45 protein-coding genes and 1 riboswitch (2 of these 46 cut by a window edge) are annotated in these 57,671 nt (G+C 72.3%); of the genes, 28 read left to right on the top strand and 17 right to left on the bottom strand.

Going from position 1 to position 57,671, the window contains the following annotated elements; translation table 11 throughout:
* On the bottom strand, positions 1-329 hold the 5' end (the start) of the coding sequence (lexA, locus tag AB0E05_RS28775; protein WP_361968691.1) for a transcriptional repressor LexA. It extends 475 nt beyond the left edge of the window; the window shows 329 of its 804 coding nt (coding positions 1-329); the start codon lies at positions 327-329; the stop codon falls past the left edge of the window.
* Positions 330-927: 598 nt separating this feature from the next.
* Between lexA and nrdR the strand changes: the two genes are divergently transcribed.
* A complete protein-coding gene (nrdR, locus tag AB0E05_RS28770; protein WP_361968688.1) occupies positions 928-1,440 on the top strand; it encodes a transcriptional regulator NrdR in 513 nt (170 codons plus the stop codon).
* Positions 1,441-1,608: 168 nt separating this feature from the next.
* The gene (locus AB0E05_RS28765; RefSeq protein ID WP_361968686.1) at positions 1,609-4,497 is read left to right on the top strand and encodes a vitamin B12-dependent ribonucleotide reductase; all 2,889 of its coding nucleotides are present in this window, start codon (positions 1,609-1,611) and stop codon (positions 4,495-4,497) included.
* A gap of 129 nt (positions 4,498-4,626) precedes the next feature.
* Here AB0E05_RS28765 and AB0E05_RS28760 read toward each other — a convergent pair whose 3' ends face one another.
* Positions 4,627-5,151, bottom strand: a complete 525-nt coding sequence (locus AB0E05_RS28760) for a TerD family protein (RefSeq protein ID WP_361968684.1) — start codon at positions 5,149-5,151, stop codon at positions 4,627-4,629.
* 180 nt (positions 5,152-5,331) lie between these two features.
* On the opposite strand from AB0E05_RS28760, the gene AB0E05_RS28755 reads away from it, so the two are divergent.
* From AB0E05_RS28755 to AB0E05_RS28730, 6 genes are all read left to right on the top strand, one after another.
* A complete protein-coding gene (locus AB0E05_RS28755; protein WP_361968682.1) occupies positions 5,332-5,937 on the top strand; it encodes a YdbC family protein in 606 nt (201 codons plus the stop codon).
* A 76-nt stretch (positions 5,938-6,013) separates the two neighbouring features.
* Positions 6,014-6,673 carry a histidine phosphatase family protein gene (locus AB0E05_RS28750; protein ID WP_361968680.1) on the top strand — a complete coding sequence of 220 codons (660 nt, stop codon included), beginning with the start codon at positions 6,014-6,016 and terminating at the stop codon, positions 6,671-6,673.
* 20 nt (positions 6,674-6,693) lie between these two features.
* Positions 6,694-7,602: an ADP-ribosylglycohydrolase family protein gene (locus tag AB0E05_RS28745; protein WP_361968678.1), complete on the top strand. Its 909-nt coding sequence runs from the start codon at positions 6,694-6,696 to the stop codon at positions 7,600-7,602.
* Positions 7,603-7,944: 342 nt separating this feature from the next.
* Entirely contained in the window at positions 7,945-9,477 is a 1,533-nt protein-coding gene (locus AB0E05_RS28740) for a DUF4173 domain-containing protein (protein ID WP_361968709.1), read from the top strand.
* 294 nt (positions 9,478-9,771) lie between these two features.
* Positions 9,772-10,473, top strand: a complete 702-nt coding sequence (locus AB0E05_RS28735) for a ribonuclease HII (protein WP_361968676.1) — start codon at positions 9,772-9,774, stop codon at positions 10,471-10,473.
* A gap of 82 nt (positions 10,474-10,555) precedes the next feature.
* Positions 10,556-11,167, top strand: a complete 612-nt coding sequence (locus AB0E05_RS28730; protein WP_361968674.1) for a hypothetical protein — start codon at positions 10,556-10,558, stop codon at positions 11,165-11,167.
* A gap of 123 nt (positions 11,168-11,290) precedes the next feature.
* Here the strand turns inward: AB0E05_RS28730 and AB0E05_RS28725 are convergent, their stop codons facing one another.
* Entirely contained in the window at positions 11,291-11,911 is a 621-nt protein-coding gene (locus AB0E05_RS28725) for a hypothetical protein (protein ID WP_361968672.1), read from the bottom strand.
* 408 nt (positions 11,912-12,319) lie between these two features.
* Between AB0E05_RS28725 and AB0E05_RS28720 the strand changes: the two genes are divergently transcribed.
* The 7 genes from AB0E05_RS28720 to AB0E05_RS28690 all read left to right on the top strand — a co-directional run bounded on the left by AB0E05_RS28720 (position 12,320) and on the right by AB0E05_RS28690 (position 22,963).
* Complete coding sequence (locus AB0E05_RS28720) at positions 12,320-14,470, top strand: RecQ family ATP-dependent DNA helicase (RefSeq protein WP_361968670.1); 2,151 nt, start codon at positions 12,320-12,322, stop codon at positions 14,468-14,470.
* A gap of 166 nt (positions 14,471-14,636) precedes the next feature.
* On the top strand, positions 14,637-16,046 hold the full coding sequence (locus AB0E05_RS28715) for a DUF4192 domain-containing protein (RefSeq protein ID WP_361968668.1): 1,410 nt from the start codon (positions 14,637-14,639) through the stop codon (positions 16,044-16,046).
* Positions 16,047-16,156: 110 nt separating this feature from the next.
* Complete coding sequence (locus AB0E05_RS28710) at positions 16,157-16,930, top strand: NUDIX domain-containing protein (RefSeq protein WP_361968666.1); 774 nt, start codon at positions 16,157-16,159, stop codon at positions 16,928-16,930.
* Positions 16,931-17,148: 218 nt separating this feature from the next.
* A complete protein-coding gene (locus tag AB0E05_RS28705) occupies positions 17,149-18,915 on the top strand; it encodes an ATP-binding cassette domain-containing protein (RefSeq protein WP_361968664.1) in 1,767 nt (588 codons plus the stop codon).
* A 217-nt stretch (positions 18,916-19,132) separates the two neighbouring features.
* Positions 19,133-20,017 carry an FCD domain-containing protein gene (locus AB0E05_RS28700; protein WP_361968662.1) on the top strand — a complete coding sequence of 295 codons (885 nt, stop codon included), beginning with the start codon at positions 19,133-19,135 and terminating at the stop codon, positions 20,015-20,017.
* Between the two features lie 387 nt (positions 20,018-20,404).
* On the top strand, positions 20,405-21,958 hold the full coding sequence (locus tag AB0E05_RS28695) for an RNA polymerase sigma factor (protein ID WP_361968660.1): 1,554 nt from the start codon (positions 20,405-20,407) through the stop codon (positions 21,956-21,958).
* 189 nt (positions 21,959-22,147) lie between these two features.
* The gene (locus tag AB0E05_RS28690) at positions 22,148-22,963 is read left to right on the top strand and encodes a serine protease (protein WP_361968658.1); all 816 of its coding nucleotides are present in this window, start codon (positions 22,148-22,150) and stop codon (positions 22,961-22,963) included.
* 389 nt (positions 22,964-23,352) lie between these two features.
* Here AB0E05_RS28690 and AB0E05_RS28685 read toward each other — a convergent pair whose 3' ends face one another.
* Complete coding sequence (locus tag AB0E05_RS28685) at positions 23,353-23,583, bottom strand: hypothetical protein (RefSeq protein ID WP_361545189.1); 231 nt, start codon at positions 23,581-23,583, stop codon at positions 23,353-23,355.
* A gap of 447 nt (positions 23,584-24,030) precedes the next feature.
* Between AB0E05_RS28685 and AB0E05_RS28680 the strand changes: the two genes are divergently transcribed.
* The 3 genes from AB0E05_RS28680 to AB0E05_RS28670 all read left to right on the top strand — a co-directional run bounded on the left by AB0E05_RS28680 (position 24,031) and on the right by AB0E05_RS28670 (position 28,329).
* On the top strand, positions 24,031-26,148 hold the full coding sequence (locus AB0E05_RS28680; protein ID WP_361968656.1) for a DNA topoisomerase IV subunit B: 2,118 nt from the start codon (positions 24,031-24,033) through the stop codon (positions 26,146-26,148).
* A gap of 175 nt (positions 26,149-26,323) precedes the next feature.
* Positions 26,324-27,490 (top strand): histidine kinase, encoded by a 1,167-nt coding sequence (locus AB0E05_RS28675; RefSeq protein WP_361968654.1) that lies wholly within the window; start codon positions 26,324-26,326, stop codon positions 27,488-27,490.
* A 143-nt stretch (positions 27,491-27,633) separates the two neighbouring features.
* The gene (locus AB0E05_RS28670) at positions 27,634-28,329 is read left to right on the top strand and encodes a response regulator transcription factor (RefSeq protein ID WP_361968707.1); all 696 of its coding nucleotides are present in this window, start codon (positions 27,634-27,636) and stop codon (positions 28,327-28,329) included.
* A gap of 168 nt (positions 28,330-28,497) precedes the next feature.
* Here the strand turns inward: AB0E05_RS28670 and AB0E05_RS28665 are convergent, their stop codons facing one another.
* Positions 28,498-29,193: a response regulator gene (locus AB0E05_RS28665; protein WP_361968652.1), complete on the bottom strand. Its 696-nt coding sequence runs from the start codon at positions 29,191-29,193 to the stop codon at positions 28,498-28,500.
* Positions 29,190-30,863 (bottom strand): sensor histidine kinase, encoded by a 1,674-nt coding sequence (locus tag AB0E05_RS28660; RefSeq protein WP_361968650.1) that lies wholly within the window; start codon positions 30,861-30,863, stop codon positions 29,190-29,192. Before AB0E05_RS28660 ends, AB0E05_RS28665 begins: the two co-directional genes overlap by 4 nt.
* Positions 30,864-30,956: 93 nt before the next feature.
* Between AB0E05_RS28660 and AB0E05_RS28655 the strand changes: the two genes are divergently transcribed.
* A complete protein-coding gene (locus AB0E05_RS28655) occupies positions 30,957-32,132 on the top strand; it encodes a CobW family GTP-binding protein (protein WP_361968648.1) in 1,176 nt (391 codons plus the stop codon).
* Between the two features lie 9 nt (positions 32,133-32,141).
* Here the strand turns inward: AB0E05_RS28655 and AB0E05_RS28650 are convergent, their stop codons facing one another.
* Complete coding sequence (locus AB0E05_RS28650; protein ID WP_361968646.1) at positions 32,142-34,592, bottom strand: DNA topoisomerase IV subunit A; 2,451 nt, start codon at positions 34,590-34,592, stop codon at positions 32,142-32,144.
* Positions 34,593-34,907: 315 nt separating this feature from the next.
* On the opposite strand from AB0E05_RS28650, the gene AB0E05_RS28645 reads away from it, so the two are divergent.
* The 3 genes from AB0E05_RS28645 to AB0E05_RS28635 all read left to right on the top strand — a co-directional run bounded on the left by AB0E05_RS28645 (position 34,908) and on the right by AB0E05_RS28635 (position 38,919).
* Positions 34,908-36,254, top strand: a complete 1,347-nt coding sequence (locus AB0E05_RS28645; protein ID WP_361968705.1) for a pitrilysin family protein — start codon at positions 34,908-34,910, stop codon at positions 36,252-36,254.
* Positions 36,251-37,648, top strand: a complete 1,398-nt coding sequence (locus tag AB0E05_RS28640) for a pitrilysin family protein (protein WP_361968644.1) — start codon at positions 36,251-36,253, stop codon at positions 37,646-37,648. The genes AB0E05_RS28645 and AB0E05_RS28640 overlap by 4 nt, the downstream gene beginning before the upstream one ends.
* A 318-nt stretch (positions 37,649-37,966) precedes the next feature.
* Positions 37,967-38,126, top strand: a riboswitch (cyclic di-AMP (ydaO/yuaA leader).
* Positions 38,127-38,139: 13 nt separating this feature from the next.
* Positions 38,140-38,919, top strand: a complete 780-nt coding sequence (locus AB0E05_RS28635) for a M23 family metallopeptidase (protein ID WP_361968642.1) — start codon at positions 38,140-38,142, stop codon at positions 38,917-38,919.
* 178 nt (positions 38,920-39,097) lie between these two features.
* Here the strand turns inward: AB0E05_RS28635 and AB0E05_RS28630 are convergent, their stop codons facing one another.
* Complete coding sequence (locus tag AB0E05_RS28630; protein WP_361968640.1) at positions 39,098-39,379, bottom strand: HPr family phosphocarrier protein; 282 nt, start codon at positions 39,377-39,379, stop codon at positions 39,098-39,100.
* A gap of 190 nt (positions 39,380-39,569) precedes the next feature.
* Between AB0E05_RS28630 and AB0E05_RS28625 the strand changes: the two genes are divergently transcribed.
* From AB0E05_RS28625 to AB0E05_RS28610, 4 genes are all read left to right on the top strand, one after another.
* Positions 39,570-42,632 (top strand): GNAT family N-acetyltransferase, encoded by a 3,063-nt coding sequence (locus tag AB0E05_RS28625; protein ID WP_361968638.1) that lies wholly within the window; start codon positions 39,570-39,572, stop codon positions 42,630-42,632.
* A gap of 67 nt (positions 42,633-42,699) precedes the next feature.
* Positions 42,700-43,317: a DUF5998 family protein gene (locus AB0E05_RS28620; protein ID WP_361968636.1), complete on the top strand. Its 618-nt coding sequence runs from the start codon at positions 42,700-42,702 to the stop codon at positions 43,315-43,317.
* Positions 43,317-44,519: a nucleotide pyrophosphatase/phosphodiesterase family protein gene (locus AB0E05_RS28615; RefSeq protein ID WP_361968633.1), complete on the top strand. Its 1,203-nt coding sequence runs from the start codon at positions 43,317-43,319 to the stop codon at positions 44,517-44,519. Before AB0E05_RS28620 ends, AB0E05_RS28615 begins: the two co-directional genes overlap by 1 nt.
* An 82-nt stretch (positions 44,520-44,601) precedes the next feature.
* Positions 44,602-45,279 (top strand): thymidine kinase, encoded by a 678-nt coding sequence (locus AB0E05_RS28610; RefSeq protein WP_361968631.1) that lies wholly within the window; start codon positions 44,602-44,604, stop codon positions 45,277-45,279.
* Between the two features lie 92 nt (positions 45,280-45,371).
* On the opposite strand, the gene AB0E05_RS28605 is transcribed toward AB0E05_RS28610, so the two are convergent.
* The gene (locus tag AB0E05_RS28605; protein WP_361968629.1) at positions 45,372-46,142 is read right to left on the bottom strand and encodes a VOC family protein; all 771 of its coding nucleotides are present in this window, start codon (positions 46,140-46,142) and stop codon (positions 45,372-45,374) included.
* A gap of 353 nt (positions 46,143-46,495) precedes the next feature.
* On the opposite strand from AB0E05_RS28605, the gene AB0E05_RS28600 reads away from it, so the two are divergent.
* Positions 46,496-47,326 carry a sulfurtransferase gene (locus AB0E05_RS28600; RefSeq protein WP_361968627.1) on the top strand — a complete coding sequence of 277 codons (831 nt, stop codon included), beginning with the start codon at positions 46,496-46,498 and terminating at the stop codon, positions 47,324-47,326.
* A 107-nt stretch (positions 47,327-47,433) separates the two neighbouring features.
* On the opposite strand, the gene AB0E05_RS28595 is transcribed toward AB0E05_RS28600, so the two are convergent.
* Together AB0E05_RS28595 and AB0E05_RS28590 are read right to left on the bottom strand one after the other, a co-directional pair.
* Entirely contained in the window at positions 47,434-48,729 is a 1,296-nt protein-coding gene (locus tag AB0E05_RS28595; protein WP_361968625.1) for an agmatinase family protein, read from the bottom strand.
* 123 nt (positions 48,730-48,852) lie between these two features.
* On the bottom strand, positions 48,853-49,629 hold the full coding sequence (locus AB0E05_RS28590) for a M15 family metallopeptidase (RefSeq protein ID WP_361968623.1): 777 nt from the start codon (positions 49,627-49,629) through the stop codon (positions 48,853-48,855).
* A gap of 281 nt (positions 49,630-49,910) precedes the next feature.
* Here AB0E05_RS28590 and AB0E05_RS28585 point away from each other — a divergent pair, with 281 nt between their 5' ends.
* Positions 49,911-50,282 (top strand): BlaI/MecI/CopY family transcriptional regulator, encoded by a 372-nt coding sequence (locus AB0E05_RS28585; RefSeq protein ID WP_361968621.1) that lies wholly within the window; start codon positions 49,911-49,913, stop codon positions 50,280-50,282.
* A 299-nt stretch (positions 50,283-50,581) separates the two neighbouring features.
* Here AB0E05_RS28585 and AB0E05_RS28580 read toward each other — a convergent pair whose 3' ends face one another.
* From AB0E05_RS28580 to AB0E05_RS28555, 6 genes are all read right to left on the bottom strand, one after another.
* Positions 50,582-52,276 carry a VanW family protein gene (locus tag AB0E05_RS28580; protein WP_361968618.1) on the bottom strand — a complete coding sequence of 565 codons (1,695 nt, stop codon included), beginning with the start codon at positions 52,274-52,276 and terminating at the stop codon, positions 50,582-50,584.
* Positions 52,277-52,387: 111 nt separating this feature from the next.
* Positions 52,388-53,251: a GNAT family N-acetyltransferase gene (locus AB0E05_RS28575; RefSeq protein ID WP_361968616.1), complete on the bottom strand. Its 864-nt coding sequence runs from the start codon at positions 53,249-53,251 to the stop codon at positions 52,388-52,390.
* 194 nt (positions 53,252-53,445) lie between these two features.
* On the bottom strand, positions 53,446-53,823 hold the full coding sequence (locus tag AB0E05_RS28570) for a helix-turn-helix transcriptional regulator (RefSeq protein ID WP_361968614.1): 378 nt from the start codon (positions 53,821-53,823) through the stop codon (positions 53,446-53,448).
* Positions 53,824-53,923: 100 nt separating this feature from the next.
* Positions 53,924-56,227 (bottom strand): FAD-binding protein, encoded by a 2,304-nt coding sequence (locus AB0E05_RS28565; RefSeq protein ID WP_361968612.1) that lies wholly within the window; start codon positions 56,225-56,227, stop codon positions 53,924-53,926.
* Complete coding sequence (locus AB0E05_RS28560) at positions 56,224-56,919, bottom strand: antibiotic biosynthesis monooxygenase family protein (protein ID WP_361968610.1); 696 nt, start codon at positions 56,917-56,919, stop codon at positions 56,224-56,226. The genes AB0E05_RS28565 and AB0E05_RS28560 overlap by 4 nt, the downstream gene beginning before the upstream one ends.
* Positions 56,920-57,059: 140 nt before the next feature.
* Positions 57,060-57,671, bottom strand: the 3' portion of a protein-coding gene (locus AB0E05_RS28555; protein ID WP_361968608.1) for a methyltransferase. The gene runs 408 nt beyond the window's last position; 612 of the gene's 1,020 nt are visible here — the last part of the coding sequence; its start codon lies off the right edge, out of view — the gene reads right to left on this strand; the stop codon is at positions 57,060-57,062.

Here is a 57,671-nt window from a genome sequence, read left to right as displayed (position 1 = left end):
CGCTCCAGTGCCATCAGCTGATGGGCGACGGAGGAGGTGCTGGAGAGGCCGACGGCCTGGCCGATCTCCCGCATGGACGGGGGGTATCCCCGACGTTGCACGGAGTCACGGATCACCTCGATGACGCGCCGCTGTCGATCGGTGAGCCCGGTGCTGTCCGCTCGGATGCCTGGAGGTCGGCCGGGCAGCGAACGCGTGGGGCGGGAGGGCTCCGTCCCTTCCGGTGTCACGGCGGTCGCCGATGCGTCGTTCATGCCGCGCACCGGCTCGAATCGGCCCTGGGAGCGGTCCTGGGCAGTGATGGTGGCACTGTCTGCGGTGGTGGTCACGTCGGCCCCTCTCGAATGGTCTCCCTGGCTGGACAACGGTAGTTGGTTTCGAAAGGTTGCGCCAAACACACGTTCGAGTGAAAAATCGTGGATCGCCTTACCGGGACATGCGTTTGGGTGTATGTGCGACTGCCTAACAGCTGTGTCGGTGTCGCGAACGCCGACGGGACGCATTCCACCATCTCGGGACATCTTGGTGCATCTCGGACGGGCGTGCCGCGACGCGCAGACGCCTCCTGTGGTCCATCTTGGCACCGAGCGGGCCGGAATCCGAGGAGTCGCGTACGTCCCGTAGGCTCGTGCCTGCCCCGCGCGCTCCGTCCGCCCCGGTGGTCGCCCGTGCACCGTCCTTTCGATGTGATGCCGTGCTGTCACCGCTCGTACGCCGTGCGCGTTCGGCGTCTCCCATGCGACACGCGCTAGGGGGCGAAAGTGCGGGCAAACCCCAGATCTAGTGGTTGGATGGGGAGCACAGCCCAGAAGTTGTGGTCCCCGGTGCTTCAAAGCCAAGGCCATCGCCTATGCTTGGGCTTGCTTCGAAGGGCTTCGGCAGGCATGTCGGGGCTATTCAGTCGTGCCGTGAGGGAGGGTTGGGAACATGCACTGCCCCTTCTGCAGGCACCCCGACAGCCGAGTCGTCGACAGTCGCACCACCGACGACGGGACCTCGATCCGGCGCCGTCGGCAGTGTCCCGACTGCTCCCGTCGCTTCACGACGGTGGAGACCGCGTCGCTGATGGTGATCAAGCGCAGCGGCGTCACCGAGCCCTTCAGTCGTACCAAGGTCATCTCCGGCGTCCGCAAGGCGTGCCAGGGCAGGCCGGTCACCGAGGACGCGCTCGCCAAGCTCGGCCAGCGGGTCGAGGAGGCCGTGCGGGCCACCGGCAGCGCCGAGCTGACCACCCATGACGTGGGACTGGCCATACTCGGCCCCCTGCAGGAACTCGACCTCGTCGCGTACCTGCGGTTCGCGTCCGTCTACCGGGCGTTCGACTCACTTGAGGACTTCGAGGCGGCCATCGCGGAACTCCGCGTGCAACGGCCGCCCACCCGGGAGGGCGGGACGGGCGGGACCCACGAGGTCCCCGTGCCCGCCACTGCCGTCGACTGAGCGACCGGACGGGACGACTCGGCCCGGCCCGCCGGACTCCGGCGGGCCGTGGGACGGCGAACAACCATCAGCCGTGCGCGCGTGGGGCGCGCACGGCCACCACACAAGACAGTGTCACGGGAAGATCTGGGCACTTCGGGGCGTTTTTGCCCGTATATGGGAGGCGGCATGACAGAGACGACGAGCGGTCCGGCGCGGGGGTCCCGAACCAAGGGGGCCAAGGCGAGCAAGGGCCTGCGCATCGAGCGCGTCCACACCACCCCCGGCGTGCATCCGTACGACGAGGTGGTCTGGGAGCGCCGTGACGTCGTCATGACCAACTGGCGCGACGGCTCGATCAACTTCGAGCAGCGTGGCGTCGAGTTCCCCGACTTCTGGTCGGTGAACGCGGTCAACATCGTCACCAGCAAGTACTTCCGCGGGGCCGTCGGCACGCCCCAGCGCGAGACCGGGCTCAAGCAGCTCATCGACCGGATCGTGAAGACGTACCGGAAGGCCGGCGAGGAGTACAAGTACTTCGCCTCGCCCGCCGACGCCGAGATCTTCGAGCACGAGCTGGCGTACGCGCTCCTCCACCAGATCTTCAGCTTCAACTCGCCGGTGTGGTTCAACGTCGGCACGCCCCAGCCCCAGCAGGTCTCCGCCTGCTTCATCCTGTCCGTCGACGACTCCATGGAGTCGATCCTCGACTGGTACAAGGAAGAGGGCATGATCTTCAAGGGCGGCTCGGGCGCCGGTCTGAACCTCTCCCGGATCCGCTCCTCCAAGGAGCTGCTGTCCTCCGGCGGCAACGCCTCCGGTCCCGTCTCCTTCATGCGGGGCGCCGACGCCTCCGCCGGAACGATCAAGTCCGGCGGCGCCACCCGGCGCGCGGCCAAGATGGTCATCCTCGACGTCGACCATCCCGACATCGAGGGCTTCATCGAGACCAAGGTGAAGGAAGAGGAGAAGATCCGCGCCCTGCGCGACGCGGGCTTCGACATGGACCTCGGCGGCGACGACATCACGTCCGTCCAGTACCAGAACGCCAACAACTCGGTCCGGGTGAACGACGAGTTCATGAAGGCCGTGGAGGCCGGCGGCAAGTTCGGGCTGCGCGCCCGGATGACCGGCGACGTCATCGAGGAGGTCGACGCCAAGTCGCTCTTCCGCAAGATGGCCGAGGCCGCTTGGGCCTGCGCCGACCCGGGCATCCAGTACGACGACACCATCAACCACTGGCACACCTGCCCCGAGTCCGGCCGGATCAACGGCTCGAACCCGTGCAGCGAGTACATGCACCTGGACAACACGTCCTGCAACCTCGCCTCGCTGAACCTGATGAAGTTCCTCAAGGACGACGGCGAGGGCCACCAGTCCTTCGACGTCGAGCGCTTCTCCAAGGTCGTCGAGCTGGTCATCACCGCGATGGACATCTCCATCTGCTTCGCGGACTTCCCGACCCAGAAGATCGGCGAGAACACCCGCGCCTTCCGCCAGCTGGGCATCGGCTACGCCAACCTCGGCGCCCTGCTGATGGCCACCGGCCACGCGTACGACAGCGACGGCGGTCGCGCGCTTGCCGGGGCGATCACCTCGCTGATGACCGGCACCTCCTACCGCCGCTCGGCCGAGCTGGCCGCGGTCGTCGGCCCGTACGACGGCTACGCCCGCAACGCCGAGCCGCACAACCGCGTCATGCGGCAGCACTCGGACGCCAACGCCGCCGCCCCCCGCATGGACGACCTGGACACGCCGATCTGGGCCGCGGCCACGGAGGCCTGGCAGGACGTGCTGCACCTCGGTGCGAAGAACGGTTTCCGCAACGCCCAGGCGTCCGTCATCGCCCCCACCGGCACCATCGGTCTGGCGATGTCCTGCGACACCACCGGCCTGGAGCCCGACCTCGCCCTGGTCAAGTTCAAGAAGCTGGTCGGCGGCGGCTCGATGCAGATCGTCAACGGCACCGTGCCGCAGGCGCTGCGCCGCCTCGGCTACCAGCAGGAGCAGATCGAGGCGATCGTCGCCCACATCGCCGACCACGGCAACGTGATCGACGCGCCCGGCCTGAAGACCGAGCACTACGAGGTCTTCGACTGCGCCATGGGCGAGCGCTCCATCTCCGCGATGGGCCACGTCCGGATGATGGCCGCGATTCAGCCGTGGATCTCCGGCGCGCTGTCCAAGACGGTCAACATGCCCGAGTCGGCCACCGTCGAAGAGGTCGAGGAGATCTACTTCGAGGCGTGGAAGATGGGCGTCAAGGCGCTCGCGATCTACCGCGACAACTGCAAGGTCGGCCAGCCCCTCTCCGCCAAGACCAAGGAGAAGGAGAAGGCGGAGATCACCGAGAAGACCGAGGAGACCATCCGGGCCGCGGTGGAGAAGGTCGTCGAGTACCGACCGGTCCGCAAGCGACTGCCCAAGGGCCGCCCGGGGATCACCACCTCCTTCACGGTCGGTGGCGCCGAGGGCTACATGACGGCGAACTCCTACCCGGACGACGGCCTCGGCGAGGTCTTTCTGAAGATGTCCAAGCAGGGCTCCACCCTCGCGGGCATGATGGACGCCTTCTCCATCGCCGTCTCCGTCGGCCTCCAGTACGGCGTGCCCCTGGAGACGTACGTCTCCAAGTTCACCAACATGCGCTTCGAGCCGGCCGGCATGACGGACGACCCGGACGTGCGGATGGCGCAGTCGATCGTCGACTACATCTTCCGCCGCCTGGCGCTGGACTTCCTGCCCTTCGAGACCCGCTCGGCGCTCGGCATCCACTCCGCCGAGGAGCGCCAGCGCCACCTGGAGACCGGCTCCTACGAGCCGACGATGGACGAGACCGAGTTGGACGTGGAGGGGCTGGCCCAGTCCGCACCGCGCCGCCAGGAGGTCCCGGAGACCACCGCTCCTCAGGCGACCGTCCCCGCGCCGAAGCAGGCCCACACCTCGGCCGAACTGGTCGAGATGCAGCTCGGCATCAGCGCGGACGCCCCGCTCTGCTTCTCCTGCGGAACGAAGATGCAGCGCGCCGGCTCCTGCTACATCTGCGAGGGCTGCGGCTCCACGAGCGGTTGCAGCTGACCTGACCGGCTCCCCTGAGGGAGCCGACCAGCCGCTGACGAAGGGGATCGACCGAGGACGGTCGGTCCCCTTCGTGCTGCCGTGTTCGTGCTGCCCCGTGCCCTGCGCACGCGCGGCGACGGCAGCGGGTCAGGCGCCGCCCATCCGGCCGATGAACTCCTGTGGATCCGCGTCGAAGCCCCGCAGCACCTCGCCGTACGACCAGCCGCCTGAATCGGCCCTTACGAACTCGGCTATCACCGCGGACCTGGCCCCCGGGACCCCGGCGAAGTCCTCGCTGCTGAGTTCGGTGTGGCCCTCGGAGACGGTCGCCTTGGTGTTCGCCACGTCGGCGAACGAGCGGCTCCGGTCGCGCTGTTGGATAACGACTCCCACCACCACCCGTCCGTACACCGGCGCCAGGCGATCGAGCTCCAGCTTCATGACCTCGTCGGACCCGAAGCCCTGGCCGGTGCGGCTGTCCCTGGTCAGCGTGATGGTGCCGTCGGGCGAGCGGGAGTCGAAGTGGACGACGTAGGCCGGATCGCCGGAGGGGGCGTCCGCCCGGTACGTAGCGGCGACGATGTCGAGGTCATGGGGCGTCTCCCCCATGGGGCTCGGATCCCAGCGCAGGGCCACCTCGACCGTCCCGACGCCCTTGTTCAGGCTGCTCACCACTGATCCCTTCCCCGTAACTATCCGTGTTTCTCCGTACGTTGACCGTATCTTCTCCGGCGGTGTGAGGCGAGGAGCCGGCGAGGGTACGCCAGTGCTCCGCATCGGGACGAACGGCGGTCGGCGGTGGACCCGGACGAGGGGGATCCGGGGTGTGGCCCCGCGCCGTACGATGGCGCGGTGCTGGTCAAGTGGATTCGCTGCACCGTGACCGACCGACATGGGTTCGAGCGGGGGCAGCGGAAATGGGCGGGGCTGCCGGGTGAGCCGGGATTCCGAGGGCAGGGCGGCGGGTGGAGCAGAGGGCTTCCGCACGTCGCGCACGTCTTCGCCTTCTGGGAGAGCCGGTCTTTCTACGACTCCTTCATGGCCCGTTCGCACGACCGCCTGGCGTCCGGACAGGCCGGAACGTTTCGGGACGTGCAGGTCAAGCTCTTTGACCACCGTTTCGATGTGAAGACCGGCTTCGAGCCGCACTTCACCGGCGCCGACGTGGTCCGGGTCGCCCACTGCAAGGTCCGCGAGGAGCGGGTCGAGCACTACGCCCAGATGCAGGAGAAGGTGTGGAACCCGGCGATGGCCGGGTCCCCCGGCATGGTGCGCGGCCTGTTCGGCGAGGCGCCGGGCAACGAGTTCCTCGTCATGTCGATGTGGCAGTCCGAGGCCGAGCGCGGCAAGTACCGCGCCGAGCGGGTGGAGCGACTGCTGCTGCGCGCCCAGACCGAGGCCGACGTCGCGGCCCTCGCCGGCGACGTCGTCCAACTCGAACCGTCCTGGACGGTGTGAGCCCCCGCTCCCCGGCCGAAACGTGCCGTCGCGTCACCCAGGGCCTGATCCACGAGACAGGCCCTAGTGTCGAGTCATGGCACGACCACGACGCATCGTCCTCGTCCGGCACGGCGAGTCGGAGGGGAACGTCGACGACACCGTGTACGAGCGGGAGCCCGACCACGCGCTCGGGCTCACCCCCCGCGGGCTCGCCCAGGCCGAGGAGACCGGTGGCCGCCTGCGGGACCTGTTCGGGCAGGAGCGCGTGAGCGTCTACGTATCGCCTTATCGACGCACCCACGAGACCTACCGCGCCTTCTCCTTCGCCCCGGGGCAGGCGCGCGTGCGCGAGGAGCCCAGACTGCGGGAGCAGGACTGGGGGAACTGGCAGGACCGCGACGACGTACGGCTCCAGAAGGCGTACCGCGACGCCTACGGGCACTTCTTCTACCGCTTCGCCCAAGGGGAGTCGGGGGCCGACGTGTACGACCGCGTCGGCGCTTTCCTGGAGAGCCTGCACCGCAGCTTCGAGTCGCCGGACCACCCGCCGAACGTGCTGCTGGTCACCCACGGACTCACGATGCGGCTCTTCTGCATGCGGTGGTTCCACTGGACCGTGGCCGAGTTCGAGTCGCTGTCCAACCCGGGCAACGGCGAGACGCGGACACTGGAGCTGGGCGACGACGGGCGCTACACCCTCGACCGGCCCTTCGCGCGCTGGCGGACGCCCGAGCCGTACGGCGTCACCGGATAGCCGGCTAGAGTGGCAGGACGATGACCGCTGACTCCACTCCCGACCAGCGATTCCGACGCGCGCTGGCGAGCCTGCGCGGACTGTCCGTGGGGGACGCCCTGGGCTCGCAGTTCTTCGTGCCGTCCCACTATCCCCTCCTCCAGCAGCGCGCCCTGCCGGCGGGCACCTGGCAGTGGACCGACGACACCGAGATGGCCTGCTCCGTGCTGGCCGTGCTGGCCCACCACGGCCGGGTCGACCAGGACGCGCTGGCGCGCTCCTTCGCCGAGCACCACGACTTCGACCGCGGCTACGGCCCCGCCGTCAACCGCATGCTCCGACTCATCAGGGAAGGCGGGGACTGGCGAGAACTCGCCGCCGCCCTCTTCAACGGCCAGGGCTCGTGGGGCAACGGCTCCGCCATGCGCATCGCCCCGCTCGGCGCCTGGTACGCGGACGACCCGGAGCAGGCCACCCACCAGGCCGAGATCTCCTCGTACACCACCCACCAGCACCGCGAGGCCGTCGTGGGGGCGATGGCGGTGGCGGCGGCTGCGGCGCTCGCCGCCGCGCCCTCGGGGCCGCCGAGCCCCGAGGAGCTGCTGGACGGCGTGATCGCCCTCGTGCCGCGCAGCGCGGTCGGAGCCGGGCTGCGCCGGGCTCGCGACATGCTCGACTACGGCGACGCCGGCACCGTCGCGGCGGTGCTCGGCCGCGGACGCCGGACGAGCGCCCACGACACCGTGCCCTTCGCGCTCTGGTCGGCCGCGCGCTCCCTCGACGACTTCGAGCGGGCCTTCTGGACGACGGCGCAGGTGGGCGGCGACGTGGACACGACCTGCGCCATCGTGTGCGGAGTGGTGGCCGCGGGCCAGGCCGGCCGCCCCGGCGCGCACTGGCTGGAGCGTACGGAGGAACTGCCTTCCTGGTTGCCCGCGGCCCCGCGCTAGACCCCGCCGCTCAGCGCTGCCGCGCTCGCCCCGGCGTGCAAATGTTCGGAAACTGTCACGGTCGTGAACCAGCCAGGTCGCTGCCGGCTGTGATGCCTCGGCCCGTGGCTACCGTGTCGGGGCCCGGTGGCCGGCGATCACCGCAGTGATGGCCGGGCGGGCACACACAACGCTCCGGATCGCCGTCGCGCAGCCCCTCCTGCCCGCGCGATCCGCCGGGGGAGGGGACCCGTGCCCGATACATCTGCCACGTCGCCGCAGCCGTCCGCGCCCGATCCGGCCGGCGGCACGCCCCCAGGGCCCGCCCCGGTGCCGCGGACCCGCGCCGCCACCGCGCACGCGCTGCCGGCGTCGAAGGGCGGGGCGCGACCGCGGCCCGCCACCGTCACGGGTGTCACCCTGGGGGCCGCGCTCGGCACGGGGGTGCTCAGCGCCCTGCTGCTGGGCCCCGGGCTGGGCACGAACCTTCTGCTCGTCGCCGCCGTCGCCACCCTCGCCGCGTACGCCGCCGCACGCCGGGCGGGCCGACGCTTCCGCCCCTGGACGTGCGTCTGGGCGGCGGGCGGGCTCGCGCTGCTGCTCGTACCGGCGATCCGGGACGCAGGCTGGCCCGCCTTCCTGGCCGTCGTCGCCGCCCTCATGGCCGGATCGCTCGCCCTGCACGGCGGACGCACGTGGCACGGGGTCTTCCTGGGGGCCGTGGGACTGCTGGGCTCCCTCGTCACCGGCCCGACCTGGGCCATCGAAGGGCTGCGCCAGCGCATGGCGGCCTCGCGCCGCTGGGGGCCGGCAGCGCGGTCCCTGGGTGTCGCAGCGCTCCTCCTCTTCGTGTTCGGCGCGCTCTTCTCCGCCGCCGACGCCGCCGACGCCGCCTTCGCCGACCTGCTCGGCGCCCTGGTCCCCGAGGTCCCGGTGGCAGAGGGGCCCTGGCGCTTCCTGCTCTTCCTCCTCGGCGTCGCCGGCGCGCTCGCCGCGGCGCACGTCGCCGCCGCGCCCACGCACTGGGACCGGCTGGCCGTCCGACGCGGCCGGCCCCGGGCCCGCTGGGAGTGGGCGCTCCCGCTGATCGTCCTCGACCTGCTCTTCGCCGCCTTCAACGCCGTCCAGTTGGCCGTGCTCTTCGGCGGCTACGACAAGGTGCTGGCCGAAACCGGGCTCACCTACGCCGAATACGCCCGCCAGGGCTTCTGGCACCTGGTGCTCGCCACCCTGCTCACCCTGGGCGTCATCGCGCTCGCCCTGCGCTGGGCCCCACGCACCGACGACCGCGACCGCCTCGTCGTGCGCTCGGTCCTCGGCACGCTGTGCCTGCTCACCCTGGTCGTGGTGGCGTCCGCGCTGCGCCGGATGGAGCTGTACGTCGACGCGTACGGGCTGACGCAGTTGCGGCTGACGGTGGCGGCGATGGAACTGTGGCTCGGGCTGGTGCTCGCCCTGATCATGGCGGCGGGCGTCTACGGTGCGGCCTGGCTGCCGCGCACGGTCGCGGCCAGCGCCGCGGTCGGCGTCCTGGCCTTCGGCCTCGCGTCCCCCGACGCCCTCGTCGCCGAGCGCAACGCGGACCGCTACCAGCGGACCGGGAAGCTCGACGTCGGATACCTCCAGGAGCTGTCGGCGGACGCGGTGCCCGCCCTCGACCGGCTGGCCGAACCCCTGCGCTCCTGCGCGCTGGAGGGCATCGCCGAGGAACTGGAGGAGGACGCCCACAAGCCGTGGCACGCCACGAGTTGGGGCCAGTCCCGGGCACGGAAGATCCTGGCGGAACGCCCCGTTCAGCCGCCGGCGAACTGTCCGGGGCTGGTGGACCCCGCATACGGGACCGACGACTTCGACAGTCGTGACGCCTGGCCGGACCCGGACCAACCGCTGCCGTAGCCACCCGGGCTCGTCCTTCGACCGCTCGCTGCCTTCACGATCGCGATCGTAGGTAGGCTTCCCGTCCGGAGGTTCGCCCCGCCGAACTGCACGTCCAGGCAAGGCCGTAGACGTCCTTCGAACACCTCAGCGTACGCTGGGTCTGTGCGGCAGCGAAGAGCGGAACGACGGACGCCGGAGCCTCGGCGGCGAGCCGGGGCCGGCCCGGCGCCGGGCCGGAAACGGGCGGTGCGGAACCGTGATCGGAATCCGGTTGTCCCCGGCGGGGGCGCGCGGCGTACCCTTGCTGGCGCCATGCCGTATGAACCACCCACCCACAGAGTCGAGCGCTCCATCCGGGCCACCACCGGCGCACGGCTCGTCGCCGGGGTCGACGAGGTCGGGCGCGGCGCGTGGGCCGGCCCCGTCACCGTGTGCGCCGCCGTCACGGGGCTGCGCAGGCCGCCGGTCGGACTCACCGATTCCAAGCTGCTGACCCCCAAGCGCCGAGAAGTGCTCGCCGTCGAGTTGGAGCAGTGGGTCACGGCGCACGCGCTCGGCCACGCCTCCCCGCAGGAGATCGACGAGCTGGGCATGACGGCCGCGCTGCGGCTGGCCGCGTGCCGCGCGCTGGAGGCCCTGCCGCAGCGCCCGGACGCCGTCATCCTCGACGGCAAGCACGACTACCTGGGCGCGCCCTGGCAGGTCCGTACGGTCATCAAGGGCGACCAGTCGTGCGTGGCCGTCGCCGCGGCCTCGGTGATCGCCAAGGTGCACCGCGACGCGATGATGGCCGAGCTGCCCGAGCAGTTCGCCGAGTTCGCGTTCGCCGCCAACGCCGGGTACCCCTCACCGGTGCACAAGGCCGCCCTCGCCGAGCGGGGGCCCACGCCGTACCACCGGCTCTCCTGGGCCTATCTGGACGCGCTGCCGCAGTGGCGGCACCTGAAGAAGGTCCGGGCCGTGCCGGAACCGTCGGAACGGGAGAGCGGGGGCCAGCTCGGCTTCGATTTCTGAACTGGCACCGCTGACAAGGAAGTCGCACATGCGTGCCCACCCGCCGATGCCGATCGAACCGGCATTTGATAGACATCCACCCATGCCTCTCCCTCCCGAGGAGCCTCAGATTCACGAGAGTGCCCAGGGTCCCCGCGCCACTCCGGCCGCAGGCCGCACCGCGCCGACCCCTCGTCCCGTACCCGGTCCGCGTTCCACGGCGTCCCCGCGCCCGGGGAGCCCCGTTCCGGCCCGTCCCGCGCCGCCCGTGCGCGCCCACGCCGGGCAGCAGGCCACGCCCGCTGCCCCGGCGAAGAATCGTTCCCAGCCGCAGATCCAGCTGATTCCGGCCCCCGAAGGCGGTGCGCTCGACGCGGCCGACGAGGCGGTCGACCTGCTGCTCGACTCCGGTCGGGCGCCCGGCGAGGTCCTGGTGCTGACCACGGGGGAGCAGCACCCGTGGGCGGCCCACGAGCTGTCCTTCGGCGAAGCCGGCTACTGGGCGCAGCACGACGCGGGGGACGACGTCTTCTACGCGTCCGCCGACGGGATCGGCCGGGCCGCGACCCGGGCCGTGATCGTCGTGGCCGTCAACGGCGGCAGCGACGACCACGCCGCCCGGGTGCTGCCCGCCGCCCTGGAGAAGGCGGGCGCCCTGCTGATCGTGTGCGGTGATCCCGAGCGGATCAACAGCGCGCTCGGCGCCGGCGTCTGAGGGCCTGCGGCCCTTCACGTCGTACGACGGCCGAAGCCGTCCGAGCCGGTGCGGGGACCGTGATCACACGGTCCCCGCACCGGCTCGCTCCAGTCGTCCGTGCGTGCCGCGTGGTACGCGCCCTCAGCGGCGGGCCGCCGTGCGCCGCAGCGCCTCCGGCGCCCCGCTGGCGGTGCGCACCTCCAGCGGCTCGCCCGCCAGCGAGCTGGCGAGGTCGCCCGGCGCCGAGGTGGAGCTGGGCCGTCGGCCGCCCCGCCCCTCGCCGAACACCTGCCAGCCGCCGCGGGTGAGGGTGATGTACGCGCCGCAGCGCAGCCCGTGCAGGGTGCAGGCGTCCCGCAGTCCCCACATCCAGGCGCCGTCCTCCTCGGTCCACCGCTCGTCGCCCTCGCGGCAGTAGAGCAGCACGGCCGTGCGCACCGGCGTACGGCGGCGCAGATCGTGCGGGATGACCCGGCGGAGGTGGGCCAACAGCGCGTTCCGGAACTCCCAGCCGTCCACGGGGGCGGAGCGACGGGCGAACGACGCGCTGGCGGTGAGACGTTCCTCCGGATCGAGCACGGCCACCACGGCCGTCGTCGGCGTCGGACTGTGGCGGGCGTGCAGCCCGCTCACCACCTCGCGCGGATTGCGCAGCAGCGGTATCCCGGCCGCCGCCCACTCGGACGGTTCGAGCATCCTGACGAGGCGGTTGGCGGAGTTGGTCATCGAAGTGGCTGCGGACGAAGCGAATCCGAAGGTCACGTTCCTCCCTTCGCATACGCGCCCACAGAGCGGGCAGGGTGGGATGGAGTGAGGACGCACCGCGGCACGGCCCTATCGGACCACGAAGGGACCGTGCGGGGAGCGCTTCCAATTCTTCCTGTCTCGTCCGGATGCGGCAACGAGCAATTCGAACGCGCTGGCAGGAATAGGCGGGTATGCCGGTGATATCCCCACACTCAGTCTTCCCTCTGTTCCCTACCGTGCCCACCCGGTCCGCTCTTGAACCCGGAGAGCAGCGGAAGCATCCCGTCCCGATGGGCTCCGCCGGCCGTGCGACGTGGCGTGATCGCAGGTCGGACGCGGGGGAGAACGGCCGTCGGCCGCCCGGGGCCGTCGTCACGCTGAGTGAATTGGCCGATCGGCCCCGCCCTCCGGTTGCATGGGGGCATGGACGATCTGGAGCTCCGCACCGAAGCCGACGCCATCCTCGCCGAGCTCGTCGGCGACCCGGGAGGCTCGGCGCGGCTGCGCGAAGACCAGTGGCAGGCGGTCGCGGCCCTGGTGCGGGAGCGGCGGCGCGCCCTGGTGGTGCAGCGCACCGGCTGGGGGAAGTCGGCGGTGTACTTCGTCGCCACCGCCCTGCTGCGGCGCCGCGGCGCCGGCCCGACCGTGATCGTCTCCCCGCTGCTGGCGCTGATGCGCAACCAGGTGGAGTCGGCCGCGCGGGCCGGGATCGCGGCGCGCACGATCAACTCGGCCAACCCGGAGGAGTGGGACACCATCTACGACGAGGTCGAGCGCGGCGAGACCGACGTCCTCCTCGTCAGCCCCGAACGTCTGAACTCGGTGGACTTCCGCGAGAACGTGCTGCCGCGGCTGGCGGCCACGACGGGCCTGCTGGTGGTGGACGAGGCGCACTGCATCTCCGACTGGGGGCACGACTTCCGGCCCGACTACCGACGGCTGCGGGCGCTGCTCGCCGAGCTCGCGCCCGGCGTGCCCGTGCTGGCCACCACCGCGACCGCCAACGCGCGGGTCACCGCCGACGTGGCCGAGCAGCTGGGCACCGGTGCGGGTGAGGCCCTGGTGCTGCGCGGCCCCCTGGAGCGGGAGAGCCTGCGCCTCGGCGTGGTCGAGCTGCCGGACGCGGCGCACCGCCTGGCCTGGCTCGCCGAGCACCTGGGCGAGTTGCCGGGCTCCGGGATCATCTACACGCTGACGGTGGCCGCGGCCGAGGAGACGACCGCCTTCCTGCGGCAGTGCGGCTTCGAGGTCTCCTCGTACACGGGTCGCACGGAGAACGCCGACCGCTTGCAGGCCGAGTCCGACCTCCTGGAGAACCGGGTCAAGGCGCTGGTGGCGACCTCGGCGCTGGGGATGGGCTTCGACAAGCCGGACCTCGGGTTCGTGGTGCACCTCGGCTCGCCGTCCTCCCCGATCGCCTACTACCAGCAGGTGGGCCGTGCGGGCCGTGGAGTGGCGCACGCGGACGTGCTGCTGCTGCCGGGCAAGGAGGACGAGGCGATCTGGCGCTACTTCGCCGACACCGCCTTCCCGCCCGAGGCACAGGTCCGCCAGACCCTGACCGCCCTCGCGGAGGCCGGCCGCCCGCTGTCCGTACCGGCCCTGGAAGCAGCGGTCGACCTGCGGCGCACCCGGCTGGAGACCATGCTCAAGGTGCTCGACGTGGAGGGCGCCGTACGACGGGTGAAGGGCGGTTGGGAGAGCACCGGGCGGCCCTGGACGTACGACACCGAGCGGTACGCCTGGGTGGCCCGGCAGCGGGCGGCCGAGCAGCGGGCGATGCGCGAGTACGTGAGCACGTCCGCGTGCCGGATGGAGTTCCTGCGCCGGCAGTTGGACGACGAGGGGGCGCGCCCGTGCGGCCGGTGCGACTCCTGCGCCGGCGTCTGGATCGGCTCCACGGTCTCGACCGAGGCCCTCACGGGCGCCTCGAAGGAGCTGGACCGCCCCGGCGTGGAGGTGGAGCCGCGCCGGATGTGGCCGACCGGCATGCCCTCCCTCGGCGTCGACCTCAAGGGCCGCATCCCGGCCGGCGAGCAGTGCGCCACCGGACGGGCGCTCGGCCGGCTCTCGGACATCGGTTGGGGCAACCGCCTGCGCCCCCTGCTGGCGACGGACGCCCCCGACGGCCCCGTCCCCGACGACGTCCTGCGGGCCGCGGTGGCCGTCCTCGCCGACTGGGCGCGCTCGCCGGGCGGTTGGGCGTCCGACGCCACCGCGCGGCCCGTGGGCGTCGTCGCCGTGCCGTCCCTGACCCGCCCCCTCCTCGTCGACTCGCTCGCCCGGGGCGTCGCGGACGTGGGCCGCCTCCCCTTCCTGGGCACCCTGGCGTACACCGGCGCCGACGGCGCGCACGCGGCGCGCCGCAGCAACTCCGCGAAGCGCCTCAAGGGCCTGTCCGCGGCCTTCGCCGTCCCCGACGACCTGGCGGCGGCCCTGGCCGGCGCACCGGGCCCGATCCTGCTCGTCGACGACTACACGGAATCGGGGTGGACCCTCGCGGTCGCCGCCCGCCTCCTCCGCCGGGCAGGCGGCGAACGGGTCCTTCCGCTGGTGCTCGCGGCGACGGCGTGAGTCGCCCGCGGCAAGTGACTGTCGGACCGTCAACAGGGCTGGGGGAACGTGCGACTTCCCTCAGTTAACCCGATGCCCCCGACAGGGCGCGAGCGACGCCGCAAGCCTGTGGATAACGTTATCCACAGGGGTCGCGGGCCGGGGCTTTTCACGGGACCGTCGTGCCATGAGCAAGCACAACGATGCCGCTGACGGCACCCAGCCCCCGCGCACCGCGGACACCCGACACTCCTCTCATTCCGCGCCCGCCGCCGCCCCGGCCGCCGAGGTCGATGCGGCCGTCGGTTCGATCGACGAGGAACAGATCACCCTGCGCGGCCCGGCCGAGCTCGCCGATGCCCTGCCGTATCTGCTGGGGTACCACCCGACCGACTCCGTCGTCCTCGTGGCGCTGCACGGCAGCCGCGGCCGTTTCGGCGGACGCGTGAAACTGGGCATTCCACGCTCTCCCGGCGAGTGGGAGTCGGTGTCCCAGCAGCTCGCCGAGTGCCTGATCGAAGAGAGCGCGACCCGCAGCGCCCGCCCCGACGGCATCGTCCTCTTCCTGTGTCAGGACCCGGCGGACGGTGGGGCGGGGCGGCCGGTCGTGGAGCGGCTGCGGCCCTTCGCCCAACTGCTGCGCACCGCGTGTGGCGCGCTCGACGTGCCCGTGTACGAGGCGCTGTGCATCTCGGACGGCCGCTTCTGGTCCTACTGCTGCCCTGACGGGCGCTGTTGTCCGCCGGAGGGCACGCCCCTGGTCCCGGCCGGCACTTCGGTCATGGCCGCGGCGGCGGCCTGGGCCGGGCTGCACGTGAGGGGATCGCAGCGCGAGCTGGAAGCCCGTTTCGAGCCCCTGCCGTCCCCCGCGGCGGACGCCCAGCGCCGGGTGCTGGACAGGTCGGGCTTCGACCTCGTGAGCCGCATCGTGGGCGGCACCGTCGAGCGCCAGCAGCTCGCCGACGAGACGATCGCGCTGGCGCGGGAGCTGATCGATCGGCTCGCCGGCGCTGACGGGGCGCCGCCCCCGTCCGGACGGGACGTCGCTGACGACCGGCTGATCACCCATGACGAAGCCGCCGTGTTGCTCTTCGGCCTCCAGGATCGCGAGACGAGGGACCAGGCAGCGGCATGGATGGAAGGGGCGGAGGCCGAGCCCGCGCTGAGGCTGTGGCGGGCTCTTGCGCGCCGCTGCGTCGGCCCCTACGGCGAGTACGCGGCCGTGCCCCTCACCCTCGCCGGCTGGGTGTCCTGGTCGACCGGGGACGAGCCGGCGGCGCGGATCGCCCTCAGCCTGGCGCTGCGCAAGGACCCCGACTACGTCTTCGCCCGCCTGCTGCACGAGGCGTGCAATCAGAACCTGGATCCGGAGCTGATCCGCAGCTGTCTGCGCGGCGGGCGGGCGCCGACCCGGCCCGAACCCGAGATCGAGCCGGCGCCGGAGGGCGCGGCGGACGCTGCCCGGCCGCCCCGTCGCGCCGTGCGACCGCCCGCCGGGCGGCCCCAGGGGCGCACGTCGCCGAGGACCGGACCCCGCGGAAGGACCGGGGCCGCCCGGCGTGCCCCTGGAAGGGAGGAGGGCGCTGAGAGGGAGTGACAAGAGACGCCCCACTGAGGGCGGGGCCACGGTGGCGAGGAGGAAGAAAGAGGCCGCAGCTACAAGCGAAAGGAGTGTTTATCGTCAGGCAGACGACTATGATCACGGTCATGTCTCCCTACGACCCGTCGGCCTTTCCCCCCTTTGCCGTCACCGTCGACCTGGTCGTGCTCACCGTGCGCCGCCACGCGCTGTGCACGCTGGTCGTGCGCCGTGGGGAGCCGCCGTTCCAGGGGCGGTGGGCATTGCCCGGAGGGTTCGTGCGCGGGGACGAGGACCTGGCCGCCGCGGCGGCGCGCGAGTTGACCGAGGAGACCGGGCTGTGCGCCCACGACCCGGCTTCCTCGACCCCCGACGGGGGCGCCCATCTGGAACAGCTCGCGACCTACGGCGACCCGAAGCGCGACCCCCGGATGCGGGTCGTCAGCGTGGCCCACCTGGTGTTGGCGCCCGATCTGCCCGCGCCCCGGGCCGGCGGTGACGCCAACAGCGCGCGCTGGGCGCCCGTGGCGGATCTGCTCGGCCAGGATGGTGCGCTCGGTCGGGAGGACGAGCCATCCGGCGCTGCCGTTGCCCTCGCCTTCGACCATGCGCGGATCCTGGCGGACGGGGTGGAGCGGGCCCGCTCCAAGATCGAGTACTCCTCCCTGGCCACCGCCTTCTGCCCGCCCGAGTTCACTGTCGGCGAGCTGCGGCGGGTGTACGAGGCGGTGTGGGGCGTGGCGCTCGACCCCCGGAACTTCCACCGGAAGGTGACGGGCACGCCCGGGTTCCTGGTGCCCGCCGGTGGTACGACCACCCGTCAGGGTGGCCGTCCGGCGCAGCTCTTCCGCGCCGGCGGAGCCACCTTGCTGAACCCTCCGATGCTGCGCCCGGACGTCTGAGGCCCTGACGCCACCGCGGTCCCTTACGCCCAGGGTCCTGAACAGCCGGGGTTCCGGCGGGCCAGGGTTCCGGCGCCTGGAGCTTCTTTGCGCGGGGAGCGGGGCGACGGGAACGCGCGTTGTGGGCAGGCTGCGCAGAATGTCTGAAATGTCGAGTTATCGTGCTGGTGCCGCACGCGCCGCGCGCGGCGTCCCTTGTGCGCTCCCGCGGGAGAACGATGCTCCAGGCCATCGGATTGACCAGCGCCCCCCGGGGGGACCGCCCGCCCGCCCTCGACGACCTCACCTTCGAGGCCGCTGCCGGCGGGGTCACGGCCCTCCTCGGCGGCCCCGAAGCGGGCAAGACGTCCGCGCTGCGCCTGATGCTGGACCTGGAGCCCGGTCAGGGGGTCACGTACTTCCGCGGCAACCGGCTCCACCAGCTCGCCCACCCGGCGCGCGAGGTGGGCGCGTTGCTCGGCGACGTCCCGGGGCACCCCGCGCGGACGGCCCGCGGACAGCTGCGGATGCTGTGCGCGGCGGCCGGAGCGCCCCTGGCCCGCGCGGACGAGCTGCTGGAGGCCGTCGGGCTCGCGGGAGCGAAGGAGGAACGGCTCGGCGCGCTGCCCCTCGGCATGGACCGACGGCTCGGGCTGGCCACCGCCCTCATCGGCGACCCCCAGACGCTCCTGCTCGACGAGCCGGCCAAGGGGCTCTCCCCGCGGGAGCAGGGCTGGCTGTACGGGATGTTGCGCCGCCACGCCGAGCGCGGCGGAACGGTCCTGTGCACCGTCGCCGACCCCAAGGAGGCCGTCCGGTTCGCGGACCGCGTCGTCACCATCGACGCCGGGCGCCTCGTCGCCGACCAGGACGCCGTCGAGTTCGGCCGCACCCGGCTGCGGCCCCGCGTCGCCGTGCGCACCCCGCACGCCGTCCGCCTCGCCGACGTCGTCCACCGCGAGGCCCGCGCCGCCCGGCGCTCGGTGGAGGTCGTGGCGGAGTCCGGCGGAGCACTCTCGATCTACGGCAGCAGCTGCGCCGAGGTCGGCGAGGCGGCGTACCGCCACGGCGTCCTCGTCCACCGGCTCGCCGAGGAGACCCGGGACGCCGGCTGCGTCCCCGAAGGCGAGCAGCCCCCGTCGCGGCGCGACGAGCCGGCGCCCGCCGCCCCCGCCCGCAAGAAGCGCCCGGGAGTCGACGGCATCAGCACCGCCCTGCCCGTGCCCCGCCCGATGACCGCCCCCGCGCGCCCCCTGCGGTACGAACTGCACCGCCTCCTCGGCGTGCGCACGGCCGCACTGGTGGTCGGCGCCGTGCTGCTCGTCTCCGTCGGCCTGAGCCTGATGCTCGCCCGCTCCCAGCACACCCCGCTGCAAGACGCCGTGGCCGCCTGGCCCGACGTCCTGCCCCTGCCCCCCGCCGCCTTCGGCGCGGGCCTGATCGGTGCGCTCGCCTTCGGCGACGAGTACCGCTACCCCGCGCTGGCCGCCGCCCGCGGCACCGTGCCCCGCCGCGTCGGCCTGCTGCTCGCCAAGCTCGCCGTCACGGCCGCCGCCGCACTCCTGGTCGCCGTGCTCGTCGCCGTCGCCGACCTCCAGGCCCTGCGCCTCCTCTACGGCCCCGACGCCACCGCCCTGCCCGGGAACTGGCCGGCACTGGCCGCGGCCTGGGGCGGGCTCGCGGTCGGCTGTGCCTGGGCCGGCCTCCTCGCCGCAGGCACGTTCCGGGCGACCGCGGCGGGCGTGGCGGCCGTCCTCGCCGTACCGGTCGCCGTCGCCCCCCTCGTGCAGAAGGCGCTGAGCGCCCCTTCGGTGCGCTCGGCCGCCGGGCTGCCCGACCGGCTCCGGGACCTCGCCTGGGGGCAGCTGCCCCACCAGGCCGACATCTGGCTGATGGCAGGCGCGCGGCTGCTCACCCGTCCCGTCGGGGTGGCGCTGGCGCTCTCCCTGGCGGCGCTGGTCTGCGCGTACGCCGTCACCGGGCTGCGCCGCAGGGTGCGCTGGTGACCGTGGAAGGGCCGCCGAAGTCCCCGTCGACCGGCCCGCTCCACCGCGCCCACCGGTCGCACCCTCCGATGATCGGCTCAACTGACACTTGACTTCTCGGTGAAATGACCGCTTCTATCCGATAAGTCGTCAATTGTGGGGGAAGCGCCGATCACCCTTTCGTGTGCTTTTCACCAAAGACCTCAAGGCGCGTGGAGGGTGCGCCGACAAAGGATGCGTGAGCACCCTTGCCCAGACCATGATGACCGCCCGCCCCGCCGAGTCCGGCCTCGCCGGCCCGGGCGAAGTCGATCGATACCCCTATGCGGACTCCCACGCCGCCGACCGCGTCTCGCCGCCCGCATGGGACGGCTCCGAGGCGGAGTTGGGTCGCGCCGGACGTCGAGCCGCAGGCAGCCGGGGCCGTGGACTGCACGGCCAACTCGTCCAGCAGCTGGGCCAGATGATCGTCTCGGGGGACCTGGGCGCCGACCGCCCGCTGGTCCCCGAGGAGATCGGGCAGCGCTTCGAGGTCTCCCGCACGGTCGTGCGCGAGTCCCTGCGCGTCCTGGAGGCCAAGGGCCTGGTCAGCGCCCGGCCCAACGTGGGCACCCGGGTCCGCCCCGTCAGCGACTGGAACCTCCTCGACCCCGACATCATCGAGTGGCGCGCCTTCGGGCCCCAGCGCGACGACCAGCGCCGTGAACTCTGCGAGCTGCGCTGGACCATCGAGCCCCTGGCCGCCCGGCTCGCCGCGGGCCACGGCCGCGAGGACGTCCAGCAGCGCCTCGCCGACATGGTCGAGATCATGGGCCACGCCCTCGCCCAGGGGGACGGGATCACCTTCTCCCGCGCCGACAACGAGTTCCACAACCTGCTGATCCAGCTCGCGGGCAACCGCATGCTGGAGCACCTCTCCGGCATCGTCTCGGCCGCGCTCCAGGTCTCCGGTGGCCCCGTCACCGGCTGTGACCGGCCGAACGAGGTCGCCCTGACGCACCACGCCCGCATCGTCGAGGCCCTCGCGGCCGGCGACGCCCAGGCCGCCGAATCCGCGATGCGCCAACTGCTCACCGCCCACCCCGAGGTGGAGCGGGTGGTTCCCGCGCCGCGCGAGCACTGAACGCCGGGCCGTGGCGCCGGGCGTACGGGAGCGTGCGCGCACCGTGTCCGCACCCTGCGCATGCCGTCGGATCCCAGGGGTCCGGCGGCATGGTTGCGCGGCGCACCGGCGCGGCACACTTGCAGGAGGAACATCCGATCCATCCGGTTTCGCGGCACTTGTCGTGTGACTCGGGCCACGCGGATTGTGCGTAACGCTCCGGGAAGCACCGCGATGACCTAAGAGGTGACAGCCGAGGAGGGAATACAGCCGCCGCTCGTGGCGCTGTGGAGTTCCGAGGTTGGTTCCGCCCGCGCCACCGGTACATCCGCAGCCCGGTGGTCGTCGGCTCCGGCCCGATCATGGGCTGAGCCGGAAGCCGTTCTCAATCGTTCCGAGAGGTTGTTCGTGTCGGCCAGCACATCCCGTACGCTCCCGCCGGAGATCGCCGAGTCCGAGTCTGTGATGGCGCTCATCGAGCGGGGAAAGGCTGATGGGCAGATCGCCGGCGATGACGTGCGTCGGGCCTTCGAGGCTGACCAGATTCCGCCAACCCAGTGGAAGAACGTTCTCCGCAGCCTCAACCAGATTCTTGAGGAAGAGGGTGTGACGCTGATGGTCAGTGCCGCAGAGTCGCCCAAACGCTCCCGCAAGAGCGTTGCTGCGAAGAGCCCGGCGAAGCGCACCGCCACCAAGACCGTCGCGGCCAAGACGACGCGGGCGAAGACGGTCGCCGCCACCGCCGCGTCGACGGCCGAGACCGTCGACGTGCAGGCCGGCGACGAGTCCGCGGTGAGCCCCGCCAAGAAGGCCGCGGCCAAGAAGACGGCCGCGAAGAAGACGGTGGCCAAGAAGACCGCCACGAAGAAGACCGCGGCGAAGAAGACCGCGGCCAAGAAGGACTCCGACGAGCCCGTCGACGGCGACGAGCTGATGGACGAGGTCCAGCCCGGCAAGGGCGAGGAAGAAGAGGCCGAGGGCGAGAGCAAGGGCTTCGTCCTGTCCGACGAGGACGAGGACGACGCTCCCGCGCAGCAGGTCGCGGTCGCCGGCGCCACGGCCGACCCCGTCAAGGACTACCTCAAGCAGATCGGCAAGGTCCCCCTCCTCAACGCCGAGCAGGAGGTGGAGCTGGCCAAGCGCATCGAGGCCGGTCTCTTCGCCGAGGACAAGCTGGCGAACGCCGACAAACTGGCCCCCAAGCTCAAGCGCGAGCTGGAGATCATCGCCGAGGACGGCCGGCGCGCCAAGAACCACCTGCTGGAGGCCAACCTCCGGCTCGTGGTCTCCCTGGCCAAGCGCTACACCGGCCGCGGCATGCTCTTCCTGGACCTGATCCAGGAGGGCAACCTGGGCCTGATCCGCGCCGTCGAGAAGTTCGACTACACCAAGGGCTACAAGTTCTCCACGTACGCCACCTGGTGGATCCGGCAGGCGATCACCCGCGCCATGGCCGACCAGGCTCGCACCATCCGCATCCCGGTGCACATGGTCGAGGTCATCAACAAGCTCGCGCGCGTGCAGCGCCAGATGCTCCAGGACCTGGGCCGCGAGCCCACCCCGGAGGAGCTGGCCAAGGAGCTCGACATGACCCCGGAGAAGGTCATCGAGGTCCAGAAGTACGGCCGCGAGCCGATCTCCCTGCACACCCCGCTGGGTGAGGACGGCGACAGCGAGTTCGGCGACCTGATCGAGGACTCCGAGGCCGTGGTCCCGGCCGACGCGGTGAGCTTCACGCTCCTCCAGGAGCAGCTGCACTCGGTGCTGGACACCCTCTCCGAGCGCGAGGCCGGCGTGGTCTCCATGCGCTTCGGCCTGACCGACGGTCAGCCGAAGACGCTGGACGAGATCGGCAAGGTCTACGGGGTGACGCGTGAGCGCATCCGTCAGATCGAGTCGAAGACGATGTCGAAGCTCCGCCACCCGTCGCGGTCCCAGGTCCTGCGGGACTACCTCGACTGATACGAGCGACGCGAGCGTGTCGAAGGCCGGACTCCGAGCGGGGTCCGGCCTTCGACGTACCGCCGTTTCCGCCGCGGTGCGTACGGCTGGCACAGGTGTGCGTCAGCTCCGTGCGGTGCGAGGGTGCGCGAGACGGGGTACTGACTGACGCTGAGTGGTGAAGTCGTCCACGCAGAGTCAGGAGATCGCATGCGCCCTTCCCTTGTCCGAGCCCTGACGGGAGTGCTCGCCCTGGTCGCCACCGGAGCCGTGGCGCCACTGGCCTCGTCGGCGCCGGCCGCGGCCGACAGCATCGTCGTGGGCGGCTTCCCGGTCCAGGTCTCCGATACGCCGTGGGTCGTCGCCCTCGCGAGCCGTGACCGGTTCGGAGGAACGCGGGCGGGCCAGTTCTGCGGCGGCGTGGTGGTCGCCCCGAACAAGGTCATGACGGCCGCGCACTGCCTGAGCCGGAACGTGCTCGGCGGGCCCGTCAGTGGCGTGAAGGACCTACGGGTGATCGTGGGGCGCACGGAGCTCGCCTCGTCCGACGGGAAGGAGGTCGCGGTGAGCGACCACTGGATCACGCCGCAGTACGACCCCGGGACGAACAGCTCGGATCTGGCGCTGCTGACCCTGGCGGAGGAACTGCCCGCGTCCCGGGTGGTTCCGATCGCCCCGGCGGGCGATCCCGCGTACGAGCCGGGCACGTCGGCGAAGGTGTACGGCTGGGGCGACACGGAGGGTGACGGCAGCTATGCGTCGGCGCTGCGGGCGGCGGAGGTCAGCGTCCTGGCGGACCGCAGCTGCGAGCGGGCCTATCCCGGGGGTCTGAACGGGCGCTACGCGGCGGACACGATGCTCTGCGCCGGAACGTCCGAGGGCGGTCGGGACGCCTGTCAGGGGGACAGCGGCGGGCCTCTGGTGGCCCGGGGGAAGCTGATCGGGCTGGTGTCGTGGGGCAGCGGCTGCGGAAGGGCGGACAGCCCCGGCGTCTACACCCGGGTTTCGTCCGTGCCGCTGCCCTAGGGTCTTTCGTTTGGATCGGGCTGGGTGAATGGCGGTCCCCCACGCCCTCCGAGCGTAGGGAGCGGGGTCTGGTGCCGTGGATCTCAAGGCGGAGGAGGGAGCCAATGCGGTGGGGGTACCACCGTGCCCGCAGGGCACAGGGGGCTATTGGCGACCGACGACAACGCGGAGAGGCAGGGTGCCAGGGCACGCGAGCCCAGCACGATCCAAACAAGAGGCCCTAGCCGCGCCAGGGAGCCCTGGGCGCGCCCGTACGGCCGTGGGCGTACGGGAGGGCCGTCAGGGCCCGTGCAGCGCGATACGAGAGCGGGCGGTCACCCTTGAGGATCAAGGGTGACCGCCCGTCGGTCGGTCCGGGACCGACCTTGGCTCGTCGTGGATGCGAGGTGTCAGTGATCCTCATCTCCGACGCGGGCCGGTACGGCCGTGAGTCGGTCGGTCTCATCCTGTATTTCCGCGGCGATCTTCTTGAGTTCCGGCTCGAACTTGCGTCCGTGGTGGGCGCAGAAGAGCAGTTCACCGCCGCTGGTCAGGACGACGCGCAGGTATGCCTGGGCGCCGCAGCGGTCACAGCGGTCAGCGGCCGTCAGCGGGCTCGCGGGTGTCAGAACAGTAGTCACGTCGCCTCTTCTCTAGCTCGACGAGCTGTCGTACCAGGGTCAACATCCAACCAGCCCGAAAACGTTCCCGCTCGGGGCTTTTCCTCGAAAACTTCCTTCCGAGGTGGCTGTCTGCTACCAGGTGGCGGCGAATGAGCCGTATTGCAGGGCTTTACGGGTTTCGCGTTGCTTGGCTTGTCTCTGGCTGGGGTGGCCCTCGCCGGCTGGCTTGCCGGTTGTTCAAGAGGACGTGCCCGGAGCCTAAATGGTTCATGCCTGGAAGGGAACGTGATGTTCGCGTCACCCCATCGGGGCATCGAACGTCCGTGCGACCCTGGACTACGATGAAGAATCACGAGGGTGGCGTTACATCGGCTCTATCAGGGGTCGGTACCCTCTGAGCCGGCGACCGACGCCGGGGCTCTACCCCACTGGGCCACATTTGAAATTCAGCGAGGAGCGAACCGCGTGACCGCCGAAACGTCCGTGCCGTCCACAGCTTTGCTGACTGCGGAGCGTGACGGCTCCAACTACACAGCGCGGCACCTCCTCGTCCTTGAGGGCCTCGAAGCGGTCCGCAAGCGCCCCGGCATGTACATCGGCTCCACCGACAGCCGCGGTCTGATGCACTGCCTCTGGGAGATCATCGACAACTCGGTCGACGAGGCGCTCGGCGGCTACTGCGACCGCATCGAGGTGATCCTCCACGAGGACGGCTCGGTCGAGGTCCAGGACAACGGCCGCGGCATCCCGGTCGACGTGGAGCCCAAGACCGGACTGTCCGGCGTCGAGGTCGTGATGACCAAGCTGCACGCCGGCGGCAAGTTCGGCGGCGGCGCGTACGCGGCCTCCGGCGGCCTCCACGGCGTCGGCGCCTCCGTGGTGAACGCCCTGTCCGCCCGGCTGGACGTCGAGGTCGACCTGGGCGGCGCCACGCACTCCATCAGCTTCCGCCGCGGCGTCCCCGGCGTCTTCACGGAGCAGGGCGCCGAGTCCCCCTTCGACCCCCAGAGCGGCATGTGCAAGGGCAAGCGGATCCCCAAGACCCGCACCGGCACCCGCACGCGCTACTGGGCCGACCGCCAGATCTTCCTCAAGGACGCCAAGCTCTCCCTGGAGACGCTGCACCAGCGCGCCCGCCAGACCGCCTTCCTCGTGCCCGGCCTGACCATCGTCGTCCGCGACGAGCGGGACCTGGAGGGCGAGGGCAAGAGCCAGGAGATCTTCCGCTTCGACGGCGGCATCAGCGAGTTCTGCGAGTACCTGGCCCAGGACCGGGCCGTCTGCGACGTCCTGCGGCTGACCGGCCAGGGAACCTTCAAGGAGACCGTGCCCGTCCTGGACGACCAGGGCCACATGACCCCCACCGAGGTCACCCGCGAACTCGGCGTCGACGTGGCCCTGCGCTGGGGCACCGGCTACGACACCACCGTCAAGTCGTTCGTGAACATCATCGCCACCCCCAAGGGCGGCACCCACGTCACCGGCTTCGAGCGCGCCGTGACCAAGACGGTCAACGAGGTCCTGCGCACCGCCAAGCTGCTGCGCGTGGCCGAGGACGACGTCGTCAAGGACGACGCCCTGGAGGGGCTGACCGCGGTCGTCACGGTGCGCCTGGCCGAGCCGCAGTTCGAGGGACAGACCAAGGAGGTCCTCGGGACCTCCGCGGCGAACCGGATCGTGGCGAACGTGGTCGCCAAGGAGCTCAAGGCGTTCCTGACGTCCAGCAAGCGGGACGCCAAGGCGCAGGCGCGCGCGGTGCTGGAGAAGGCCGTCGCCGCCGCCCGTACCCGGATCGCCGCACGTCAGCACAAGGAGGCCCAGCGCCGCAAGACGGCCCTGGAGTCCTCCACGCTGCCCGCCAAGCTCGCCGACTGCCGCAGCGACGACGTGGAGCGCAGCGAACTCTTCATCGTCGAGGGCGACTCCGCGCTGGGCACCGCCAAGCTGGCCCGCAACAGCGAGTTCCAGGCGCTGCTGCCCATCCGGGGCAAGATCCTCAACGTGCAGAAGTCGTCGGTCTCCGACATGCTCAAGAACGCCGAGTGCGGCGCGATCATCCAGGTCATAGGGGCCGGCTCCGGGCGCACGTTCGACATCGACGCCGCTCGTTACGGCAAGATCGTCCTGCTGGTGGACGCCGACGTCGACGGCGCCCACATCCGCTGTCTGCTGCTCACGCTCTTCCAGCGCTACATGCGGCCGATGGTGGAGGCGGGCCGGGTCTTCGCCGCCGTGCCGCCGCTGCATCGGATCGAGCTGGTCCAGCCCAAGAAGGGCCAGGACAAGTACGTCTACACGTACTCCGACAGCGAACTGCGTCAGACGCTGCTGGAGTTCCAGCGCAAGGGCGTCCGCTTCAAGGAGGGCATCCAGCGCTACAAGGGCCTCGGCGAGATGGACGCCGACCAGCTCGCGGAGACCACGATGGACCCGCGCCACCGCACGCTGCGCCGGATCAACATCGGCGACCTGGACGCCGCCGAGCAGGTCTTCGACCTGCTGATGGGCAACGAGGTCGCGCCCCGCAAGGAGTTCATCACCAGCTCCGCGGCCACGCTGGACCGCTCGCGCATCGACGCCTGACCCGTACGGCCGCGCCGTCCGGCGCACGAACCCACCCGGGGGTGGAGTCCTGGACTCCACCCCCGGGGCGATTCCCGGCCCGCCCGCGCGCTGCCTAGCATCGAAGGGCCACGGGGGTGGGGACGGCGGCGGGCCCGCGGGGGCGGCGCCGCAGCGCGAGGAGGGGAGTGCCGTGGTGACCGGCAGCAGCGTGATCGCCTGGCCGGCGCGGGAGGCGCTGACGCGCCTGGGCGTGCCGTGGCCGAGGACCGTGCTGGACGCCGTGCTGATGGGTTCCCTGGCGACGTGGGCCGTCTCCAGCGCGTACGCGTCGGGCGGGTTCACCGGTTGGCGGTTCCCGCTGCCCGTCGTCGTCCTGTTGCTGACCGTCGCTGTCGTCGCCGGCTACCACGAACTGACCCTGCGCAACCGCCTGCCGGCCTCGCTCGGTCTGCTCGCCTTCCTCGGTCTGCTGGGCTGGGGGGCGTACGGAGCGGGCGCCGAGGTGTCGGCGGCGGTGCTGTGGATCTCCGGGGCCGCGCTGGCGCTGGAGCGGCTGCCGTTGGCCTTCGCGCTGGCGGTCGCGCTGACCCTGGCGGCCTTCTTCGCGCTGATCCTCCCGCAGGCCACCGGGGTCGGGCGGGCCATCACCGTCGCCGGGATCGTCCTGGGCGGGTACGCGCTGCGGCTGGACGCCCAGGCCCGGGGCACCGCCTTCCGGCTGCTCGCCCAGGAGCGGGCCGCGCGGGAGGCGGAGGCCACCTCGGCCGCGCTCGCCGAACGCGCCAGGATCGCCCGGGAGATCCACGATGTGCTCGCCCACAGCCTCTCCGCACAGCTCGTGCACCTGGAGGCGGCCCGCATCCAGGTCGAGCGCGGCCCGCAGGGGCCCTTTCGCGACCAGGTCCTGGAGCGGGTGACCGCGGCCCGCGGCATGGCGCGCCAGGGGCTCGCGGAGACCCGGCAGGCCCTCTCCGCGCTCCGGGGCGAGTTGGCGTCCGCCGAGGACTACCTGCGGGAGATCGCCGCGGAGGACGGCGCCGAGGTCGTCGTCTCGGGGCGGTCGCGGCCCCTGGCCCCGCAGACGTCCCAGGCGGTGCGGCGGGCGGCGCAGGAGGCGCTGACGAACGCGCGCAAGCACGCCCCGGGCTGTCGGGTGCGGATCCTGCTGGCGTACGAGGAGGGCGGCGTGACCTTGGAGGTATGCGACAGCGGGGCCCGGGGCCCCTGTGGCGCGCTCGGGACATCGGGCTCCGGGTACGGTCTGCTGGGGATGCGCGAGCGGGCGGAGCTGCTCGGCGGAACCCTGGACGCAGGGCCGGAGGGGACGGGCTTCATGGTGCGGTTGTGGGTGCCGCTGTGACGGGTGGGACGGCTGCGATAGGCAGGGGCGGCGTGGACCGCGCGGAGACCAACGGTACGAGTGGGGCGGGCGGTTCACAGGTGCATGCTGAGCAGGCACGCGGCGAGCAGGCGCAAGCGCAGACGCAGACGCAGGGCGAGCGTGTGCAGGGCGAAGGCGGTACGGCTCCGGCCGCGGAGGAGGACGCTTCGGTCCGGGTGGTCGTCGCGGACGACCAGGCCGTGGTGCGCGAGGGCATCGTGATGCTCCTGGGGCTGTTGCCGGGCATCGAGGTCGTCGGCTCGGCCAAGGACGGCGAAGAGGCGGTCGCCCTGGTCGCCGAACTGGCCCCGGACGCCGTCCTGATGGACCTGCGGATGCCGCGCTGTGACGGCGTGGAGGCCACCCGCCGCATCCGCGCGCAGTACCCGGGCACCCAGGTCGTCGTGCTCACCACCTACGCGGACGACGACTCGCTCTTCCCCGCGCTGCGGGCCGGTGCGCGCGGCTACCTGACCAAGGACGCGGACGGCGAGGAGATCGTCCGCGCCATCCAGGACGTGGTGGCGGGCCGCGCCGGCCTCTCCGCCGACGTCCAGCGCAAACTGCTCGAACGGGTGGCCTCCGCCCCGGAACCACCGGCTCCGAAGCTGCCCGACGGGCTCACCGGCCGTGAGGGCGAGGTGCTGGCGCTGATCGCGGACGGGCTGAGCAATCCGGAGATCGCCCGCCACCTCCACATCTCCACCGCGACCGTGAAGACGCACATCAACAACCTCTTCGCGAAGGCGGGGCTGCACGACCGGGCGCAGGCGGTGCGGTACGCCTACCGCAACGGGCTCGCCCAGCCGCCGCGGTGACGCGGCGGCGCCGCGGGGCGGGCGTGGTGACGGCGTCTGCGGCCCGGTGGTGGGCTGGTCGCGCAGTTCCCTGCGCCCCCAAAGCCTCGTCCCGCAGGGCCACGGCGACTTCCTCCGGAGGCACAGGAGTGCGCGGGCTACGCCGCGCCGGGGCACGAGCGACGAGCGCTACGTGCCGGTCGACCACAGGTAGCGGTGTTCCGGGCGGCCCGTCTCGCCGTACTTCAAGCTCAGCCGGACCCGGCTGCCGCGCTCCAGCAGCTTCAGATAGCGCTGCGCCGTCTGCCGGCTGACCCCCGCCCGCTCCGCGATCTCCTGGGCGGACAGCGGCCCGTCGGCCGCCTGGAGCACCCGGCGCACCAGCTCGGCCGTGGTCCGGGAGTGGCCCTTGGGCAGGTCGGGCGCGACGGAACCGGCCGACAGCGCCCCGAAGATCCGGTCCACCTCCGACTGCTCCGCCTCGCCGCCCCGGCCGAGGGTGCGCCGCAGCCCGGCGTACGCCTCCAGCTTGGTGCGCAGCCCGGCGAAGTTGAACGGCTTGACCAGGTACTGGAGCGCGCCGTGGCGCATGGCCGCCTGCACCGTCGCCACGTCCCGCGCGGCCGTCACCATGATCACGTCGGTCTGCCGGCCGAGGCTGCGCAGCTCGCGCACCACGGCCAGCCCGTTGCCGTCCGGCAGGTAGTGGTCCATGAGGACCAGGTCCACCGGCGCGTCCGTGATCCGGGCGACGGCCTCGGCGGCCGAGTGGGCCGTCGCGGCGACCCGGAATCCGGGCACCTTGGCGACGTACGCGGCATTGATCTGCGCCACCCGGACGTCGTCGTCGACCACGAGCACGTCGATCGTGTGGGTCTGCGTCATCGGACCTCCCCGGCCGTGGCGTGCTGCTGGGGTTCGCCGGAGTCGCCCAGCTCCGACAGGGCCTCCGGCAGGACGACGATGAACTCGGCGCCCCCGGTCGGCGCCTCGCGCACCTCGACGTGGCCGCCCTGCCGCTGGGCGAGCCTGCGCACCATGGCGAGCCCGAGGCCGCGCTTGCCGTGGGCGGGCAACTCCTTGGTGGTCCAGCCCTCGGTGAAGATCATGTCGCGGTGCTCGGGCGGCACCCCCGGCCCGCTGTCGGTGATCCGGAGCACCGCCGTGCTGCCCTCCGCGTACAGCTCGACCTCGATCCACGGGTCCTCGGACCCGGCGGCGGCGTCCATGGCGTTGTCGACCAGGTTGCCGACGACGGTGACCAGCTCGCGCGGGTCGACCACCCGGTCGGGCAGCCTCGTCTCGGGGGCGATGCTCAGCGAGACGCCGCGCTCGGCGGCGACCGTGGTCTTGCCCACCAGCAGGGAGGCCAGCAGCGGGTCGTGGACGCGCTCGGTGACCTGCTCCGCGGTGGCGCGGTGCACCCCGACGACCTCGGTGACGAACTCGACCGCCTCGTCGTGCATCTCCAGCTCCAGCAGCCCGAGGAGGGTGTGCATGTGATTGGCGTGCTCGTGGTCCTGCGCCCGCATGGCGTCGATCAGGCCGCGGGTGGCGTCCAGCTCCCGGCCCAGCTGCTCCAACTCGGTGCGGTCGCGCAGGGTCGCCACGGCCCCTCCGTCGTTGGTCGGCATGCGGTTGGCGATCAGCACCCGGTGGCCGCGCACGGTCACCAGGTCCACGCCGGTGACCCGGCCCGTGAGCACGTCGGTGGTCCGGCTGCTGCCGCCCTCGCCGAGGACCTGCTCCAGCGGCAGCCCCTTGCCGTCGGATTCGAGCCCGAGCAGCCGCTGCGCCTCGTCGTTCATCAGCCGCACCCGGCCCGACGCGTCGAGCGCCACGACGCCCTCGCGGATGCCGTGCAGCATCGCCTCCCGCTCGGCGAGGAGCGCGGAGATGTCGGAGAACGCCAGGTCGTGCGTCTGCCGCTGGAGCCGGCGGGAGATCAGGTACGCGGCGATCGCGCCGACGGCGAGCGCCCCGCCCGCGTACGCGACCAGCCCCGGGATCGCGGAGAACAGCCGGTCGCGGACGCTGTCGTACTCGATGCCGACCGACACCGCGCCGATGATGTCGCCGCCGGCGTCGCGCAGCGGGACCTTGCCGCGGGCCGAGCGGCCCAGCGTGCCGCTGTCGATCTCCATGATCTCCCGGCCCGCCAGCGGGACGCTGGGGTCCGTGGAGACCACGCGGCCGATCTCCTCGCGGGAGGTGTGCGACCAGCGGACCCCGCCCCGGTCCATGATCACGATGTACTCGGCGCCGGTGGCCTTGCGGATCCGCTCGGCCTCGGCCTGGACCGGCCCGTCCGGGGTGGGGCTGCTGGCGATCAGCTTCTCCGCGACCTCGGGGGAGGCCGTGGTCTGGGCGATGGCCAGCGCCCGGCGCATCGCCTGGTCGTCGAGCTGGGCGCTGAGCGGCGCCAGGAACAGGCCGGTGGCCAGCACGGTCACGCCGGTCGTGATGACCAGCTGCATGAGCAGGACCTGCGAAAACACCCGCTGCGGCCAGCCGAGGCGGCGGCGGCGGGGCAGGGCGGACTGATCGGTGCTCATGGAAAGGAACGGTACGGTGCCAGGCTGCGTTACGAAAACGCACCGCCTATGCTGCCCCGCCCCGCCGTACGAGAAGGTCCAGGTGAACCCCCGGTGAGCCCCACCGCCCCGCCGAGCCGCCCGCGCCGTCAGATCCCCGTCATCGTCCTCGCCGGCTTCCTCGGATCGGGCAAGACGACCCTGCTGAACCATCTGCTGCGCAGCTCCCGGGGCACCCGCATCGGCGCGATCGTGAACGACTTCGGTTCCATCGAGATCGACGCCATGACCGTGGCCGGGCAGCTCGGCGACTCCACGGTCTCCCTCGGCAACGGCTGTCTGTGCTGTGCCGTCGACGCCTCCGAGCTGGACGTCTTCCTCGACCGGCTCACCCGGCCGGCCGCCCGTCTCGATGTGATCGTCATCGAGGCCAGCGGGCTTGCGGAGCCGCAGGAGCTGGTGCGGATGGTGCTCGCCAGCGAGAACGAGCGAATCGTGTACGGAGGGCTCGTCGAGGTCGTCGACGCCGCGGAGTACGAGGCGACCCGGGAGCGGCACCCCGAGATCGACCGCCACCTGGCCATCGCTGACCTGGTGGTGCTCAACAAGACGGACCGGGTGGACGGGGAGCGGCTGGCCCGGCTGCGCGGCGCGCTCGACGGGGCCGCGGCCGTCGTCGAGTCGGCGTACGGACGGGTCGACCCGGAGCTGTTCTTCGACCGCCGCCCCGCCGCGGAGCGCGTCGGGCAGCTCGCCTTCGACGACCTCCTGCACGAGGCCGAGGGGGCCGAGGGCGCCGATTGCGGTGCCGGCCACGACCACGCCGCGCATCTGCACGCCGCGTACGAGAGCGTCGCCTTCACCGTCGAGACGCCGATGCACCCGCGTCGGCTGCTGGACTTCCTCGACGCCCGCCCAGAAGGGCTCTATCGCATCAAGGGCTTCGTCGACTTCGGCGCGGCGGACGCCGACAACCGCTACGCGGTCCACTCCGTCGGCCGCTTCCTGCGCTTCTTCCCCGAGCCCTGGCCCCGGGACGCGGCCCGGCGCACCGAGCTGGTGCTGATCGGCTCGGGCGTCGACGGCCCGGCCCTGCTGCGGGACCTGCACCGGGCCCGGGCCACCGGCCCCGAGGACGCACCGGACGAACGCAGCATGTGGGGCGTCCTCAGGTACGTCCCGAACCCCGCAGAGGAGGACGAGCCGGAGTCGGACGCCGTGCCCGTGCCCTCCGGTGCGTACGAGGAACCCTGGAGTCCGTACGCACCGGAAGGCCGGTCACGGCCGTAGCCGGGGCGACTACTGCGCCGGGCCCGCCAGCACGGCCACCGGTGAGGTCAGCGGCGTGCCCGAGCCGTCGCGCCGCGGGTCCGGCTCCGGGAGCGTCGCCGGAGCGCCGTTCTTCTGGGCGGCCCTGGCCGGTGCCTCACCGGCCCAGGCCAGCAGGAGGACGTCCTCGCCCTTGAGGAAGCGCTGGCAGCGCACCCCGCCCGTGGCCCGGCCCTTGCGCGGGTACTGGTCGAAGGGGGTGAGCTTGGCCGTGGTGACGGAGTCGTCCAGGGCGTCGGTCGCGCCGGCGGCCGTGAACACCACCGCGTCCGCCGCCGGGTCCACGGCGCCGAAGGAGAGCACCCGGGCACCCTGCGCCAGCTTGATGCCGGCCATGCCGCCCGCGGCCCGGCCCTGCGGGCGCACCTGTCCGGCCTGGAAGCGCAGCAGCTGGGCGTCGGAGGTGATGAAGACCAGGTCCTCCTCGCCGGTGCGCAGCTCCGCGCCGCCGACGACGCGGTCACCGTCCTTGAGGGCGATGACCTCCAGCTCGTCCTTGTTCGACGGGTAGTCGGGGACGACCCGCTTGACGACGCCCTGGAGGGTGCCGAGCGCCAGACCGGGCGACTCCTCGTCCAGGGTCGTCAGGCACACCACCGACTCCCCGGTCTCCAACGACAGGAACTCGGCGACCGGTGCCCCGCCGGACAGGTTCGGCGCGGACGCGGTCTGCGGCAGCTGCGGCAGGTCGATCACGGCCAGCCGCAGCAGCCGCCCGGCCGAGGTCACCACGCCGATGTCGGCCCGCGCCGTCGACTGCACGGACGACACGATCAGATCGTGCTTGACGCGCTTGTCCGCCGGCTCCGGCAGCGCCTCGCCCGAGGCCGTACGCGCGAGCAGCCCCGTCGACGACAGCAGCACCCGGCAGGGGTCGTCCGCGACCTCCAGGGACACTGCGGCCACCGGTGCCGCCCCGGCCTCCAGGAGCACGGTCCGCCGCTCGGTGGCGAACTTCTTCGCGACCGTCGCCAGCTCGGACGAGACCACCTTGCGCAGCTCGGCGTCCGATTCGAGGATCTCGGTCAGCCGCTCGATCTCGGCCGTCAACGTGGAGCGCTCGCCCTCCAACTCGATCCGGTCGAACTTGGTGAGCCGGCGCAGCGGGGTGTCGAGGATGTACTGCGTCTGCACCTCGGAGAGGGAGAAGCGCTCCATCAGGCGCTGCTTGGCCTCGGCGGAGTTGTCGCTGGAGCGGATCAGCCGGATGACCTCGTCGATGTCGACCAGGGCCACCAGCAGGCCCTCGACCAGGTGCAGCCGGTCGCGACGCTTGCCGCGGCGGAACTCGCTACGCCGGCGCACGACCTCGAAGCGGTGGTCCAGATAGACCTCCAGCAGCTCCTTCAGACCCAGCGTCAGCGGCTGGCCGTCGACCAGCGCGACGTTGTTGATGCCGAAGGACTCCTCCATGGGCGTCAGCTTGTAGAGCTGCTCCAGCACGGCCTCGGGCACGAAGCCGTTCTTCACCTCGATGACCAGGCGCAGCCCGTGGGCGCGGTCGGTGAGGTCCTTGACGTCGGCGATGCCCTGGAGCTTCTTGGCGCCCACCAGGTCCTTGATCTTGGAGATCACCTTCTCCGGGCCGACGGTGAAGGGCAGTTCGGTGACGACCAGGCCCTTGCGGCGGGGGGTGACGTCCTCCACGGTCGCGGTGGCGCGGATCTTGAACGTGCCGCGGCCGGACTCGTACGCGTCGCGGATGCCGGCGAGGCCCACGATCCGGCCGCCCGTCGGCAGGTCGGGCCCCGGCACGTACCGCATCAGGGTCTCCAGGTCGGCGCCCGGGTGCCGGATCAGGTGACGGGCCGCGGCGATGACCTCGCCGAGGTTGTGCGGCGGCATGTTGGTCGCCATGCCGACCGCGATGCCCGAAGCGCCGTTGACCAGCAGATTGGGGTACGCCGCCGGGAGGGTGACGGGCTCGCGTTCCTGACCGTCGTAGTTCGGTGCGAAGTCGACCGTGTCCTCTTCGATGGACTCCGTCATCAGGGAGGTCGCGTCCGCCATCCGACACTCCGTGTACCGCATGGCGGCCGGGGGGTCGTCATTGCCGAGCGAGCCGAAGTTCCCGTGGCCGTCGACGAGGGGAAGGCGCATGGAGAACGGCTGTGCCATGCGCACCAGGGCGTCGTAGATCGACTGGTCGCCGTGCGGGTGCAGCTTGCCCATCACGTCGCCCACGACGCGGGCGCACTTCACGTAGCCCCGGTCCGGGCGCAGCCCCATCTCGTTCATCTGGAACACGATCCGGCGCTGCACCGGCTTCATGCCGTCGCGCGCGTCCGGCAGGGCGCGCGAGTAGATCACCGAGTACGCGTACTCAAGGAAGGAGCCCTGCATCTCGTCGACGACGTCGATGTCGAGGATGCGCTCCTCAAAGTCGTCGGGCGGCGGGGTTTTCGTGCTGCGGCGGGCCATTGCGGCTGCTGCTCCTTCACGACCGGATCGGGCAAGTGACGCCGACCATTGTGGCCCGTCGCACTGACAACGCCGACCGCGACCCGGGAACACCCGCGCGAAACGCGGTGAGTACGACCGGACGGGACCCCCGTGCGCCCGGCCGACTACGCCCATGGCGAAGCGCAGCTTTCGCCAGGTGTCAGCGCGCTTGCATACAGTGGCAGGGCAGGCCGGGTACGAAGCAGCGCCCGTCGGACGGGACGCCTTCGTCGAACGCCACGCACTGCGGTGACGACCAGCGACAACAGCGCGATCGAAGGGACGTACATGCCCATGGGTCACACGGCCACAGCTCAGGCCGGTTCGGGCGGCCTGACAGCGACGGAGCACCGACTGGCCAACGGCCTGCGCGTGGTGCTCTCCGAGGACCACCTGACCCCGGTCGCCGCGGTCTGCCTCTGGTACGACGTGGGCTCGCGCCACGAGGTCAAGGGCCGCACCGGCCTCGCCCACCTCTTCGAGCACCTGATGTTCCAGGGCTCGAAGCAGGTCGAGGGGAACGGACACTTCGAACTGGTGCAGGGCGCAGGAGGCTCCCTGAACGGCACCACCAGCTTCGAGCGCACCAACTACTTCGAGACGATGCCGACCCACCAGCTGGAGCTCGCGCTCTGGCTGGAGGCCGACCGGATGGGCTCGCTGCTGGCCGCCCTCGACGACGAGTCGATGGAGAACCAGCGCGACGTGGTGAAGAACGAGCGCCGCCAGCGGTACGACAACGTCCCGTACGGCACCGCGTTCGAGAAGCTCACCGCCCTCACCTACCCCGAGGGCCACCCGTACCACCACACCCCCATCGGCTCCATGGCCGACCTGGACGCGGCGACCCTGGAGGACGCCCGCGCCTTCTTCCGCACGTACTACGCGCCGAACAACGCGGTGCTGTCGGTCGTCGGCGACATCGACCCCGAGCGGACCCTCGCCTGGATCGAGAAGTACTTCGGCTCCATCCCCGGGCACGACGGCAAGCAGCCGCCGCGCGACGGCTCGCTGCCGGACGTCATGGGGCAGCAGCTGCGCGAGGTCGTCGAGGAGGAGGTGCCGGCGCGCGCGCTGATGGCCGCGTACCGCCTTCCGCACGACGGCACCCGCGAGTGCGACGCCGCCGACCTCGCCCTGACCGTTCTCGGCGGCGGCGAGTCCTCCCGCCTCCACAACCGCCTGGTGCGACGCGACCAGACGGCCGTGGGCGCCGGCTTCGGGCTGCTGCGGCTGGCCGGCGCGCCCTCGCTGGGCTGGCTGGACGTGAAGACCTCCGGCGGGGTCGAGGTCCCGCAGATCGAAGCCGCGGTCGACGAGGAGCTGGCCCGCTTCGCCGAGGAGGGCCCCACGGCCGAGGAGATGGAGCGCGCCCAGGCCCAGTTGGAGCGCGAGTGGCTGGACCGGCTCGGCACGGTCTCCGGCCGCGCCGACGAACTGTGCCGGTACGCCGTGCTGTTCGGCGACCCGCAGCTCGCGCTGACCGCGGTGGACCGGGTGCTGAGCGTCACCGCAGAGGAGGTCCGCGACATCGCCCGGGCCCGCTTGCGCCCGGACAACAGGGCGGTGCTGGTGTACGAGCCGCTGCCCGCCGCCGACGACGCCGCCCAGAACGACGCAGGAGAGGGGGCGGACCAGTGACCGACGCCGCCGAGCCGCTGACGACGATGGACTTCCACCCCATGCCCACGTCCGGGGAGCCCACCCCCTGGGCGTTCCCCGCGCCCGGGCGCGGACGTCTCGACAACGGCCTGACCGTGCTGCACTGTCACCGCCCCGGCCAGCAGGTGGTGGCGGTGGAGGTCATCCTCGACGCCCCGCTGGGCGCCGAGCCCGAGGGCTTCGACGGGGTGGCCACGATCATGGCCCGCGCCCTGTCCGAGGGCACGAAGTCCCGGTCGGCCGAGGAGTTCGCGGCCGAGCTGGAGCGCTGCGGCGCCACGCTCGACGCCCACGCCGACCACCCCGCCGTCCGGGTCTCCCTGGAGGTCCCGGTCTCCCGGCTGCCCAAGGCGCTCGGGCTGCTCGCCGAGGCGCTGCGCGAGCCCGCGTTCGACGACGGCGAGGTCAAGCGGCTGGTCCGCAACCGCCTGGACGAGATCCCGCACGAGACGGCCAACCCGGGGCGGCGCGCTGCCAAGGAGCTGTACCGGCGGCTGTTCCCCGCCTCGCTGCGGATGTCCCGGCCCCGCCAGGGCACCGAGGAGACGGTGACCCGGATCGACTCGGCCGCCGTGCGGGCGTTCTTCGACGCCCACGTACGGCCGGCCACCAGCACCGTGGTCGTCGTCGGCGACCTGACCGGCGTCGACCTGGACGAGCTGCTCGCGCAGACGCTCGGCGCGTGGGCGGGCGACACCGCCCCGGCGCACCCCCGGGCCGAGACCACCGCCGACGACACCGGACGCGTGGTCGTCGTGGACCGTCCCGGCGCCGTGCAGACGCAGCTCCTGATCGGCCGGATCGGCGCGGACCGGCACGACCGCGTCTGGCCCGCCCAGGTCCTCGGCACGTACTGCCTGGGCGGCACCCTGACGTCCCGCCTGGACCGCGTGCTGCGCGAGGAGAAGGGCTACACCTACGGCGTACGGGCCTTCGCGCAGGTGCTGTGCTCGGCGCCGGACGGGTCGGGGGCCGCGCTGCTCGGCATCAGCGGCTCGGTCGACACGCCCAACACCGGTCCCGCGCTGGCGGACCTGTGGCAGGTGCTGCGCACGCTGGCCGCCGAGGGGCTGACGGACGCGGAGCGGGACGTCGCCGTGCAGAACCTGGTCGGGGTCGCCCCGCTGCGGTACGAGACGGCGGCGTCGGTCGCCGGCACCCTCGCCGACCAGGTCGAGCAGCACCTTCCGGACGACTTCCAGGCGCAGTCGTACGCACGGCTGGCGCAGACGGGCACGGTGGAGGCGACCGCGGCGGTCGTGAGCGCCTTCCCCGTCGACCGACTGGTCACGGTGCTCGTCGGCGACGCGGCGCAGATCGCGGAGCCGGTGCGGGCGCTGGGCATCGGTGAGGTGACGGTGGTCAAGGGCTGACGGAGCCCGCTGACGACAGAGCCCCGGTGTCCGTGGACGCCGGGGCTCCGTCATGGGGTCGCCTCGGTGATGGCAGCGCACCCGTGGTCACACTTCGGGCACACTGACGCCATCGGACCGTCACCCGACGGCCGTGCGTCCGTTGCACGTTCGCCGTCCGGGCGGCGCATCTCCCCGTCGAATGTCCTTTTTGATGGGAAGTCGGGCGACACGTGCTGTGGCATAGCCAACAAAGATCGTCGTTTGTTTGGTGAACGCGAGCGGGCCCGCCTAGCGTCGATCCGGCTGTTCGCCAGGAGCCCGCCGCACCCGCGGCACGGACAGTCATCGCCGAGTCCCCGCCGGGCGTGAGCCCAGGGGAGCCGGGGACCCAGTCCCCCGGGGTGAATCGGCCCCTCCGCGGCCTGCGGAGGAGCCGTAGGAGACCTTCCTCTCTCCGAACCCGTCAGCTAACCCGGTAGGCGAGAAGGAAGGAAAGGACCGGACCCTCCATGGCGTTCGCCCGCCCCACCGGGAAGCACCGTGCCCCCAGCCGCGTGACGCGCAGGAGCGCGAGCCTCGCCGGCGCCGCGACCCTCGCCACCACCGGGGTGATCGGCACCCTCGCGTCCCCCGCGTTCGCGACGGAGAACGAGCCGAGGAACGACGGCGACACCGGAAGCCTGAGCGCCGAGGACACCGGCACGCTCCAGATGCTGGCCGCCACCGACACCCTCGCCGAGCAGGTCACCGACCAGGCCGTGGGCCAGAAGCGCGAGGCCGTCGCCCGCGCCGAGGCCGCGGCGGAGGCGAAGCGCAAGGCCGAGGCCGAGCGCAAGGCCGCCGAGCGGGCCGCCCGCGAGGCCGAGCGCCAGCGGCTGATGAACTCCTACCAGCTGCCCGTCGCCGGCTCGCAGGTCACCACCTCGTACGAGGCCAACAGCTCGCTGTGGTCCTCTGGCAGCCACACCGGCGTCGACTTCCACGCCTCCTCCGGCACGCAGGTGGTCTCCGTGGGCGCGGGCACCGTCGTCGAGGCCGGCTGGGCCGGCTCGTACGGCTACAACGTCGTCATCAAGATGCGGGACGGCTCGTACACCCAGTACGCCCACCTCTCCTCGGTCACCGTCGGCGAGGGGCAGGCCGTGATGCCCGGCCAGCAGATCGGCCGCGCGGGCTCCACCGGCAACTCCACCGGGGCGCACCTCCACTTCGAGGTCCGCACCAGCGCGGAGTACGGCTCGGACGTGAACCCGGTCGCGTATCTGCGCGCCCGCGGCGTGAACGTCTGACCCCCGCGACTCCCGTTCCGGAAGGGCCCCGGCGCACCGCGCCGGGGCCCATCCGCATGCCGCGCGTCTTCGCGCGGGGAACGGCAACGCGAGGAACGGCAAAAGGCGCCGATCCGAAGGATCAGCGCCTTTGACGCGGTGTGCGCCGCGTGCCCGTGAAGGCCGAGCGTTGGGTGGCTCAGACCGTCTCCGGCAGTTCCTCCAGCCCTTCGGCGACCAGCTTGGCCAGCCGGTCCAGGGCGGCGTCCGCGCCGTCGGCGTCGGAAGCGAGGACGATCTCCTCGCCGCCCTGCGCGCCCAGGCCCAGCACGGCGAGCATGGAGGCGGCGTTGACCGGGGTGCCGTCGGCCTTGGCGATCGTCACGGGGACGCCGGAGGCCGTGGCAGCGCGGACGAAGATGGAGGCGGGTCGGGCGTGCAGGCCCTCGGCCCAACCGACGGTGACACGGCGCTCAGCCATGGTGTTGCCCTTCGAATCAGCTGTTGTCTAGACCAGTCCCGGTCAGTCTCTCACGACGCTCCGGGTGCTCCTACCGACCGTAAACCCCCGGCCCGGCGGCCCCGGGCAGGCCCCGTCCCGCCGGGGCGATGGTGCCCGAGTACGGTCCAACCGCACCACCGCCGGGCCTCGGCGCCGTACGATTTCTGCCATGCAGACCGAGCGGGACCACGCCTACCCCGACCACTGGGAGGCGGACGTGGTGCTGCGCGACGGCGGTACCGCGCGCATCCGCCCCATCACCGTCGATGACGCCGACCGGCTGGTCAGCTTCTACGAACAGGTGTCGGACGAGTCGAAGTACTACCGCTTCTTCGCGCCCTACCCCCGTCTGTCGCCCAAGGACGTGCACCGCTTCACCCACCACGACTACGTGGACCGGGTGGGCCTCGCCGTCACCGTGGGCGGGGAGTTCGTCGCCACCGTCCGCTACGACCGGATCGACGAGCACGGCCGGCCGGCCAGCGCGCCCGCCGACGAGGCCGAGGTGGCCTTCCTCGTCCAGGACGCCCACCACGGCCGCGGCGTCGCCTCCACGATGCTCGAACACATCGCGGCGGTCGCACGGGAGCGCGGGATCCGCCGGTTCGCGGCGGACGTGCTGCCCGCGAACACCAAGATGATCAAGGTGTTCCGGGACGCCGGGTACACCCAGAAGCGCAGCTTCGAGGACGGCTCCGTCCATCTGACGCTCGACCTGGAGCCGACCGCGGAGTCCGTCGCGGTGCAGCGGGCCCGGGAGCACCGGGCCGAGGCGCGGTCCGTACAGCGGCTGCTGGCGCCGCGGGCCGTCGCGGTCGTCGGCGTCGGGCGCGCGCCCGGGGGAGTGGGCCGCACCGTCCTGCGCGACCTCGTCGGCGGCGGCTACACCGGCCGCGTGTACGCCGTGAACCGCGCCTTCCCGCCCGAGTGGCAGGAGGTCGACGGCGTCCCCGCGCACCGCTCCGTCGGCGAGGTCGTCGAGCGGACCGGGGAGCCCGTCGACCTCGTGGTCGTGGCCGTCCCCGCGGAGCGGGTGCCCGAGGTCGTCGCGGACTGCGGGGAGCACGGGGTGCGCGGACTGGTCGTGCTGACCGCGGGGTACGCGGAGAGCGGCGCCGAGGGCCGGGTCCGCCAGCGCGACCTGGTCCGGCAGGCCCGCTCGTACGGCATGCGGATCATCGGCCCCAACTCCTTCGGCGTCATCAGCACCGCGGCGGACGTGCGCCTGAACGCCTCGCTCGCGCCCGCGGCGCCGGCGCCGGGGCGGATCGGCCTGTTCACCCAGTCCGGGGCGATCGGCATCGCGCTGCTGTCGAGCCTGCACCGGCGGGGTGCCGGTGCCAGCGGAGTCGCTGGTGTCGCTGGTATCTCGACGTTTGTGTCCTCCGGCAACCGCGCCGACGTCTCCGGGAACGACTTCCTCCAGTACTGGTACGAGGACCCGGACACCGATGTCGCCCTGCTGTACCTGGAGTCCATCGGCAACCCCCGCAAGTTCACCCGGCTCGCCCGCCGCACCGCGGCCGTCAAGCCGGTCGTCGTCGTCAAGGGCGCCCGGCACAGCGGCAGCCAGCCGCCGGGCCACGCGGTGCCCAGCGCCCGCATCCCCGACGCGGCGGTGGACGCACTGCTGCGGCAGGCGGGCGTCATCCGCGTCGACACCGTCACCGAACTCGTCGACGCGGGCCTGCTCCTCGCCGGCCAGCCCCTGCCGGCCGGCCCGCGCGTCGCGATCCTCGGCAACTCCGAGTCCCTGGGCCTGCTGACGTACGACTCCTGCCTCGCGGAGGGCCTGCGCCCGCTGCCCCCGCTGGACCTGACGACGGCCGCGTCCGCAGCGGACTTCCGCCAGGCGCTGTCCCGGGCCCTCGCCGACGACGGCTGCGACGCGGTGGTGGTGAACGCCATCCCCCGGGTCGGGGACGACGGCGCGACGGAGTCCGGCGACGGGGAGGTGCTGGCCGCGGCGCTGCGCGAGGCCGTGGCAACGGCGCCGGCGAAGCCGGTCGCCGTGGTCCACGTCGAACTGGGCGGCCTGGCCGCGGCCCTCACCGCCGCCACGCGCACGGTCCCCCGCACCGACGCCGCGTCCGTACACCGATCCGCGGCTCCGACGCCCGCGAACGCCGGCGCCGAGGACGACCCGGCCCGCGTTCCCACGGACGCGGCCCCGCACCCCGCCGGCGCGGGGGACGTGACGCCGGCCGGCACCGGCCGGGCCGTGGGGACGCCGGCTGCCGGCGCTGGTCAGACTGCGGATGCCGCGCAGGGGGAGGGCCCGCGCGGGCACGACAGCGCCCGGTCCGCGGGCGCCGCACCGGGCGCGGACGCGTCGGTCAGCGGCGCGGACGGGGAAGAGCGGGGCTGGATTCCCGCCTATCCCGCCGCCGAGCGCGCCGTGCGCGCGTTGTCGGAGGCGGTGAGGTACGCGCAGTGGCGGCGGGAGGCCGCCGAGCCCGGGAAGGTGCCGGAGTACGAGGACGTGGACGAGGCCGGGGCCGCCGCGCGGATCGAGGGGCTGCTCGGCGGGGGCTCTCCGGAGCGCGGGATCACGTTGGGGGCCGCGGACGCCGGGGCGCTGCTCGCCACGTACGGGATCCACGTGCGGCCGACGCTGCCCGCGCCCGACGCGGACGAGGCGGTGCGGGCCGCCGAGCGCCTCGGCTACCCCGTGGCACTGAAGACGACCGCCCCGCACCTGCGCCACCGCGCCGACCTCGGCGGCGTACGCCTGGAGCTCGCCGGCGAGGCGCAGGTCCGCCGGGCGTACCGGGAGCTGACGGACCTCCTCGGCGACCCGGTCGAACTGCAACCCGTCGTGCAGGCCATGGCACCGCGCGGGGTGGACACCGTCGTGCGGGCCGTGGTGGACCCGGCCGTCGGCGCGTACCTCTCCTTCGGGCTCGCCGGCGTCGCCTCCGAACTCCTCGGCGACACCGCGCACCGGCTCGTGCCGGTGACCGACCGCGACGCCGCCGAGCAGATCCGCAGCATCCGCACCGCCCCCCTCCTCTTCGGCTGGCGCGGCTCCGCGCCCGTGGACACCGCCGCCCTGGAGGAACTGCTGCTGCGTGTATCACGCATCGTCGACGACCACCCGGAAGTCGTCGCAATCGGGCTCGAACCCGTCGTCGTGGCTCCGCGGGGACTGAGCGTCCTCGGCGCCACGGTCCGGCTCGCGCCGTCCCCCGCCCCCACCGACCTCGGGCCTCGCAGGCTCCCCAGCTACTGAGCGGCCCCCGCGCTCCCGACGGGGCATTGAGCGTTCGACGCCCTTCGGGGCCCTTAGGATGGACCACATGGCGAAGACCGGTACGACGACCCAGGGGCTGCGCGCGGCGATCGAGCGCAGCGGCTACTACCCGGCTCTCGTGGCAGAGGCGGTGGAGGCCGCCGTCGGAGGCGAGCAGATCGCGTCGTACCTGGTCCACCAGGAGACCACGTTCGACTCCAACGAGGTGCGTCGCCACGTCACCGTGCTCGTCCTCACGGGCAACCGTTTCATCGTCAGCCACACCGACGAGCAGACCGCGGACTCCGGCTCGCCCACCCCGTACGCCACCACCTCCACCGAGTCCGTCAAGCTCGACCGGATCTCGTCGGTCGTCGTCAGCCGGGTCGTCGCCAACCCGGAGTCGTACACCCCCGGCACGCTCCCCCGCGAAGTGGTCCTCACCATCGGCTGGGGCGCGGTCTCCCGGCTCGATCTGGAGCCCGCCGCCTGCGGCGACCCGAACTGCGACGCCGACCACGGCTACACGGGCAACTCCACCGCCGACGACCTGAGCCTGCGCGTGAGCGAGGCCGGCGACGGCCCGGACACCGTGCGGCAGACCCTTGCCTTCGCCCAGGCGCTCTCGGAGGCCACCGCGGCGACGGGGACCGCCGCCTCGGCTCCGACCGCGACCACCCGCTGATGACGCTGCCCACGACCGCGGCCACCTGGCCCGAGGAACCGGAACCGCTCGCGGTCTCCGGAGCGCCGGTCCCGGAGTACGGCGCCGGCTCGCTGGCCGACCTGCTGCCGACGCTCGCCGCGCACCAGGGCGTCCCGGGGCTGACCCCCTCGATACCCGAGCTGACCCCCGCCGACCGGAACTGCGTGTTCCTGATCGACGGCCTCGGCTGGGAGCAGATCAGGAGCCACCCGGACGAGGCCCCGTACCTCTCCTCGCTGCTGCACACCTCCCGCGGCGGCACCGGCCGGCCCATCACCGTCGGCTTCCCCGCCACCACCGCCGCCTCCCTCGCCTCCGTCGGCACGGGCCTCGCGCCCGGCCTGCACGGACTCGCCGGCTACACGGTGCGCGACCCCGCGACGGACGCGCTGATGAACCAGCTCCGCTGGAAGCCGTACACCGATCCCCGGGCGTGGCAGCCGTACCCCACGGTCTTCCAGCTCGCCCACGCGGCCGGGATCCACACCGCCCAGGTGTCGTCCCCGATCTTCGAGCACACCCCGCTGACCCAGATCGCGCTCAGCGGCGGAACGTTTCACGGGCGCCTCGGCGGCGAGGAGCGCGTCGACTTCGCGGCCGAACAGCTCGGGGCGGCCGACCGTTCGCTGATCTACACGTACTACAGCGAAGTCGACGGCATGGGCCACCGCTACGGCGTGGACTCCGACGCCTGGCGCGGCCAGCTCATGTACGTCGACCGCCTGGTGCAGCGGCTCGCGGAGCAGCTGCCGGCCCGCTCGGCGCTGTACGTCACCGCCGACCACGGCATGATCGACGTCCCCTTCGACGAGGACGCGCGCATCGACTTCGACGAGGACTGGGAGCTGCGGGCCGGGGTCGCCCTGCTCGGCGGCGAGGGCCGGGCCCGTCATGTGTACGCCGTGCCGGGAGCGGCGGCCGACGTGCTGACCGTGTGGCGCGAGGTGCTGGGCGACCGGTTCTGGGTGGCGAGCCGCGCGGAGGCGATCGAAGCCGGCTGGTTCGGCCCCTTTGTCGACGAGCGGGTCATCGGCCGGATCGGCGACGTGGTGGCCGCGGCCTGCGACGACGCCGTGATCATCGCATCGGTGCACGAGCCCAACGAGTCCGCGATGGTCGGCATGCACGGCTCCATGACGCCGGTGGAGCAGCTCGTACCGCTGATCGAAGTCAGGCCGTAGGCCCGGCGCGCGAGTCATGCGCCCGCCTTCCCGCCTCGCGTCACACCACCCCGAACGACTGCCGAAAGGTCCTCAACCACCCATGCCCGAGCTGGTCTTCTTCAGCGGCACCATGGACTGCGGCAAGAGCACCCTCGCCCTCCAGATCGAGCACAACCGGTCCGCCCGCGGGCTCCAGGGGATGATCTTCACCAGGGACGACCGCGCGGGCGAGGGCAAGCTGTCGTCCCGGCTCGGCCTGGTCACGGACGCCGTGGAGGCCACGGAGGACTTCGACTTCTACGCCCACCTCGTCGACCGGCTCTCGCAGGGCATGCGCTGCGACTACGTGATCGCCGACGAGGCGCAGTTCTTCAACCCGGCGCAGATCGACCAGCTCGCCCGGGTGGTGGACGACCTGGAGCTGGACGTCTTCGCCTTCGGCATCACCACCGACTTCCGCTCCAAGCTCTTCCCCGGCTCGCAGCGGCTGGTGGAACTCGCCGACCGGGTCGAGGTCCTCCAGGTCGAGGCGCTGTGCTGGTGCGGTGCACGGGCCACGCACAACGCGCGCACCGTCGGCGGCCGGATGGTCGTGGAGGGCGCCCAGGTGGTGATCGGCGACGTGAACGTCGGCGACGAGGTCGGCTACGAGGTGGTGTGCCGGCGCCACCACCGGCGTCGGATGACCGCCGCGAGCGCCCGGGCCGCCGCCCTCTCCCCGGACGTGCTGCCGGTGGACGGGGCACAGGGCGGCGCCGTGGACGTACGCGTCGACTGAGGCCGGCGCAGGGGGCCGACGGCCCGGGGCCTACTCAGGCACGGGTCCCGGCGCGAGCACGGGTCCCGGCGCGAGCACGGGTCCCCGCGCGGTCAGTGGTCCGACCGCACGACCGCGAAGACCGCGCCCTCCGGGTCGGCGACCGTCGCCGTACGCCCCTGGGCGGTGTCCCGGGGCGGTCTGAGGAGGCGCCCGCCGAGATCCTGCGCCCGCCGCGCGGCCACGTCCGGGTCCTCGACCTCGAACCAGGTCATCCAGTACGTGCCGCGGTCGCGCGGCAGCGCGCCCCCGACACCGCGCAGCGCGGCGACGGGACGGCGGCCCAGCACCAGCACCACGTAGTCGTCGTCGACGGCGTCGACCGGCTCCACGTCGTAGCCGAAGACGGACTGGTAGAACTTGGCGACCGACGAGGTCTCCGTCGTCAACAACTCGTTCCACACCGGGGTGCCGGGGGTGCCGTGCAGGGCGAAGCCCTGGTGCGCCGCGGGTTGCCACAGGCCGAACACCGCGCCCGCGGGATCGGTCACGATCGCGAGCCGGCCCGCGTCCTCGGCGTCCAGCGGGCCGACGCCGACGGTGCCGCCGCAACAGCGCAACGTCTCCGCCGTGGTGTTCACGTCGTCGGTGGCGAGATAGGGCGTCCACGCGACGGGCAGATGGCGGTCGGCGGGCAACCGCCCGATGCCCGCCACCTCCTTGCCGTCGAGCAGGGCGCGTACATAGGGGCCGAGCTGTTGCGGGCCTGGGGCGAACTCCCAGCCGAACAACTCGCCGTAGAAGTGCTGCGTCGCGTCAAGGTCGTGCACCATCAGACTCACCCAGCAGGGTGAGCCGGGTGCGTGCCGAGTCGCCTCGGTCATCGTCACTCTCTCCTCGGACCATCGTGGTGGCCGTGCGGGGACGGGACGCGGGCCTAGATCGTGTCTTCGAAGTCCCGTCTGCCTGAAGGGCGGACGACGCCACTTTGAAGACACTCCCTGGGCCGTGGTGTGTCCAAAAGCCGTGCGCCCCGGTGCGCATGGTTCCACTCCCTGACGCGGAACGCGCCCCGGCCGCGCCGCTTTTGGCGGGTTACCGCTGGAGGATGCCCATTTTTGTGAGAATTCGTGGCGACTCGACCGAGCCAGGGCCGGGCCACCGACGGATTCCGGTCAGCCGGGCGCCCGCTGCTCCGGTCCGATCGCGGGCGCGGGGCGTGCGCCAGGATGGGGGCATGAAGCCCATCGTCTCCGCCGCGGAGCTGGCGAGCGCGCTCGCCGGTCCCCGCCCTCCGGTCGTCCTCGACGTCCGCTATCAGCTCGGCGGCCCGCACGGCCGCCCCGACTACGACGCCGGGCACGTCCCCGGCGCGGTCTTCGTCGACCTGGACGCCGAGCTCGCCGGCCCGCCCGGTGACGGCGGCCGACACCCGCTGCCCGACGTGTCGGCGTTCGGCGCGGTGATGCGCCGGGCCGGCGTGTCGACCGACTCGTCCGTGGTCGTGTACGACGCCGACAAGGGGTGGGGCGCCGCCCGCGCCTGGTGGCTGCTGCGCTGGACCGGGCACGCGGACGTAGCCGTCCTGGACGGTGGACTCGCCGCCTGGACCGGCCCCTTGGAGACCGAAGCGCCCGCCCCGGCGCCCGGTGACTTCGTGCCGAAGCCGGGCGCGCTGCCGCTGCTGACCGCGGACGGCGCGGCGGAGCTGGCCCGCTCCGGACTGCTGCTGGACGCCCGCGCGGGCGAGCGCTACCGCGGTGAGGTCGAGCCCGTCGACGCCGTGGCCGGCCACATCCCGGGCGCCGTGTCGGCCCCGACGACGGAGAACCTGGGGCGGGACGGACGCTTCCTCGCGGCCGACGAGCTGACGGCCCGCTTCACCGCGCTCGGCGCCGGCGCAGCGACCGGGCCGGTCGGGGTGTACTGCGGCTCCGGGGTGTCGGGGGCGCAGCAGGCGCTGGCGCTGGAACTCGCCGGATTCACCCCCGCGTTGTACGCCGGCTCCTGGTCGGAATGGTCCCGCGACCCCGAGCGCCCGGTGGCGACGGGCGCCCAGCCGGGCTGACGCGAACCCGGCTGGCACCGGGGGAGTGCCGCGCCCGGCTGACGCCGAGCGCGGCAGGTGGAGCGGACCGCGGCCACCGACAGCCGCGGTCCGCGCCACGTCGTGACTCAGGCGACCGACGGTGGACCCCACGCGTGCCGATCCCGTACCGCCGCCTTCTTGCCCAGGTGGCCCTCGCGGACCAGGACCGCCAGGGAGTCCAGGATCACCCGCGAGCTGAGCAGCGCCGTCTGCTCCGCCCAGTCGTACGGCGGGGCGCACTCGACGACCTCCAGCCCGGCGAGACCGGGGGCCGAGATCTTCCTGATCAGGTTCAGGGCCTCCCGCGGCAGCAGCCCGCCCGGCTCCGGCCAGCCCGTCCCGGGCACGAAGCCCGCGTCGATGACGTCGATGTCGAAGGACAGGTACACCGCCTTCGCGCCCTTCCACGCCGTCTCCAGCGCGATCTCGGCGACCTTGTCGATCCCGACCCGTTCGACGTCGCCCACCGTGATCACGGTGGTGCCGCGCTCGCGCCCCACCTTGACCCCGGCCCGCGGCGCCTGCCAGCCGCCGATGCCGACCTGGACCAGGTTGGTCGCGGGGGCGTTCCTGATGTTCGTCGCATGGAACCACGGAGTGGTGTGCATGCGTTCGTCCAGGTCGGTCTCCTGGGTGTCCACGTGCCGGTCGAAGTGGATGATGCCGATGTTCCCGTCCACGTATGGCGCCATGCCGCGGATGGTCGGGTACCCGATGGAGTGGTCACCGCCCAGGATCACCGGGAAGACGCCGCGCTGGTACACGTGCGCCATCGCCTGGCTGATCTGGTCGAAGGACTTCTCCAGGCTGCCGGGGATGGTGAACACGTCGCCGATGTCGACGATGTTCAGCTGCTCGCGCAGGTCGACGCCCAGCTCGAAGCAGTACGTGCCGAACAGGTTCGTCGACCGTCGGATGCCCTGCGGGCCGAACCGGGCGCCGGGGCGGTAGGTGGCGCCGGAGTCGAGCGGGGCCCCGAACACGGCCACTTCCGCGTCGTCGACCTGGTTGACGTCCTCCAGGAACGGGGACTTCAGGAAGGTGCCGCGCTCACCGGCGAAGTGCGGCAGCTCGCCGCGGGAGAACGTGGGGATCGTCCGGTCCACGAGCGTCGGCGACCCCGACAGCCCGTACGCCAGGCCCCGTTCGATCTCTTCGTCGTGCCGGAACAGGGACAGCCGCTCCTCGGCGTCCTGCGCCCACTTGCCCTCCTTCACGGCGAAGGCGTCGCTGTGGGAGTGGCTGTGCTGATGCGCGTGCTGGTGGGAGTGGGGTGAAGGCGCGTGACCGGCGTCGTGCTGCTGGTCGGGGCCTTCGGGAGGGGAGTCATTCCCCGGCGACGTCGCGTCGTCGTGTGCACGGGGATCGGGCGTCTTCGGCATTTCAGCCTCCAACGAGGCCGTCTTTCCACGGAAACCGGTACGGCCACCCTCGTCGGCAGGCGCTCTGATAGCGCCTCCTCGGACTGTAGCACCGGGCCGGGCGCGGGCGTCCGGCCCGGGAGGTCACGGGCGCTTGCGGCCGGTGAAGGGCACGGAGGGGTAGCCCGTGTCGAAGTGCATGTAGTCGGCGACCTTGATGTTCTGCCAGATCCACCCCTCGTCGACGAACGACTGCCAGACCGGACCGCCCTTGAGGATCTTGCCCTTGCCGGGGGTGCGGGCGCTGAACTCCTTGCTGGGGAACCAGGTCTTCTTGCGCAGGTCCTGCCAGGGGTTCTCCAGCGGGTTGATGTCGATGGCGCGGCCGTTGGCGTGCGGGGACTCGGCGAAGGGCGCGTTGATCTGGTCGGGGCGCCGGCAGTTGAACGCCGAGGTGTTGTCGTCCGCCAGGCTCTTGTCCAGGTCGCCGCCGTACGCCTCCACCGACTGCATGCGACGCACGGGGAAGCGCTGTTCGAACAGCTCCGTGAAGATCCGCACGACGCTCTCGGTGACGTCGGCGTTCACGACGAGCGCGCCACGGCTCACCCCGCCGTCGAAGTCGTGGTAGTTCATCTCCACCCGGCGGAGCTGGTCGCGTTCGACCGGGCAGCCCTTGCGCCACATGCCCACGGCCACCATGCGCTCCCACTGCTCGTCGGGCACCGGGGTGACTTCGGCGTCGAGCGCGGGCGGCGGCGGGGGAGCGGGTGAAGGGGTGGGGGAGGCGCCGGCGCGGGTGCCCTCGGGGTCGGCCGGCGACGCGCCGTCGTCCGTCGCGGCCGAACACGCGGTGGCCGCGAGGGCGGTGGACAGCAGCAGCGCGATCGTTTTGAGGCGGCGCGGTCGATGGCGGGACAAGGGTGGCTCCTGGCGACGTTCGAGGGGGACCGGGTACGGAGGTGCAGGGGTGCGGGCGCAGACGTACGGGCGTGGGCAGTTGCGGGCGCGAGGGGCGCGGGCGGGTGCCCGGGGGGCGGCGCGGACCGGGGCGTCACGCGCCGCCGTGGACCAATCTACTACACAGCGTAGAAGATTAGTGAATGGTGTCCGGTCGGCTCCGCGTCGGACGACGGGCAGACTGGTGGGGCGCGGTCGGTGGCACGGGGCCGGCGCGACGGGATCGACGAGGGAGAGCCGGAATGGGCGCGTTGGGTGAGCTGGAGGCCGACATCATGGCCCTGGTGTGGCGGGGCGGGGAGCCGATGAGCGTCCGGGCGCTCACGGACGCGCTCAACGACAGCCGCCCGCTCGCCTACACCACGGTGATGACGGTCGCGGAGCGGCTGCGGGCCAAGGGGTGGCTCAGTCGGGAGAAGGACGGGCGCTCGTACCGCTACCGCGCGGCGCGGTCCGCGGAGGACTACACCGCCGCGTTGATGGAACAGGCGCTGGAGACCTCCGCGGACCGCAGGGGAGCGCTGGTGCGCTTCGTGGACCGGCTGGACGCGGACGAGGCGGCGGCGCTGTGGGAGGCGCTGCGGACGTCGCACGAGCGGGAGGGCGAGCGCTGACGCGCGCCCCTGCGCGTGACGGAACCGCGGTTTCCCTTCGGGAGCGTTGCCCTCTGCGGCCCGGTGGTGGGCCTGTCGCGCAGTTCCTCCCCCTGTGCCCTGCGGTCACGGGGGGGGACCCCCACCAACGCCCAGAGGGCTGGGGGCCAGCGCCCCCGAAGACCTCCGCCTCCAGCCCGCAGGCAAGTGGCGGGGGTAGCGAAACAGGGGCGCGGGGAACTGCGCGAACAGCCACAGACGGGCCGCAGAGGGCAACGCACCCGAAGGGCTACGGCGGGAACGTCAAGAGCGCGCCGGAATCAGTCGCAGGTGACTTCGTCGCGCGGGGTGTAGCGCGTCTTGAACGGCTCCCGCTTCACTTCCTGGCCGCCGTCGACGAAGATCCGCTCCACCGTGACGTCGAAGCCCTCCAGCGGCGTCTGCGGCTGGCAGTCCTTCGTGGCGCCGGGGCGGGTGCCGGGCTCCTTGACGTTGGTCCGCGGGCCCTTGACCGCCTTCACCTCGTCGTACTTCTTCGTGCCGAGGAAGGTCACGGTCACCTCGGTGTCCGAGGCGCTGGTCAGGATGTGGATGGCGCTGTCGGAGTCGTTCTTGAACCGCAGGTCGAGGCTGCCCCAGGCCACCGTCGCCTCCCGGCCCTCCGGGTAGCGCTCGATGTAGAAGGAGTGGGCGCCGTACTCCACCGGCTTCAGGCCGGCGAAGAAGAACGCGTTGAACATGGTGGTGGCGACCGTGGAGACGCCGCCGCCGGCCGCCTTCGTGTACTTGTCGTTGAGGATGATGATGCCGTCGACGAAGCCGTTCTCCGGCGTCCGCTCGCCGACGGTGCCGTTGAAGCTCCAGGTCTCGCCCGGCATGATCGTCGATCCGTTGATCAGCTCGGCGGCCCGGCCGATGTTCTTCGTGCGGTACTCGGCGCGCTCGAAGGTGCTGGTGTAGGAGGACACCTGCTCCGTGATGCCCAGCTTGGCCACGCTCTCGGCGGTCACCTCGGGCTGGGTCTCGACGGTGGCGACCGCGCCGGTGCGGGCCGCGGAGCCGGTCTTCGTCAGCAGCGGCACGACCGCGTCGCCGAGGCTCTTGGCGCTGACCTCCTGGCCGGGCTTGCCGTCGGCGACGACCTCGACCTTGCCGCCGTTGAGCCGCAGGGTGGCGTCCGTGGCCTCGTTCGTGGCCGCGGCGAGCTGGGGTGCGACGCGGGGGTCCTTCAGCAGGGCCGCGCTGTCCAGCTTGGGCGCCAGCCGGTCGTCCTTGCCGGGGGCCATCGTCAGGTGCTTGCCGAGGGTCGACGGGGAGATGGTGATCCGGCCGCCGGACGTGGTGAGCGTGACGGAGCCGGACATCGCGGGGCGGGCGAACTCGTTCATCGCGCGGTCGATCTCGGCCGCGCCGACCTTCGCGGCGGTCTCCTTGACCGGCAGGGCGGTGGGGCCGGGCTTGCTGCCGGTGAACGCCGTGCGCACGGCGTCGACGGATTCGTCCACGTCCAGCGACTGGCCGCTCAGCGGCTGCACCTGCTTGGCCTCGCCCTTGGCGAAGGTGATCGAGCCCTCGCGGACCTTGCGGTCGTGCTTCTTCGCCAGTTCCTCAAGAGCGGCGCGGGTGCGGTCCTCGTCGACGCGCACCACCGGCTCGACCTTGCCGCCGCCGGAACTGAAGAGGTTCCCGATGACGGTGAGGGGGTCCTTGTCGGAGCGGGCTGCGAGCGCGGCCGTCTCCGCGGTGTCGAAGCTCAGCCCGGCCTTGGCGGGGTCGACGTTGTCCGACTTGTCGCCGACGGTCACTGCCAGGGGCGCACCGGCTATCGCCTGGAGCTGCTGGTCCAACTTCTGCTGGGCGGCCGATTCGCTCAGACCCCCGATGTCGACACCCCGCACGCTGGTCCCCTTCGGGACCTCGTCGCCCGTCACCAGGAGTCCGGTGACGTACAGCGCCCCGGCTCCCAGGACGACGGCGCCACTCGCGACAGCGGCGGGATGTATTCGGCGACGCATGGATCTCCCCCGAAGAAATGTCCGGAACGACAGATGGCCGGGCGCAGCCCGGCCAAGGTGGTCACTGCTAAGGACGTTACCGATACCTTGGTAAGGGAACGGTAAATAATCCTACCTTTCCGATTTTGGTGGATGGGCACCGGGGTCCGGCTCCGCGGGGTCGGGGAGGGCCTTCGGGCCGGCGGTGAGCGGTAGTTCGTACGTGGTGAAGGAGCGGCCGTCGGGTGTGGTCGAGCGCCCGCGGGCCAGCCAGCCGTGCCGCTCGTAGTACGGGCCGGCGCCGCCCTGTCCGGTGAGTGTGACGAGGCTGACGCGGGCGCACCCGGCTTCGGCGGCGTCCGCGACGAAGCGGTGGATGAGGGCGGCGCCGAGGCCGAGCGAGCGGGCCGGGGCCGCCACCGCCACGTACGCGAGGACGGCGGTGGTGTCGGGCTCCTCGTCCGGTGCCGGGGGCGCGGGTGGCGAGGGCGTCGCGGGCGGCGCCGGTGCGGGCTCGGTGCGGCGTCCCGGGGCGAGGGTGCGGGCGTACCGCCCCGCCCGCGTCCGGAGGAAGTGCCCGGCGACCCGCGGGCGCACCGCGAGCGAGAGCGCGCCGCGCGCGGCCAGCGAGAGCCGGTGGGAGCGCAGGACGTGGGCCCGGTGCCCCGGCGGGTCGAGGGCCCCGAGGAGGTAGCCGGCCGGCCCCTGGTCCGTCTGCGCGAGGTAGCCGCGCGCATACGGATTGTTGAGGTACGTCCCGCAGTACGCGGTCAGGAAGGCGGGGCCGAGGCGGGCGAAGAACCCGTCGGGGAAGTGCGTCAGGTGTTCCGCGACGACGTACGGGAGGTCGTCCGCGGCCATGGTGCGCACGGCGGCGCGTGCGGCGTCAGTGCTGTCGGGGTCGCTGGCGCGGCGTGCGGCGGGGACGGGGAGGAGGGGCGGGGCGGCCCCGGGGGCAGGGCTGGGGAGCGCGGCTGCGCGCTGGTGGGCATCCACGTTGCGCAAACTACTACACTGCGTAGAAGTTTAGTGGTTCCAGTGTGGAGGGGGCGAATGGACGACGATGCAGCAGTCGGCGCCGGCCGTCGGCGACGGCCCGGGCTGGGCCGGATCCCCGGCCCGGCCCGTCTGCCGCTCCGGGGCGCGGAGTCGACGGCGTACGGGCGCGTCCGGCGCACCGCGCACGGCCGTCAGCCGCCTTCCGTTCCCTCGCCGACGGCCGGACCCGACGGTGTCGCGGTGCCCGAAGCCCCCGTTCTGCGGTGGAAGTCGGCGTACAGGTCGGCGGGCCACAGCGGCGCCTGGAGCGCGACCTCCAACAGGAAGACGGTGCGCACGTCCACCAGCCCCGCGCCCGTGAGGATGCGCCGGACCGTGGGATGGGTGGTGCCCGTACGCGCGGCCAGCGCACGGGCGCTGAGGCTGCGCGCCCGCATCAGGGCCCGCAGGCTGCGGGCCAGCGCCCGGCCCGCGTGGGCGGTCGGCGGCGCGTCTGGCGTCAGCGGTCCGTCGGGCCAGGTGCCGCTCTCGGTGTACGACGCCGGCGGGGCGTCGACGGGGTTGCGCATGGCGTACTCCTTCCGGAACGTTCATTTGCCGGCTGTCGCGCGGAAAGGCCGGCCCCCCCGCGCCCGGGCGAAGAGGGGGCCGGCCGTCACCGCGGCGGACTCAGTCGCGCCGCACGGCCACCACGTGCCACACCGGCATCGTGGCCTTGCCGAACTCGTCCAGTTCGAGACCGGGCAGGCTGTCCGCGTCGACCTCCCGGTCCGGGTACTCGGCCCGGGTCATCTCGACGACGTCGGCCGCGCCGAGCGAACTCGCGTACGTGGCCTCCTCCACGGTCACCACGTCCCACACGCCGCCCACCACCTCGCGCAGGCTGCGCGCGCTGTGCCGGTGCGGACCGGGGAACGGCGCCGGCAGCTCCTCGGCGAAGGAGAAGATGTGCAGCCGCGCGCCCGGCCGGGCCGCCCGGCGCAGCGCCTCCAGATAGCGCACCCGGTCGTCCTCGGCGAGCGAGTGGTAACAGGCGCTGTCCACGATCGTGTCGAAGCGGTCGTCGAAGCCGGTCAGCCGGGTCGCGTCGGTGACGGCGAACTCCACCTCCACGCCCTTGGCCGCGGCCCGCGCGCTCGCCTCGCGCACCGCGATCTGCGACACGTCGACCGCGGTGACCCGGTGGCCCTGGGAGGCCAGGAAGGCGGCGTTGTCGCCCAGGCCGCAGCCCACGTCGAGCACCGCGCCCGTGATCAGCCCGGCCTTGTGCGCGTCCACCAGCGCGGGCTGCGGACGGCCGATGTCCCAGGGCTGCACCGGCGGAGCGTCCTGATCGCCCCGGTACATGCTCTCGAAGTCGTAGCGGTCCGGGATGTGGTCAGAGGCGAAGGACACGTTCTTCTCCGGAATCTGGGGGTGGGGGCGGTCGGCACCTGCGTCGTCGGCGGCGGGCAGGCGCACCGACATCGCGTGGTGGAACACGTCACGCGGGTCGTAGGCGGCCTTCACCCGTTGCAGCGCCGGGTAGTTGTCCTTGTAGTACAGCTCGTGCCAGGGCACCCCCGAGGTGTTCTCCGCGGGGTCGGTCAGGTCGACGTCCGGATAGTTGATGTACGACCCGTCCGCCAGCTCGCCGGAGACGGGGGCGCCGCCGGTCGCCGCGAACAGCTCCCGGTACAGCCCGCGCACCCAGGCGATGTGCCCCTCGTCCTCCGCGGGGTCGTGCCAGGCGGCGGAGTACGAGGCCTTGATCACGCAGTCGCGCTGGGCGGACGCGGTGTCGCCGGGCGCGAGGGCGTTGATGGCGCCGCCGTAGCCGTTGAGCATCATCAGCGACTCGCGGCCGAAGTAGTCCTCTTTGTTGAACCACCGGTACAGGGCGGCGATCTGCTCGTCCGAGTGCACCCCGCGCAGGTACGCGGCCTTCGCCTTGTTGCGGGCGCCCAGCACCGGGCCGGAGTCGCCCTGCCCCATGTAGCGCACGCCGGTCAGCCAGGGCAGCCGGTGGCGGAAGACGAAGGGGCTGACCCCGGTGCCTTCCTCGACGGCCGCCAGGAACTCGTCCAGCAGCGCGTCGGCGCCCGACTCCGGGTCGTCGGGGCCGTCAGCGACCTGCACGTACATCGTGAGATCACCGCCCGAGCGGTGTCGGACCCACAGCGACGCGAAGAGGCGCGCGAACCGGGAGTCGGGCGCGCTGTTCGCCACGTGCCAGGCCATGAAGTTGCGCATGATCCGGGTGAACGCCGCCTGGTCGCAGCTCTCCCACGACCACGCCACCATCGCGGTCAGCAGCGACGACGGCGCCTGCGGCAGCAACTGCTCCGGGGCCGGCCCCACGTCCCCGGGCGAGCGCAGCCAAAAGCGGGTCACGATGCCGAAGTTGCCGCCGCCGCCACCGGTGTGCGCCCACCACAGCTCGCGGTGCGGGTCGTCCTCCTCGCGGGTGGCGACCACGGTCCGCACCCGGCCTCCGGCGTCGACGTGGACGACCTCGACCGCGTACAGGTGGTCCGCGACCAGGCCGTGCAGCCGGCTCAGCGGACCGTATCCACCGCCCGAGACGTGCCCGCCCATGCCCACCGCGGTGCACACGCCCGCGGGCACGGTCACGCCCCAGTTGCGGTACAGCTCCTTGTAGACCTGGCCCACGTTGGCCCCCGCCTCCACGGCGAAGGCGCACCGCTCCGGGTCGTACGACACCCCGGACATCAGCGACATGTCGATGACGACCTTGACGGCCGGGTCGGAGACGAACGCCTCCCCGCAGTGGCCGCCGCTGCGCACGGCCACCCGCTTGCCCTCGGCCAGGGCCGCGCCCAGCGCGTCGGCGACCTGCTCGGTGGTGCGGACGAGCACGACCCGGTCGGGTTCGCCGGTGAAGCGGTAGTTGTCGCCGCGGACGAACTCGGCGTAGCGCCGGTCGGTGGGCAGGACCACCACCGGGTCCGGCACGAAGGACTCCACGGTCACTGCGCACCGTCCGCGTCAGCCGCGGCCGACCGCGAGAACACGACCTCGTACGTGTTCGAGGAGCGCGAGGTCAGCAGCGGACGGGCGGCGGCGCGCATCGACCGCGAGTCGGCCGGCCGCTCCTCCTCGGGCAGGTTGTGGAACGCCTCGTACGCCTCGCGGCTGTCCCACTGCGCGTAGTTGACGACGAAGTCGCCCTCAAGGCCGCGCAGGATCGAGTGGGAGCGGTAGCCGGCGACGCCCTCCATCCACGGGTCCGGCTTGGCGAACAGGTCCACCAGGCGTGCCTGGTTCGCCTCCTCGACCCCCATGATCACGATGACGGTGAAGTCGTCGCGGTCCGGGGAGATCTCGATCTGCTCCAGCTCCGGGTGCAGATGGGTGGCGACGACCTCGGTCTTGAGCAGGTGGACGGAGGTGGTGAGGTCGGTGAAGTACGGGACGGTGTTGTGCTTGAAGCTCTCGCCCTCGTAGCGGTCCCGCAGGTCCTCGACGCTGCGCCACTGGATGTAGTTGGCGGCGCACGGCTGGTCGATGCCGCCGTGCAGCGTGGAGGACCGCCAGCCGGGGTAGTTGGCGCCCGTGATGATCCCCTGCATCGTGTCCAGCAGGGTCGTCTGGTCCTCACGGGTGCGGGTGTCGAACAGGTTGAAGACGGTCAGCGAGCCGTTGTCCGGCGTGATGAAGGGCATCTGGACGTCTCTTTCGTCTCTGGCGTCTCTTGCGTCTCTGGGACCCGGGTGATCGCTGTGATCTCCGCGATCTCCGAAGCCACGGGGGTCGTCGTGATCTGCGACCGCCGCGGTCTTCGGGGTCCCGCAGGTGTCGTGGGTCAGGCCCGGACGGCTTCGACCACGCTGTGCAGGCCCGCCCCGACGATCCGGGTCAGCCGCAGCCCCGCGCGGTCGAAGAGGTCGGCGAACTCGGCCTCGGTGCGCTGCTGGCCGCCGCAGAGCACCAGCATGTTCAGGTCCATCAGCGAGACCGTCGGGTTGGGCCGGGCACCGTCCGTCATCACGGCCTCCACCAGCAGCACCCGACCCCCGTCGCCCAAAGCGGCACGGCAGTTGGCGAGGATCTTCAGGGAGCTCTCGTCGTCCCAGTCGTGCAGCACGTTGGAGAGCAGGTACGCGTCGCCGGCCGGCGGCACCGAGGAGAAGAAGTCGCCGCCGATGATCTCCACGCGGTCCGCGACGCCGTTGCGGGCGAAGGTCTGCGCGGCCTCGGCGACCACCTCGGGCTGGTCGTACAGCACGCCCCGGGTCTTCGGGTTGGCCTTCAGGACCGCGGACAGCAGCGCCCCGCGCCCACCGGCCACGTCCACCAGGGTCCCGATGTCATGGAAGTCGAACGCGTCCACGACGGGCGCGATGAGCTGCCGGGACGCCTCGGTCATGGCGTCGTTGAAGACCCCGGAGACGTCCGTGTGGTCCCGCATGAAGTC

This window comes from Streptomyces sp. NPDC048057, assembly GCF_040653095.1.
Taxonomy (GTDB): Bacteria; Actinomycetota; Actinomycetes; order Streptomycetales; family Streptomycetaceae; genus Streptomyces.
This window is presented reverse-complemented; position numbering and strand designations above follow the sequence as displayed.

Coding starts and splice junctions, on each gene's coding strand:
- AB0E05_RS28765 (WP_361968686.1), top strand. CDS start 1,609: ATGACAGAGACGACGAGCGGTCCGGCGCGGGGGTCCCGAACCAAGGGG.
- AB0E05_RS28605 (WP_361968629.1), bottom strand. CDS start 46,142: ATGACCGAGGCGACTCGGCACGCACCCGGCTCACCCTGCTGGGTGAGT.
- AB0E05_RS28690 (WP_361968658.1), top strand. CDS start 22,148: ATGCGCCCTTCCCTTGTCCGAGCCCTGACGGGAGTGCTCGCCCTGGTC.
- AB0E05_RS28620 (WP_361968636.1), top strand. CDS start 42,700: ATGGCGAAGACCGGTACGACGACCCAGGGGCTGCGCGCGGCGATCGAG.
- AB0E05_RS28635 (WP_361968642.1), top strand. CDS start 38,140: ATGGCGTTCGCCCGCCCCACCGGGAAGCACCGTGCCCCCAGCCGCGTG.
- AB0E05_RS28710 (WP_361968666.1), top strand. CDS start 16,157: ATGTCTCCCTACGACCCGTCGGCCTTTCCCCCCTTTGCCGTCACCGTC.
- AB0E05_RS28650 (WP_361968646.1), bottom strand. CDS start 34,592: ATGGCCCGCCGCAGCACGAAAACCCCGCCGCCCGACGACTTTGAGGAG.
- AB0E05_RS28585 (WP_361968621.1), top strand. CDS start 49,911: ATGGGCGCGTTGGGTGAGCTGGAGGCCGACATCATGGCCCTGGTGTGG.
- AB0E05_RS28625 (WP_361968638.1), top strand. CDS start 39,570: ATGCAGACCGAGCGGGACCACGCCTACCCCGACCACTGGGAGGCGGAC.
- AB0E05_RS28745 (WP_361968678.1), top strand. CDS start 6,694: ATGACCGCTGACTCCACTCCCGACCAGCGATTCCGACGCGCGCTGGCG.
- AB0E05_RS28665 (WP_361968652.1), bottom strand. CDS start 29,193: ATGACGCAGACCCACACGATCGACGTGCTCGTGGTCGACGACGACGTC.
- AB0E05_RS28580 (WP_361968618.1), bottom strand. CDS start 52,276: ATGCGTCGCCGAATACATCCCGCCGCTGTCGCGAGTGGCGCCGTCGTC.
- AB0E05_RS28705 (WP_361968664.1), top strand. CDS start 17,149: ATGCTCCAGGCCATCGGATTGACCAGCGCCCCCCGGGGGGACCGCCCG.
- AB0E05_RS28720 (WP_361968670.1), top strand. CDS start 12,320: ATGGACGATCTGGAGCTCCGCACCGAAGCCGACGCCATCCTCGCCGAG.
- AB0E05_RS28645 (WP_361968705.1), top strand. CDS start 34,908: ATGGGTCACACGGCCACAGCTCAGGCCGGTTCGGGCGGCCTGACAGCG.
- AB0E05_RS28630 (WP_361968640.1), bottom strand. CDS start 39,379: ATGGCTGAGCGCCGTGTCACCGTCGGTTGGGCCGAGGGCCTGCACGCC.
- nrdR (WP_361968688.1), top strand. CDS start 928: ATGCACTGCCCCTTCTGCAGGCACCCCGACAGCCGAGTCGTCGACAGT.
- AB0E05_RS28730 (WP_361968674.1), top strand. CDS start 10,556: ATGCCTCTCCCTCCCGAGGAGCCTCAGATTCACGAGAGTGCCCAGGGT.
- AB0E05_RS28615 (WP_361968633.1), top strand. CDS start 43,317: ATGACGCTGCCCACGACCGCGGCCACCTGGCCCGAGGAACCGGAACCG.
- AB0E05_RS28560 (WP_361968610.1), bottom strand. CDS start 56,919: ATGCCCTTCATCACGCCGGACAACGGCTCGCTGACCGTCTTCAACCTG.
- AB0E05_RS28610 (WP_361968631.1), top strand. CDS start 44,602: ATGCCCGAGCTGGTCTTCTTCAGCGGCACCATGGACTGCGGCAAGAGC.
- AB0E05_RS28715 (WP_361968668.1), top strand. CDS start 14,637: ATGAGCAAGCACAACGATGCCGCTGACGGCACCCAGCCCCCGCGCACC.
- AB0E05_RS28600 (WP_361968627.1), top strand. CDS start 46,496: ATGAAGCCCATCGTCTCCGCCGCGGAGCTGGCGAGCGCGCTCGCCGGT.
- AB0E05_RS28595 (WP_361968625.1), bottom strand. CDS start 48,729: ATGCCGAAGACGCCCGATCCCCGTGCACACGACGACGCGACGTCGCCG.
- AB0E05_RS28750 (WP_361968680.1), top strand. CDS start 6,014: ATGGCACGACCACGACGCATCGTCCTCGTCCGGCACGGCGAGTCGGAG.
- AB0E05_RS28660 (WP_361968650.1), bottom strand. CDS start 30,863: ATGAGCACCGATCAGTCCGCCCTGCCCCGCCGCCGCCGCCTCGGCTGG.
- AB0E05_RS28735 (WP_361968676.1), top strand. CDS start 9,772: ATGCCGTATGAACCACCCACCCACAGAGTCGAGCGCTCCATCCGGGCC.
- AB0E05_RS28570 (WP_361968614.1), bottom strand. CDS start 53,823: ATGCGCAACCCCGTCGACGCCCCGCCGGCGTCGTACACCGAGAGCGGC.